The sequence below is a fragment of the Bifidobacterium sp. wkB338 genome (assembly GCF_003688325.1).
GTDB lineage: Bacteria > Actinomycetota > Actinomycetes > Actinomycetales > Bifidobacteriaceae > Bombiscardovia > Bombiscardovia polysaccharolytica.
Genome location: NZ_NPOR01000041.1, coordinates 1 through 57,671, shown reverse-complemented (window position 1 = coordinate 57,671; position 57,671 = coordinate 1). Strand labels below are relative to the sequence as shown.

Annotated in this window: 50 protein-coding genes (1 of these 50 running past the window's edge); 34 read left to right on the top strand and 16 right to left on the bottom strand. The window is 62.1% G+C overall.

Features of this window, described 5'->3' with window-relative positions; translation table 11 throughout:
• A protein-coding gene (locus CI603_RS07970) for a glycoside hydrolase family 2 TIM barrel-domain containing protein (RefSeq protein ID WP_121913697.1) crosses the window boundary here: on the top strand, positions 1-265 show its end. Its footprint begins 2,993 nt before the window's first position; the window shows 265 of its 3,258 coding nt (coding positions 2,994-3,258); the start codon falls outside the window, past its left edge; the stop codon is at positions 263-265.
• A gap of 19 nt (positions 266-284) precedes the next feature.
• Here CI603_RS07970 and CI603_RS07965 read toward each other — a convergent pair whose 3' ends face one another.
• Entirely contained in the window at positions 285-1,826 is a 1,542-nt protein-coding gene (locus tag CI603_RS07965; protein ID WP_121913755.1) for a xylulokinase, read from the bottom strand.
• A gap of 192 nt (positions 1,827-2,018) precedes the next feature.
• Here CI603_RS07965 and CI603_RS07960 point away from each other — a divergent pair, with 192 nt between their 5' ends.
• Positions 2,019-3,254, top strand: a complete 1,236-nt coding sequence (locus CI603_RS07960) for an ROK family protein (protein ID WP_121913696.1) — start codon at positions 2,019-2,021, stop codon at positions 3,252-3,254.
• 40 nt (positions 3,255-3,294) lie between these two features.
• Here the strand turns inward: CI603_RS07960 and CI603_RS07955 are convergent, their stop codons facing one another.
• Both CI603_RS07955 and CI603_RS07950 read right to left on the bottom strand, forming a co-directional pair.
• The gene (locus CI603_RS07955; protein WP_121913695.1) at positions 3,295-3,837 is read right to left on the bottom strand and encodes an NUDIX domain-containing protein; all 543 of its coding nucleotides are present in this window, start codon (positions 3,835-3,837) and stop codon (positions 3,295-3,297) included.
• A gap of 3 nt (positions 3,838-3,840) precedes the next feature.
• The gene (locus tag CI603_RS07950) at positions 3,841-5,391 is read right to left on the bottom strand and encodes an aminopeptidase P family protein (protein ID WP_259465521.1); all 1,551 of its coding nucleotides are present in this window, start codon (positions 5,389-5,391) and stop codon (positions 3,841-3,843) included.
• 205 nt (positions 5,392-5,596) lie between these two features.
• Between CI603_RS07950 and CI603_RS07945 the strand changes: the two genes are divergently transcribed.
• Together CI603_RS07945 and smc are read left to right on the top strand one after the other, a co-directional pair.
• Positions 5,597-7,018, top strand: a complete 1,422-nt coding sequence (locus CI603_RS07945) for a folylpolyglutamate synthase/dihydrofolate synthase family protein (RefSeq protein WP_121913693.1) — start codon at positions 5,597-5,599, stop codon at positions 7,016-7,018.
• Positions 7,018-10,656, top strand: a complete 3,639-nt coding sequence (gene smc, locus CI603_RS07940) for a chromosome segregation protein SMC (protein WP_121913692.1) — start codon at positions 7,018-7,020, stop codon at positions 10,654-10,656. The genes CI603_RS07945 and smc overlap by 1 nt, the downstream gene beginning before the upstream one ends.
• A 176-nt stretch (positions 10,657-10,832) precedes the next feature.
• Here smc and CI603_RS07935 read toward each other — a convergent pair whose 3' ends face one another.
• Positions 10,833-12,401, bottom strand: a complete 1,569-nt coding sequence (locus tag CI603_RS07935; protein WP_121913691.1) for a Mur ligase family protein — start codon at positions 12,399-12,401, stop codon at positions 10,833-10,835.
• A gap of 205 nt (positions 12,402-12,606) precedes the next feature.
• Positions 12,607-13,365 (bottom strand): exonuclease domain-containing protein, encoded by a 759-nt coding sequence (locus CI603_RS07930; RefSeq protein ID WP_121913690.1) that lies wholly within the window; start codon positions 13,363-13,365, stop codon positions 12,607-12,609.
• A gap of 154 nt (positions 13,366-13,519) precedes the next feature.
• Here CI603_RS07930 and CI603_RS07925 point away from each other — a divergent pair, with 154 nt between their 5' ends.
• On the top strand, positions 13,520-14,140 hold the full coding sequence (locus CI603_RS07925; RefSeq protein WP_121913754.1) for a sigma-70 family RNA polymerase sigma factor: 621 nt from the start codon (positions 13,520-13,522) through the stop codon (positions 14,138-14,140).
• Positions 14,141-14,179: 39 nt separating this feature from the next.
• Positions 14,180-14,467, top strand: coding sequence for a hypothetical protein (locus CI603_RS07920; protein ID WP_259465519.1), 288 nt, complete (start codon positions 14,180-14,182; stop codon positions 14,465-14,467).
• Between the two features lie 153 nt (positions 14,468-14,620).
• Here the strand turns inward: CI603_RS07920 and CI603_RS09290 are convergent, their stop codons facing one another.
• Together CI603_RS09290 and CI603_RS07915 are read right to left on the bottom strand one after the other, a co-directional pair.
• Positions 14,621-14,695 carry a 50S ribosomal protein bL37 gene (locus CI603_RS09290; protein WP_099327425.1) on the bottom strand — a complete coding sequence of 25 codons (75 nt, stop codon included), beginning with the start codon at positions 14,693-14,695 and terminating at the stop codon, positions 14,621-14,623.
• A gap of 85 nt (positions 14,696-14,780) precedes the next feature.
• Positions 14,781-15,749, bottom strand: coding sequence for an aldose 1-epimerase family protein (locus CI603_RS07915; protein WP_121913689.1), 969 nt, complete (start codon positions 15,747-15,749; stop codon positions 14,781-14,783).
• Positions 15,750-15,921: 172 nt separating this feature from the next.
• Between CI603_RS07915 and CI603_RS07910 the strand changes: the two genes are divergently transcribed.
• On the top strand, positions 15,922-16,989 hold the full coding sequence (locus CI603_RS07910) for a 4-hydroxy-3-methylbut-2-enyl diphosphate reductase (protein WP_121913688.1): 1,068 nt from the start codon (positions 15,922-15,924) through the stop codon (positions 16,987-16,989).
• A 19-nt stretch (positions 16,990-17,008) separates the two neighbouring features.
• On the opposite strand, the gene ybaK is transcribed toward CI603_RS07910, so the two are convergent.
• A complete protein-coding gene (ybaK, locus tag CI603_RS07905; RefSeq protein ID WP_121913687.1) occupies positions 17,009-17,515 on the bottom strand; it encodes a Cys-tRNA(Pro) deacylase in 507 nt (168 codons plus the stop codon).
• Positions 17,516-17,591: 76 nt separating this feature from the next.
• Between ybaK and CI603_RS07900 the strand changes: the two genes are divergently transcribed.
• On the top strand, positions 17,592-18,188 hold the full coding sequence (locus CI603_RS07900; protein ID WP_121913686.1) for a DedA family protein: 597 nt from the start codon (positions 17,592-17,594) through the stop codon (positions 18,186-18,188).
• A 73-nt stretch (positions 18,189-18,261) separates the two neighbouring features.
• Here CI603_RS07900 and gap read toward each other — a convergent pair whose 3' ends face one another.
• The 5 genes from gap to CI603_RS07875 form a co-directional block, all read right to left on the bottom strand.
• Positions 18,262-19,317 carry a type I glyceraldehyde-3-phosphate dehydrogenase gene (gap, locus tag CI603_RS07895; protein ID WP_029677985.1) on the bottom strand — a complete coding sequence of 352 codons (1,056 nt, stop codon included), beginning with the start codon at positions 19,315-19,317 and terminating at the stop codon, positions 18,262-18,264.
• Positions 19,318-19,506: 189 nt separating this feature from the next.
• On the bottom strand, positions 19,507-19,932 hold the full coding sequence (locus CI603_RS07890; RefSeq protein WP_121913685.1) for an arsenate reductase family protein: 426 nt from the start codon (positions 19,930-19,932) through the stop codon (positions 19,507-19,509).
• A 42-nt stretch (positions 19,933-19,974) separates the two neighbouring features.
• Complete coding sequence (locus CI603_RS07885; protein WP_183122290.1) at positions 19,975-20,733, bottom strand: thiamine diphosphokinase; 759 nt, start codon at positions 20,731-20,733, stop codon at positions 19,975-19,977.
• Positions 20,734-20,774: 41 nt separating this feature from the next.
• Positions 20,775-21,131, bottom strand: a complete 357-nt coding sequence (locus CI603_RS07880) for a branched-chain amino acid transporter permease (protein ID WP_121913683.1) — start codon at positions 21,129-21,131, stop codon at positions 20,775-20,777.
• Positions 21,128-21,865 (bottom strand): AzlC family ABC transporter permease, encoded by a 738-nt coding sequence (locus CI603_RS07875; RefSeq protein ID WP_121913682.1) that lies wholly within the window; start codon positions 21,863-21,865, stop codon positions 21,128-21,130. Before CI603_RS07875 ends, CI603_RS07880 begins: the two co-directional genes overlap by 4 nt.
• 173 nt (positions 21,866-22,038) lie before the next feature.
• Here CI603_RS07875 and msrB point away from each other — a divergent pair, with 173 nt between their 5' ends.
• The 13 genes from msrB (at position 22,039) to CI603_RS07810 (ending at position 34,471) form a co-directional block, all read left to right on the top strand.
• Positions 22,039-23,016 (top strand): peptide-methionine (R)-S-oxide reductase MsrB, encoded by a 978-nt coding sequence (msrB, locus tag CI603_RS07870; RefSeq protein WP_121913681.1) that lies wholly within the window; start codon positions 22,039-22,041, stop codon positions 23,014-23,016.
• A gap of 238 nt (positions 23,017-23,254) precedes the next feature.
• Positions 23,255-23,947, top strand: coding sequence for a translation initiation factor IF-3 (gene infC, locus CI603_RS07865; RefSeq protein ID WP_121913680.1), 693 nt, complete (start codon positions 23,255-23,257; stop codon positions 23,945-23,947).
• The gene (rpmI, locus tag CI603_RS07860) at positions 23,928-24,122 is read left to right on the top strand and encodes a 50S ribosomal protein L35 (RefSeq protein ID WP_015021617.1); all 195 of its coding nucleotides are present in this window, start codon (positions 23,928-23,930) and stop codon (positions 24,120-24,122) included. The genes infC and rpmI overlap by 20 nt, the downstream gene beginning before the upstream one ends.
• A gap of 48 nt (positions 24,123-24,170) precedes the next feature.
• Complete coding sequence (gene rplT / locus CI603_RS07855) at positions 24,171-24,554, top strand: 50S ribosomal protein L20 (RefSeq protein ID WP_121913679.1); 384 nt, start codon at positions 24,171-24,173, stop codon at positions 24,552-24,554.
• Between the two features lie 99 nt (positions 24,555-24,653).
• Positions 24,654-26,432: a spermidine synthase gene (locus CI603_RS07850; protein WP_395947979.1), complete on the top strand. Its 1,779-nt coding sequence runs from the start codon at positions 24,654-24,656 to the stop codon at positions 26,430-26,432.
• Between the two features lie 109 nt (positions 26,433-26,541).
• Entirely contained in the window at positions 26,542-27,471 is a 930-nt protein-coding gene (xerD, locus tag CI603_RS07845; protein WP_121913678.1) for a site-specific tyrosine recombinase XerD, read from the top strand.
• Positions 27,472-27,516: 45 nt separating this feature from the next.
• Positions 27,517-28,356, top strand: a complete 840-nt coding sequence (locus CI603_RS07840; RefSeq protein ID WP_046322744.1) for a ParA family protein — start codon at positions 27,517-27,519, stop codon at positions 28,354-28,356.
• A complete protein-coding gene (locus tag CI603_RS07835) occupies positions 28,353-29,156 on the top strand; it encodes a ScpA family protein (RefSeq protein WP_121913677.1) in 804 nt (267 codons plus the stop codon). Before CI603_RS07840 ends, CI603_RS07835 begins: the two co-directional genes overlap by 4 nt.
• Positions 29,153-29,815, top strand: coding sequence for an SMC-Scp complex subunit ScpB (gene scpB, locus CI603_RS07830; RefSeq protein ID WP_110425089.1), 663 nt, complete (start codon positions 29,153-29,155; stop codon positions 29,813-29,815). Before CI603_RS07835 ends, scpB begins: the two co-directional genes overlap by 4 nt.
• 114 nt (positions 29,816-29,929) lie before the next feature.
• Entirely contained in the window at positions 29,930-31,849 is a 1,920-nt protein-coding gene (gene typA, locus CI603_RS07825) for a translational GTPase TypA (RefSeq protein ID WP_046322747.1), read from the top strand.
• Positions 31,850-31,920: 71 nt separating this feature from the next.
• Entirely contained in the window at positions 31,921-32,385 is a 465-nt protein-coding gene (locus CI603_RS07820) for an alcohol dehydrogenase (protein WP_121913676.1), read from the top strand.
• A complete protein-coding gene (locus CI603_RS07815) occupies positions 32,382-33,368 on the top strand; it encodes a prephenate dehydratase domain-containing protein (protein ID WP_121913675.1) in 987 nt (328 codons plus the stop codon). The genes CI603_RS07820 and CI603_RS07815 overlap by 4 nt, the downstream gene beginning before the upstream one ends.
• Before the next feature lie 65 nt (positions 33,369-33,433).
• Positions 33,434-34,471 carry a prephenate dehydrogenase/arogenate dehydrogenase family protein gene (locus CI603_RS07810; protein ID WP_183122294.1) on the top strand — a complete coding sequence of 346 codons (1,038 nt, stop codon included), beginning with the start codon at positions 33,434-33,436 and terminating at the stop codon, positions 34,469-34,471.
• Here CI603_RS07810 and CI603_RS07805 read toward each other — a convergent pair.
• Positions 34,461-34,730, bottom strand: coding sequence for a DUF6725 family protein (locus tag CI603_RS07805; RefSeq protein WP_121913752.1), 270 nt, complete (start codon positions 34,728-34,730; stop codon positions 34,461-34,463). The genes CI603_RS07810 and CI603_RS07805 overlap by 11 nt on opposite strands.
• 84 nt (positions 34,731-34,814) lie before the next feature.
• On the opposite strand from CI603_RS07805, the gene CI603_RS07800 reads away from it, so the two are divergent.
• The 13 genes from CI603_RS07800 to acnA all read left to right on the top strand — a co-directional run bounded on the left by CI603_RS07800 (position 34,815) and on the right by acnA (position 54,253).
• Positions 34,815-35,780: a tyrosine recombinase XerC gene (locus CI603_RS07800; RefSeq protein ID WP_259465517.1), complete on the top strand. Its 966-nt coding sequence runs from the start codon at positions 34,815-34,817 to the stop codon at positions 35,778-35,780.
• A 150-nt stretch (positions 35,781-35,930) separates the two neighbouring features.
• Positions 35,931-37,607 carry an ABC transporter substrate-binding protein gene (locus CI603_RS07795; RefSeq protein ID WP_121913673.1) on the top strand — a complete coding sequence of 559 codons (1,677 nt, stop codon included), beginning with the start codon at positions 35,931-35,933 and terminating at the stop codon, positions 37,605-37,607.
• A gap of 227 nt (positions 37,608-37,834) precedes the next feature.
• On the top strand, positions 37,835-39,505 hold the full coding sequence (locus CI603_RS07790; RefSeq protein WP_121913672.1) for an ABC transporter substrate-binding protein: 1,671 nt from the start codon (positions 37,835-37,837) through the stop codon (positions 39,503-39,505).
• Positions 39,506-39,634: 129 nt separating this feature from the next.
• On the top strand, positions 39,635-41,296 hold the full coding sequence (locus CI603_RS07785; protein WP_121913671.1) for an ABC transporter substrate-binding protein: 1,662 nt from the start codon (positions 39,635-39,637) through the stop codon (positions 41,294-41,296).
• Positions 41,297-41,486: 190 nt separating this feature from the next.
• Positions 41,487-42,413 (top strand): ABC transporter permease, encoded by a 927-nt coding sequence (locus tag CI603_RS07780; protein ID WP_121913670.1) that lies wholly within the window; start codon positions 41,487-41,489, stop codon positions 42,411-42,413.
• A gap of 31 nt (positions 42,414-42,444) precedes the next feature.
• Positions 42,445-43,434: an ABC transporter permease gene (locus CI603_RS07775; RefSeq protein ID WP_121913669.1), complete on the top strand. Its 990-nt coding sequence runs from the start codon at positions 42,445-42,447 to the stop codon at positions 43,432-43,434.
• 11 nt (positions 43,435-43,445) lie between these two features.
• The gene (locus tag CI603_RS07770; RefSeq protein WP_121913668.1) at positions 43,446-45,440 is read left to right on the top strand and encodes an ABC transporter ATP-binding protein; all 1,995 of its coding nucleotides are present in this window, start codon (positions 43,446-43,448) and stop codon (positions 45,438-45,440) included.
• 37 nt (positions 45,441-45,477) lie between these two features.
• Positions 45,478-46,326: a DUF3710 domain-containing protein gene (locus tag CI603_RS07765; protein ID WP_046322756.1), complete on the top strand. Its 849-nt coding sequence runs from the start codon at positions 45,478-45,480 to the stop codon at positions 46,324-46,326.
• Positions 46,327-46,330: 4 nt separating this feature from the next.
• Entirely contained in the window at positions 46,331-47,017 is a 687-nt protein-coding gene (locus CI603_RS07760; protein WP_110425098.1) for a DUF3159 domain-containing protein, read from the top strand.
• Positions 47,010-48,296, top strand: a complete 1,287-nt coding sequence (locus CI603_RS07755) for a class I SAM-dependent RNA methyltransferase (protein ID WP_121913750.1) — start codon at positions 47,010-47,012, stop codon at positions 48,294-48,296. Before CI603_RS07760 ends, CI603_RS07755 begins: the two co-directional genes overlap by 8 nt.
• 1 nt (position 48,297) lies before the next feature.
• Positions 48,298-48,942, top strand: a complete 645-nt coding sequence (locus CI603_RS07750) for a substrate-binding domain-containing protein (protein WP_121913667.1) — start codon at positions 48,298-48,300, stop codon at positions 48,940-48,942.
• Entirely contained in the window at positions 48,926-51,412 is a 2,487-nt protein-coding gene (locus CI603_RS07745) for an HAD-IC family P-type ATPase (RefSeq protein WP_121913666.1), read from the top strand. The genes CI603_RS07750 and CI603_RS07745 overlap by 17 nt, the downstream gene beginning before the upstream one ends.
• A gap of 111 nt (positions 51,413-51,523) precedes the next feature.
• Positions 51,524-54,253, top strand: a complete 2,730-nt coding sequence (gene acnA / locus CI603_RS07740; protein ID WP_121913665.1) for an aconitate hydratase AcnA — start codon at positions 51,524-51,526, stop codon at positions 54,251-54,253.
• A 51-nt stretch (positions 54,254-54,304) separates the two neighbouring features.
• Here acnA and CI603_RS07735 read toward each other — a convergent pair whose 3' ends face one another.
• The gene (locus CI603_RS07735) at positions 54,305-55,108 is read right to left on the bottom strand and encodes a Bax inhibitor-1/YccA family protein (RefSeq protein ID WP_121913664.1); all 804 of its coding nucleotides are present in this window, start codon (positions 55,106-55,108) and stop codon (positions 54,305-54,307) included.
• Positions 55,109-55,368: 260 nt separating this feature from the next.
• A partial coding sequence (locus CI603_RS07730) for an RCC1 domain-containing protein (protein ID WP_395947976.1) occupies positions 55,369-57,671 on the bottom strand: 2,303 nt, incomplete at its 5' end.

The following is a 57,671-nucleotide window of genomic DNA, read 5'->3' as shown; positions in this document are numbered from 1 at the left end:
CGTCCTGGTGGAGGATGACCGTTCCCTGCTGCAGGCAGCGGGGGATGGGCCCATCAGTTTCAACTGTTCCCCCTACACCCAGGAGGAGCTGACCGCCAAGGGGCACGACCACGAGCTGGAGGAGTGCGGCTCGACCGTGCTCTGCCTGGACTATGCAACAAGCGGCGTAGGCTCCAACAGCTGCGGACCCGAGCTGGATCCCGCTTACCGCTTGGATGAAACCGATCTGGTCTTCGGACTGCACCTGCGGGTCCGTTCCAAGTAACCAAGGCTGGCGGGGCCTTTCAACCCCGCCAGCGCAGATACTGCTGGTAGACCTGTTCACAGGGGGCTCCCGTCAGCGTGGTGTCGATGTTCACCGACCAGACGGGGGGCTCCTCTTCTCCAGTCAGAGCCCAGGCTGCCTGGCGAGCCGCACCGATGGCCACATACTCGTCCGGCTGCGGCAACTGCACATCCATGCCTAGGATTCCTGGGGCATAGGCTCTGACTGCTGGAGACTTGGCGCCGCCGCCGACCAGGAGAATTCTGGAGACCGTGGTGCCCAGCCGTTTCAGCAGCTCCAGACAGTCGCGTTGGGAGCAGAGCAGTCCTTCCACGAATGCTCTGGCCAGGTTGGTGCGCGTGGTGTTGGCCAGGGTCATCCCCTCCAGTCTGGCGTGGGCATCAGGGCGGTTGGGGGTGCGCTCGCCGTCGAAGTAGGGGATCAGAGTGATTCCTTCGGCCCCCGGCGAGGACTTCTTCGCCAGCTCGGCCAGACCGTCATAATCCGTCCCGAGAGCGGCCAGACCTGCGTCCAGGATGCGTGACGCGTTGATGGTACAGGCCAGGGGCAGCCAGTGGCCGGTGGCATCCGCGAATCCGGTCACCGAGGCGCTCATGTCATAGGCGGGGACAGGGCTGACCGCTGCGGCGACACCCGAGGTTCCCAAGGAGATTGAGACGTCGCCCACCTGCATTGCCAGGCCCAGCGCCGTCATGGCGTTGTCGCCGCCGCCCGGTGCGATGATGCAGCCGCCTGGTACATCTCTGCCGGCGATGCGGGGGTCAGCCTTGGCTCCGACCTGGTGGGGGCCAAGAACCTTAGGCAGGATCACACGCGCAGCCATACCCTCGGGCAGGGCCATGGCCAGCAGGTCACGCCGGTAGCAGTCAGCGGCGGGGTCGTAGTAGCCGGTGCCGGAGGCATCGGAGCGATCGGTGAAGAGATCCTCCAGCCCTGGTTCGGTCTCCGGGTCGGCTGCGGGACCATGACCGGCGATGACCCAGCTCAGCCAGTCGTGGGGGAGGCATATGGCCGCGATAGCCCTGGCATTATCCGGCTCCACCCTGCTGACCCAGGCCACTTTGGTGATGGTCAGCGAGGCAACGGGGGAGGAGCCTACAGCCCGCACCCAGGCTTGTTTGCCGCGCATGGCCAGGTCCTGATCCGAATTCGGGTCCTTGTTTGGCCCGTCGTTTTCCGTTTCGGTGCTTTCAGCTTCTCCGGTCTTGGACTTGGCTAGCCGGATGATGAGATCGTCGGCATCAGGAGCCGAACGCGTATCGTTCCAGAGCAGGGCATCCCTGATTACCTGCCCCTGACGGTCCAGCAATACCATACCGTGCTGCTGGCCTCCCACGCTGATGGCTGAGACATCGTTCAGACCTCCTGCCTGGGCTGAAGCCTCCTGAAAGGCCTTCCACCAGGCCATAGGATTGACGCTGGTGCCTGCCGGGTGTTGAGCCTTACCGAAGCGGACCAGCCGACCGGTCCGGGCCTCGGTGACCCTCACCTTGCAGGACTGGGTCGATGTGTCCACTCCCGCCACCAGGATCTCATTCATGTCAGCCTCCTTGCTTTCCAGGCTCCGGTCATTGGAGTACCCCATCATAGTATCTCAATTATTAAATCGATAAACTAAATGTCCTTGGTGTGGGCCTCTCAATTGCTGACCTGCCGTCAGAGTGGAACGTAAGATATTGAAGAGGCCTAGAATTTAGCGGGTCTGTGTTCGTTCATGAAAGGTTGTTGAACCGTGACTGCCCTGCGCTCTATCAATCAGGATGATCTGAGGAACCACAACCTCTCGGTCATCATCGACACCATTCTGCGGTCGCCTACCTTGCTCAGCAGGGCGGATTTGGCCAAGGCCACAGGGCTGACCAAGGCCACCATGTCGCTTCTGGCGGGGCTCCTGCTCAGGAATCGGGTGGTGCGCGAGCAGGAGCCTGAGACCTCGCAGAGCAACCACGGGCGACCCAGCACTCCGTTGTCCATCGCACACGGGCGCTGGGCCGGCCTGGGCTTGCAGATCAATACCGACGGCTACGGCTGTCTGGCCATGGATCTGGATGGGACCCTAATCGATTCAGCCTGGGTCAAGGACGATATGCACGAGGCGGAGCCCGATCAGGTCTTCACCAACTTGGAAAAGCTGGCCAAGCCCATCGAACGTAAGTTGTCACGTCGCCATTACCGTACAGTGGGTTCGGGCCTGGCCCTGCCCGGTCTGGTTGGTGGCGACACCACCCTGCTTATGGCCCGCAATCTGGGATGGGAACGTCTGGATTTGCAGGACTTCCCCCTGGTTCGCCGTCTGGCCCCCCGAGTGGGCAACGAGGCGCGTCTGGCAGCCCTCGCACAGATTCCCGGCTACGCTGCCCAGCGTCCCGCTGACGGGCATGAGGGACCGCTTTCACCCACAGACTCTTTTATCTACATCTCAACTGACATAGGCATCGGCGGGGCTGTGGTGCGCCGCGGAGCCGTGGAGACAGGGGATCACGGGTTCGCTGGCGAATTGGGACATGCCTCGGTGGATCTGAACGGGCCCACCTGCCGTTGCGGTCGCCGTGGGTGCCTGGAAACCTATGCCGGGCGCAGGGCTCTGGTTGAGGCAGCCGGCATCGCCACCGGAGCCGAGGCGGTCACGCCTCAAGCCATGGAGGAACTCTACCAGCGCTGGCAGCAGGGAGACGCCAAAGCCGTTGATGCCATTGACCGTGGGCTCGATGCCATGATCTCGGTCATCGCCTCTGCCATCAACATTGTGGATGTGGATACAGTCATCCTGGGGGGATTCTGGTCGCACTTCGGGGGAAATCTGGCCCAACGTCTGCAGAATCGTCTCAATCAGCTGACCCTGGGCCGGGATGCCGTGGACATCCGTGTGCTCATCCCCACCCAGGCCGATTACCCGGCCCTCAAGGGAGCAGCGCTGGTAGGTCTGCGCCGCTTCATCGACAATCCGCTGGATTTCTTTGAGGACTGAGTTGCCAAGGACTGAGCCGTCCAAGGGTTCAACGGCCGGCCTACGACTGGTCGGAATTGGCGGGCAGCTGTCTGCCACCGACCTTGAAGAGGGCATGGGCATCTCCGCCATGCAGGCGTTTCAGATAGGTTCGGGCTCGAGCCATGCGTTCCACAGTGGTCTGGGCCAGCGGGGCTGGGAGTTGGTCGGAGTCGAACCAGCCGACTGACAGGCTTTCCTCGTCACCGACATAGGGGTCGGCATTGCCGTTGGGGTCAGGCCGGCAGATGAATAGATGATCCATGTACATGGTCCGGTCACCGTTGGCATAGGTGACCACCTGCCGGGAGGATGTGACCGCCGCCAGGTCAGAGACGATCACATCCACCCCGGTTTCCTCCTTGACCTCGCGGACCACGGTGTCGGCCGGGTCCTCTCCGGGTTCGTTGATCCCGTAGACCAGGGCCCACTGGCCGGTGTCAGAGCGCCGGCCCAGCAGGACGCGGCCCTGGCCGTCAGTGACGAAGGCTGTCACGCCGTTCAGCCAGAGCAGGTCATGACCTATGGACCTGCGCAGGCTGAGCACGAAGTCAGGAGTGGGCATGTATCAGTCCCGGTCCGGGTCGGCCAGAGCGGCCCGCTGCGCCATCCAGGCCTCCACCTCTTCCACGGTCTTGGGAATGCCTGCAGACAGCCACTGGGGCCCTTGCTCGGTCATGAGCACGTCGTCCTCCACGCGCACGCCGATGCCGCGGAACTCCGGAGGCACCAGCAGGTCGTTCTCCTTGAAGTAGAGTCCGGGCTCGATGGTGAAGATCATCCCAGGGGCGATGGGGGCACCCTGGTAGGACTCGTACCTGGCCTCCGCACAGTCGTGCACGTCCAGGCCCAGGTGGTGGGCGCATCCGCAAGCGTGCCAGCGGCGGTGCTGCTGGCCCTGCGGGGAGAGGGACTCCTCCACGCTGACCTTGAGGATGCCCCACTCGTGCAGCGTTTCGGCCAGCACCCGCATGATGGCATGGTGGATGTCCGAGTAGGTGGCGCCGGGCTTAGCGGCTTCGAAGCCGGCCTGCTGGGCCTTGAGCACGGTCTGGTAGATCCGCTTCTGCAGGGGGCTGAAGGTGCCGCTTACAGGGAAGGTGCGGGTGATGTCAGCCGTGTAGAGGCTGTTGACCTCCACGCCGGCATCGATCAGGAGCAGGTCGCCCTTCTGGACTGTCCCATCGTTGCGCATCCAGTGCAGGATGGGGGCGTGCTTGCCCGAGGCGATGATGGAACCGTAGCCCACGTCGTTGCCCTTCTCACGGGCGTTGGCGTTGAAGACACCCTCCAGCATCCGCTCGGAACGGGGCTTGCCTACCACCTGAGGCAGATGGGTCAGGATCCGGTCGAACCCGTCCTTGGTGGCCGCTATGGCCTTGCGCAGCTCGTTTACCTCATAGTCGTCCTTGATCATACGGGCCTCTGAGGTGAACTCCTCGAGCTTGTCGTCGGCTTCCTCATTGCGGTCCGGACCGCCGATGCCGTTGGCCTTGCGGGCGGCCTCCACCTGGTTCAGGACCTCCTGGTCTGCAGTACGGATCACACGCAGCTTGACCGCTCCCTGGTCCGGTCCCAGATCCTTGGCGATGGCATCAGGGAAGGAGGCAATGTCCTTGGTGGGGATGCCGGTCATGATGGCCAGCTCCCGCAGACCGGCCCGGGGACCCACCCAGTACTCTCCGTACTGAGCGGACCGGTAGTAGTCGCGGGTGGACTGATCGGCCCGGGGGTGGACGAAGAGCTCAGGGGTATGGGTCAGGCCCTTGGCGGCCTCAGGACTGTCAGGGTCCACAGGGTCCAGGACCAGGATGGCTCCGGGTTCATAGTCCTCGCCCAGGCCCGTGTAGTAGGCGAAGGTGGTGTCTGGGCGGAAGGCGTAGTCGTTGTCGTTGTTTCGGGTCTTGTAGGAACCAGCGGGGATGACCAGGCGCTCACCGGGGAAACGCCGGCCCAGCTCACGCAGGCGGCGCTCGGTGTATTTGCTGGATTCCAATGGCTCGATCTGGGGCTCCTGGGCCTGCCAGCCGGTGGTCATGAACTTCTGGAAGGCGGGGGAGTTGGGTCGCAGGGTGCGGTTGTTCACCCGATCGTCCATGTTCTGCTCATCCAGGTCCACGTTCTTGGGATCGGTGTCTCCTTGTAGATGCTCCTGTGCGGATGCGGTCACGTCCGGCCTCCTTGAAATTCGGTTCTTACTATGTTGGTTCCATGGTAGTGCGTTTGGCCGATGTGACAGTCGGCTGTTTCGGCCTTCAATCGGGGTCGGTCGCGCATAGAATAGGCGGGAAGCATCCACAGCCAGCAGGAGGCGCAGGCAGAATATGTCATTCGAACACCCCAATAGCAAGGGTCAGAATATTCGCGATGTCGAACGGGCCATCATGGCGCGTCCCGCTGAGCATGACAGCCCCAATCTGGACTTGGACAGGATGGGGATGATGCTGGACCTGCTTGGCCACCCTGAGCACAGCTTCCGGGTCATCCATGTCACCGGGACCAATGGCAAGGGATCCACCGCGCGGATGGCCGAGGCTCTGGTGAGGGCCTACGGTCTGCGCACCGGGCTCTATACATCGCCCCACCTGGAGCGGATCAATGAGCGGATCGCCATCGACGGCAAGGAGCTCTCAGACGAGGACTTCGTAGACCTTTACCAGCAGATCGAGGATTTCATCGCCATGGTGGACGACCGCTTCGCTCAGAAGGGCAGGGCTCCCATGAGCTTCTTCGAGGTTCTGACCGCCATGGCTGTCTGGGCCTTCGCTGATGCCCCTGTGGATGTGGCCATTGTCGAGGTGGGGATGGGCGGCCGCTGGGATGCCACCAACGTCCTCGATGGCGATGCCTCCATCATCGGGCCGGTGGACATGGACCACATGCAGTGGCTCGGAGATACGGTCGAGCAGATAGCGGGGGAGAAAGCCGGGATCATCAAGCCCAAGTCCACGGTCATCGTCGGCGCACAGCCTCATGAGGATGCCGTCATGCCCATCATCGAGCAGGCTGTGCGCGAGCAGGGTGCCCCCACCCTGCTGAGGGACGGCAACGAGCTGGAGGTGGTCTCCCGCATGCCCGCAGTGGGTGGTCAAGTGGCCACCTTGCGCACACCCCAGGGGCTCTACAAGGATGTGCCCATCGACAAGTTCGGGGAGCACCAGGCCCACAACGCCTTGGCGGCCCTGGCGGCAGCCGAGACGGTCATCCCCGTCAATGGGGCCTTGGATCAGGATCTGGTGGCCGAGGCCTTAAGCCAGGTACGCATTCCTGGACGGATCGAACAGGTGCGCACCTCGCCCACCATCATCATCGATGGCGGACACAACTTGAACGCAGCCCAGTCCCTGCGTGCGGCCATCGAGGAGAACTACGACTTCAAGCAGCTGGTGGGCGTGATCTCCATGATGGCCGACAAACAGGTGGAGGACTATCTGGGCATACTGGAGCCCGTGCTGGACAGCGTCGTGGTAACCGAGAACTCTTGGAAGGGCCGGGTCATGCCGGCTGAGGATTTGGAGCGGGTCGCCATACGGGTCTTCGGAACCGACAGGGTGGTCCGGCGCGACCGGATGCCCGATGCCATCCAGACGGCCGTCGACATGGTCGACAGCGAGGATCAGACCGGCGTGGGCTATGGCCGTGGGGTGCTGATCTGTGGCAGCTTCGTCACCGCCGGCGATGCCCGCACCCTGCTGGCCGAGCGTCCCAACCCCGATCTGGCCAAGCCTAAGGCGGAGCGCGCCTGATGTATCTCAAGGAGCTGACCCTCAAGGGCTTCAAGTCCTTCGCCTCGGCTACTACCCTGCGCTTCGAGCCGGGCATCACCGCTGTGGTGGGCCCCAACGGATCAGGCAAATCCAACATAGTCGACGCTTTGGCTTGGGTCATGGGCGAGCAGGGGGCCAAAAGCCTGCGCGGCGGATCCATGGAGGACGTCATCTTCGCAGGCACCTCCTCCAGGCCGCCGCTGGGCCGGGCGCAGGTCACCCTGACCATCGACAACACCGACCGGACCTTGGACATCGACTACACCGAGGTCACCATCAGCCGGACCATCTACCGCAACGGCGGGTCCGAATACGCCATCAACGGTTCCGACTGCCGCCTGCTTGACATCCAGGAGCTGCTCAGCGACACCGGGCTGGGCCAGCAGATGCACGTAATCGTCGGCCAGGGGCGGCTGGATGCCATCCTGCGGGCTGATCCCGCCGGCCATCGGGCTTTCATCGAGGAGGCGGCCGGCATCCTCAAGCACCGCAAGCGCAAGGAACGGGCCCTGCACAAGCTGTCCAACACCGAGGCCAACCTTTCCCGTCTGGATGATCTGATTGGCGAGATTCATCGGCAGTTGGGACCGCTGGGTCGCCAGGCCAAGGTCTCCCGCCGAGCAGACATGATCCAGGTCAGTCTGCGGGACGCCCAGGCCCGTATCCATGCCGATGATGCTCTGACTTCGCAGAAAAAGCTGGAGAATCTGCGCTCGCAGATGGTTGAGACCCGGCGGCGGCTGGCCAGGGGACAGGAGGACCTGACCAGGGTCAAGCTGAGCATCGAACAGCTGGAGGGGCTGGATAGGCAGTCCAGTCCGGCCCTGGATGCGGTCAACCAGCAGTGGAATGACCTGACCAAGCTCGGTGAGCGTGCCGGATCCCTGGCATCCCTGGCCAGGGAGCGCAGCCGTTCGCTGGAGGCGGGCATGGTGGCCGATCAGGGTCAGGATCCCGGGGTGCTCAGGCGGCGGGCCGACGAGCTCAAGGGCCAGGCCGACCAGGAGGAGGGCCAGGTCGGAGCCGACCGGATCGCCCTGGATGGCTGCGTTCAAGCCCGTGCGGATCTGGAGCGGCGGCTGGCCGCTCACCGGCAGACCATGACCGAGCTGCGGCAGGCTGCCAGGAAGCGACAGGCTCGGCTTGGTGATCTGGCGCAGCTGGTGGCCAAGGAGGAATCGGCTCTGGAACTTTCCAGGCAGCGTGAGCGCGACCTGACCCGCCAGCAGGGTCAGGTCAGGGAAGGCCTGGAGCGTGCTAGAGACCGGGTGCGGGACCTGGATAATCAGGAGGAAAACCCTGAGCAGGACGGCAAACAGGCCCTGGATCAGGCGGGTCAGGTCAGGGACCAGGCCCGCAGCAGACTCAACGATCTTCAGGAGCGGGAACGTCGAATTCAGTCCGATGCCATCTCTGCTCAGGCCAAGGCTGATGCCTTGGCGGACACGCTGGACCATCGCGGCGCCGGCGAGGCCCTGTCCCAGGCCGGGGATCCGGCCCTGCTGGGCCTGCTGAGCGACTTCGTCCGAGTACAGGACGGCTGGGAGGAGCCTCTGGCCCAGGCCCTGCATGACTATGCCTCGGCCCTGGTGGCCAAGGATGAGCAGACGGTCGACCAGATCCTGGAGCGGGCCCGTCAGGATCGCTTGGGACGCGCCGCGCTGATCTCGGCATCAGGCCCGATCAAGGGCGCAGGCGTAAGGCCTGGTGACGGCCCATGGCGGTCGGCCGCTGATCTGGTAACCCTGCGGGAACATCCTGCCGATCCTGACCGGGCCCAGGGGGTGCTGGATGCTATCCGCAGTCTGCTGGCTGCTACAGCTGCCGTCGATGACGTTGATCAGGCCCATCATGCCCTGGAGGACGGGTGGCAACAGGCGCTGACTCGCCTAGGCGACCTCTACGACCGGGTAGGCGCCGTAGGCGGATCCGCTCCAGCTACCAGCGACTTGGCGCTGACCGCGCGTAGGGATAAGGCCCTGGCGCAGGTGGAGGCCCTCCAGGAGGAATCCAAAAAACTGCAGCCTCAGATGGAAGCGGCACGTGCCGTCCTTGAGCAGGCAGAGCAGAAGCTTCAGGAGGCGCGCAACCAGTGCACTGAGGCCCGGGTCAAGGCCGAGCAGGCCGCCAGGGAGCTGGCGGCAGCCCGCAAGGAATCTGATCGAGCCCAGGCCGGAGTCAAGGATCTGGATGACCGGCTGGCCCAGGTGCGCGACCAGGTGCGCACCCACGAACTCAAACTGGAAGATCTCAAGGCCGGCCTGGCCCGTGCCCAGGAGGACGGGGAGTCTGACTCTGACGACCCGGAGGGCATGGAAGACCGGCAGCATGAATTGGAGATGGATCTGGACCAGGCCCGCACCGCCGAGATGGAAGCCAAGCTGACCTGGACCGAGAGCGATCGGCGGCATGCCTCCCTGCTGCGTCAGATCGATCTGCTGCGGGATCAGGCCGAGCAGGCCGAACGCCATCGTCAGCGAATAGGTGAGGAGAATCGTCGGCGCAAGGCTGGCATGGCTTCCCTGGGGCTGATCGCTCTCAGGGCAGACCTGCTGGCCCAGCTGATCAAGGAGAGGATGGAGCGTGCTGCCCGCCGCCGGGATCAGCTCAGGGCCAAGGCCTCGGCCCATGACAAGGAATTGACAGATCTGCGTGCCAGCAGGGACGCTCTGGAACCCAAGGTGGCCGGTCTGCGCCAGGATGAGCACGGTCTGGACCTGGAGCGGGAGCGTCTGGCAGGTGAAGATGGTCGTCTGCGTCAGCGCATCCAGGATGACCTGGGCATGGAGCCGGAGGAACTGATCCGCGAATACGGCCCAGATCATCCGGTTCCCGTCCTGGATGACGATGGCAACCCGGTGCCCCTGGACCAGGAGGGGATGGGCGAAGATGGGGATTCGCCAGCTTTCAAAACAGTGCCCTACCGGCGCGGTGAGCAGGAGAAACGGCTGGCCAAGGCCAAGCGGGACCTGGCGGCCCTGGGCAAGGTCAACCCGCTGGCCACCGAGGAATACGAGGCTCTAGAGTCCCGCAACCGCTACTTGCACGAGCAGCGTCAGGATGTAATAGGTTCACGGGATGACCTGATGGCCTTGGTCAAGGATCTGGATTCGACCATGGTCACAGTCTTCAAGGAGGCCTTTGACGACACCGCCCAGGCTTTCGAGCGTATCTTCGCTACCCTCTTCCCAGGCGGGCGCGGGCGACTGCGGCTGGAGGATCCGGACGACCTGCTGACCACCGGCGTTCTGGTCGAGGCCAGCCCGGCCGGCAAGAAGGTCCGCAGGTTATCCCTGCTTTCGGGTGGAGAGCGGTCGCTGACAGCCTTGGCTCTGCTTCTGGCCATCTTCACGGCCCGGCCCAGCCCCTTCTATGTCATGGACGAGGTCGAGGCCGCCCTGGACGACGTGAACCTGACCAGGCTGCTCAAGGCCTTCGAGCAGCTGCGGGAGCATGCCCAGCTGATCATCATCACCCACCAGCAGCGGACCATGGGCATCGCTGACGCTCTCTATGGGGTCACCATGCGGGGTGACGGGGTGACGGCCGTCATCTCTCAGCGGCTGAAGGATCCGGATCGTTCAGGTCGCGAAGAGTCCGAGCCCGATCAAGGTTGACCTGTGTCAGGACCGCCTGAGAGTCCACGATGGGCCGCTGCGGCATGGCGGGATCCTTCTCTGCCCTGTATGACCGGCTGGAATTCTTTGATTTATTTGAAACCACCTGCCAGGTGGCTGTGCGTCCCGTTCTGCCACGGGGCATCGGATTTTTATCTCGGGGCTTGTCGGGATAGTCATCCTTGGGCTGTTCCGGTGGCTCCCAGATTGTAGCTTTTCGTACCCAGCAGGCGAGCTACCACATGGTCGTCGCCCTCATAGGGCACGTGGCTGCCGTCCTTCTTGATCCAGCGTTCCTCGCCTTTGCCGATGACCAGGGTGACGCGTAAACGGTCCCTTGGCTGGCCTGGATCCCCTACGGCCTGCTTGATGGCCTGGGTCCTGTCCGGCTCGATGCTGACATCCAGGTTCGGATTGGTCACGAAGCCCAGCATCTGCTGGTCCACCTGGTCCGAGCTCTCTCCGTCCTCATCGTCGGCGGTCAGGATCAGGCGATCGACACGGTCCTGAGCAGCGCTGACGATGCCCTCCCTGCGATCGATGGCCTTTCCGCCAGCGGAACCGGAAACCAGAGTAATCAGGGGTTTACGCTCGCCGTAGCGCTCATCTACAAAATTCAGAAGAGCTGTGACCGAGGCCTTGTTGTGGGCGTAGTCGACGTAAACCACCCGGTTGTCGGCCTTGAAGCGTTCCATCCTGCCGGCGATTCTGACGTTCCCCATGGCCTGGATGGCTCCGGAATCAGGCTCCAGACCCAGACGGGTCAGCATGGCCAGGGCGGCGGCCGCGTTCAAGGCGTTGAAATCCCCGTCCATGGACAGACTGACCGGCCGCAGGGCTCCGTCGGAGGGCCCTATCAGGTAGTCGTCGCCCTCACCGGGAGCCTTGCGGACCAGGAAGTCGGCCTGTCGGGTTCCATCGCCGAAGGTGGTCACTGGAACTCCGGCGGCGCGGGCATCCTGACGAATCAGGTCGGCTCCGCGCGCATCGGCTCCCAGGACCAGCTGCCGGCTGTTGTAGGTTATGCGGCGCTTGCAGTAGAAATAGTCCTCAAAACTGGGATGCTCGATGGGGCTGATGTGGTCTGGGGAGATGTTCAGGAATGCCCCCAGATCGAAGGTCAGCCCATAGACCCGGTCCACCTTGTATGCCTGGGAGGAGACCTCCATGACCATGTAGCGCATGCCCGCATCCACCGCATGGCGCATCATGCGGAAGAGGTCCAGCGACTCGGGGGTGGTCAACTGGGATTCCTGGTAGTGTCGGCCGTCCAGGCAGTTGTCCACCGAGGAGAGCAGGGCGGCGCGGCCCCCGGAGAGCCTGGAGAGCATGGCCTGCAGGAAGTAGGCAGTGGTGGTCTTGCCCTTGGTGCCGGTGATTCCCACCAGGGTCAGCCGGTCCTGGGGACGGCCATAGAAGGCTGAGGCCAGCAGGCTCATGGATTTGCGCACGTCGTTGACGATGATACCCGTAGCTTTGGTGTGTGCGGACAGGTCCTGCTGAGCCACGTAGGCCGCCGGTCCTTCCGGGCCGCAGGAATCCAGATATTCAGGCAGGAAGCGTCCCTTGCAGAAGAGCAGGCTGCCAGGTCCCGCCTGACGGGTGTCGTAGGTGACATCGGTGAAAGGCCTGGATGGCTGGATATCCTTGGGCGAATCCAAGGTCCACCGGTCGCCTTGGATCACCTCGCGCAGCTGATCATGTTCGTGCAGTAGCTCCAAGGTCGAAGCCATCGTCAGCGCCATGCCGTCTTCCCCCTTGTCCGTTGGGTTGTGCCTGTCCCGATAGGAGATCTGACCGAGACCAGACCCAAGTCTATAACCCCGTTGAGGCCGAAGAAGGCGGGTCCGGCGACCCTTTGACTGAATGGTCAAATGCGGGTAGCCGCTCATCATGACCGCCCCTTGCTCTGCATTTCCAGGCAGAGGCCAGTGGACGTCAGGGCCGGGGTCAGAGCCAGGTGTCAGTGACCGGTCGGCGCCCTTGTGAGATCAGGTGCTGGTTGAACTGGTCCCGCCACTTGGCCTGTGCCTGCCGCTGCCAGTCCATAAGGGAGTCCATGGTGATTCGGGCCACCTGGGGGAAGAGGGTGGTCATGGGCTTGATCAGATCCACGGCCGCCACCGTATCCGCCGTGGCATTGTGGAAGTTGCCATGGGGGATGACGCCGTAGTACTCGCTGGTCATTCCCAGGGTGCGGCGGCCCGACCGGTGGGAGATCTCCCTGTCCAGGACCAGAGGGTCCACCACCAGCAGATTCCCCTCGCTCAGGGGCTTGACTGACCCTGAGCACCAGTGGGCGATGTCCCCGTCCAGCATCTGCACGTCGAAGGGGGCGTTGTAGGCCAGCAGGGGGATGCGCTTGTTCTGGGCGCGGGCGATGAATCCGGCCATCTGCTCGGTGGCCAGCTCAGGCTCCATGCCCTCAGTGGCCAGCTGATCATCGGTGAACCCGTTGACCCTGCTGGCCCCCTTGCTGATATGCCGATGCGGATTGACTATCCAGGTGGCTACTACATCCCCTGCGTAGCCCTTGGTCGGGTCACGCAGAACCAGACTGGCCGAAACAATGCCGTCCTTGCCTGGTTTGGTGCCCGTGGTCTCGGTGTCGAACCCCAGAAGCCAGGAGTCCCCTAGGCGTGTCGACCCCTCCTGTTGCGGGGCTGACTGAAGCGCCTGCTCCATGCTTGTGTACTCGGTGTTTTCCATAAGCGTGATTTCTCCTCAGTCTTTATGGTAACCGAGGAGCGACCGGCCCGCGACCGGGTCGGAACCGCGACGGGCGAGGGGGAATGGCACAATAGGGGATGTGGCAGATACCAGCAAACTCGAAAGCAGAAAACGTCAATTCGAGGCCCTGGCCATGCCTGCGGTCGATGTGCTTTACCGACAGGCCATGCGCCTAACCAATAACCCCGACGATGCCCAGGATCTGGTTCAGGACACTTTCGAGCGCGGATTCAAGGCCTTCGACCGCTTCCAACCCGGCAGCAATTTCGAGGCCTGGATGACCACCATCGAACGCAACGCCTACTTCAATCAGTATCACAAGGCCAAGCGGCGTCCGCAAAGGGCCAACGACTCGACTGGCGAGTACAACGACTGGGATATTTATTCGGCATCGGAGCACGGGTCCGAAGGGCTCAAATCCGCTGAGCAGGAATACATGGAGACCTTCGCCCCCGAGGAGATCATGGCCGCGCTGAATCGGCTCAGTCCGGAACGCCGGCGGGTCTTCATCGACGCAGCCATCGATGGCAAGAGCTACCAACAGGTCGCCGACGAGGAGGGCATCAAGATCGGCACAGTCATGAGCCGACTGAATCGTGCGCGCTCGCAGTTACGCCAGGAGCTGGAGCGGTATGCCAAGGAGCGTGGCTACCAGCAGGAGCGCGGGGCTGCAGGCAAGCCCTCAGCGGAACACCATGGACCTGTTGAGGTCAGGCCTAGTATAAAAAAAGAGATCAGCAGCAAGGGGCATTGAGGGCCCCCGAAGATCGGGTATCAGGAAGTGGGCAGGAGCATGGACGGACGCGTGGAGATGAGTCACTACGCATACGATGACGGCGGCTCTGTCAGGGTGACCCACACCAGCCTTCGCATCTACCAGGATGCCTCCTGCGTTGATCCTAGCGACTGCTTCGATCCGGATTCCTGCTGCGACGAGCGGGAGCGCATGGTCATCGAGGAGTTGCGTCGGTATCTGCGTCCCGAATGCGCTCCGGACTGCCTGCTGGACCGGCTCAGGCACATGTTCGATCAGATGGATGAACTGGAGCAGGGGACCGCGGAACGCACTACGGACAAGTAGATTCAGTTAGGTAGATCCCGTCGATTCCTTGGCGGTACGACGGTTCTATCCGACTGTTCAGGCTATTGCAGGGATCATGGTCATGCTTATGCAGCCATGGTTTTTTTATGTATATATGCAAAACCCCGGCACCGTTGGTGCCGGGGCAGACGATCAGGTGTTCGGCCTCTTGCCGTGATTGGCGGCCTTCTTGCGGCGATCCCTGCGCTTGCGTCCGCGCATGCCCATGATTGGACTCCTTTGCTACTGATGTACCTATAAGCCTTGCCGATTATCGCACACTGGGCTGACCTTTGTCGACCAACCAGGCTGTTCAGACCTCTTGTGCCCGGTAACCCACCTGGGTGGTGTAGACGGCTGCAGGCTGCAGAATGACCAGATTCCGACCAGTTCTGAAGGCGTTGGCATAGGCGGTCATGGGCTCCACGGCAACACCGGCCGGGCGCATGCCCGCGTCAAAGCCGGTTCCAGTGCAGACCTGCCATGAGGTGATGGTCTCATCGCCCCAGAGCTGAATTCGGATGCCGTCCGGCCTAGTGAACCAGGCCGAGCAAGTGCCGTCGTCGTCCCGCTCCACATCAGTCCAGGCATCGTCGAAGTCCGCATCCTCACCCAGCGCAGGGCCCTGGCGCAGATCTGTTCGCCCTTGGACGGGTTCGGTACCGGTGGGCAGCAGCCTGTCGGGATCGACCACCACGTGGGTGCGGCAGGGAATAGACAGGGTGCAGGGAGCGTTGTCTTTCTGAATCTGGTCACCGACGCCCTTTTTGCCGTTGGCTAGCCAGGGGTGGATGCCGAAGGCCCAGGGTGCAGCATCATCGCCCAGGTTCAGAGCCCGGGTGGTCATGGTCAGCCCCTGGTCGTCCAGGGTGTAGGTGACGGTGACAACCACGTCGAAGGGGTATCCGCCCATGTCCGGCACCCGCCAGGAGAGGCTGACGGAGTCCTCGGTCAGGGCTTGCAGCCGCCAGTAGGCCCGGTATCCGTAGCCGTGAATGGCGGTGTTCCGGTCATGCTCGTCGATGGGCAGGGTGTAGGTGTGGCCCTGGAATTCGTAGGTGCCATCCTCGATCCGGTTGGGGAAGGGTACCAGCACGTTCCCGTTGCTGCAGGGTACGGTTCCATTCGGGTCAAATGAGGCCAGCAGGTCTTTTCCCCGGTATTTCAGGACACGCAGGATGGCTCCCAGCTCGGTCACCACCGCCTCGTAGTCCCCATGACGGATGCTGTACTGCTGTCCTGTCCGGGGCACGGCCCCGCCCATCATCTCGTTCGTATGCATGCTCCCACTTCCATAGTGCCGTTGATGCTTGGTACGCCACCATCCTAGCGCCTGGGCGGTCTTGGCTTCTTGGTGAAAGAGTGGCGAATGGACTATCGGGGGCCGCTTTGGCTTTCTACCATGGATTTGCAGCGTCCGGAACCGTCCGGATTGACATCGATAAGGAGCGGCAGTGGCAGGATTTCGGACCACCGTGTGCGAACAGCCGATCCCGCAGGGGCATGGCCGGGTCATCCTTGCTGATCCGCGCGGGTTCTGCGCGGGGGTGGACCGTGCTATTCAGACTGTGCAGACCATCCTGGATGCGGACAACCCCCACCAGGGTCTGCCCCCGGTCTATGTGCGCCGGCAGATAGTCCACAACCGGCATGTGGTCGAGGACCTGTCCCGGAGAGGGGCTGTGTTCGTGGACGAGCTGGACCAGATTCCCGATCAGGCTGTCCGTGCCGGGGTTCCCGTGGTCTTTTCGGCCCATGGAATCGCCCCCTCGGTCGTCAAGGAGGCCCAGCGGCGGGGGATGCGCGTGGTCGATGCCTCATGCCCCCTGGTCAGCAAGGTCCACCGGGAGGTCCAGCGTTTCGTCCGGGACGGCTACTCGATCATTTACATAGGCCACCGGGGGCACGACGAGGCTATTGGAGTCATGGGGGAGGCACCTGACCGGGTTCATCTGGTGGAGCATGAGGCCGATATCGAGGCTTTGGACTTCGGTCCGGACACGCCGCTGGTCATGCTGACCCAGACCACACTGAGCCTGGATGAGACCGCCGATCTGGCTGCGGCCCTGCGTCGACGCTTCCCCTGGATAGAGGAGCCGCCGGGTTCCGACATCTGCTACGCCACCCAGAACAGGCAACAGGCGGTCAAGCTGGTGGCCGGTCAGGCGGACTGCATGATTGTAGTGGGGTCGGCCAACTCCTCCAATTCGGTTCGTTTGGTCGAGGTGGCCCGTCAGGCCTTGGATGCGCGCTTTCCTGGTCAGGGTGAGCAGAGGGCCCACCGGGTCGACGATGCGGGAGAGCTGGACCAGACCTGGCTGCAGGGCATGGACTCAGTAGGGCTTACCTCGGGTGCTTCGGTTCCAGAAAACCTGGTTCAGGGGGTGCTGGAAACCCTGGCATCCCGAGGATTCACCCGGGTAACCCGAGAACGAGCAGTCGACGAGCACATGCACTTCGTCCTGCCTGCTGCCCTGCGCTCAACACGCGCGTCCAAGAAGATTCCACAGCCGCAGGGCTGAGCCCCAGCGCTAAAATCTCTCAGTCGGTGGCTAGAGGTGCGGTCTTGGCCTTGAGAACCCGTATCAAATCCCTCGGGTCCAGACCCAGGCTGATCCCGCGCTTGCCGCCGGAGACCATAATGGTGTCGAACTCCAGGGCACCTTGGTCCAGCACAGTCAGGTGTTGGGTCCGTTGGCCGAAGGGCGAGATGCCGCCCAAGACATATCCGCTCTCCCGCTCGGCCTGGGCCTTGTCGGCCATACGAGCCTTTTTGGCACCCACGGCAGCTGCCAGGTGCTTGAGGTTCAGATGGCCGGTCACCGGTACAATGCCGATGACCCGCTCCTTACCCGTGTCGGCCATCAGGGTCTTGTAGACCATGCGCGGATCCAGGCCCAGTTTTTTGGCTGCCTCGATGCCGTACCCCTGGTCCATGTGGTCGGCACTGTGATGATACTCGTGGACGGTGAAGGGAACCCCCAGACGCTCCAGCTGGGCCATGGCCGGAGTCGCGGCATCCGAGTCCACCCGCTTCTTCTTGCTCATGGCTCCATGCTAAGGTACTGAACGTTTGCGTAGGCTTAGGGGTGTCTTTGGTGCGATCTCGTGGAAAGGGTAGTCCATGACCGCTGTCAATGTCTGGCTGCTCGATGCGGTGACGGGCGGATGGGGGCTGGCCGTGCTTTTCCTGGCAGCTTTTCTGGATGCGCTGATCATTCCCATACCTACAGAGCTTATGGTCCTGGCCACGGCTTCGGCCTTTCGAGCCTCGGGGCGACCCCTTCCCATCCTGGTCTTTCTGGTTTGCGCCCTGGCCTTTGCGGGCGGCGATGCCTGCACCTATGGGCTGGGGCGACTTGTCCCGTTGAATCGTCTGGCCGTCTTTCGGGGTGCAGCAGGCAAGACTGTGACATCATGGGCCCACCGGGCGCTACTGCAGGGAGGCGGCTTCTTCACACTAGCCTCGCGGTTCGTGCCGTCGGGCCGGACCGTGGTAAATCTGACTGCCGGGGCGGCGCGGTATCCGTTGGCCCGTTATCTGCCCCTGGCTGCACTGGCTGGTCTGCTCTGGTCCATCTATATGTGGACCTTGGGGTATCTGGCCGCCTCTTGGCTGGAAAACAACCCTCTGGCCGTCATGGCCATCGGGTTTCTGGTGGGCATGGTCGTAGGCCTGGTCTGCGACTTGGCCATGCGGGCGCTCACCCGGAGGCGCTGATTATAAGCAAGAGGTCCGCCCCCGAAGGGAACGGACCCCGAAATCGCTATGGCCGGAAGAACCGGCCGGATGCTCAGTCGCCCAGCTTGGCGAAGTAGAGCAGGGTGCGGATCATGTTGCTGGTGAATCCGTACTCGTTGTCATAGAAGGCAACAGTGCGGACCATCTGATCGTCACCGTAGGTGTTGACATCGGTCTGCGTGGGATCGAAGATGCCACCGTGGGTATCGCCGATCACATCGGAGGAGACGATGCCCTCGTCGTTGTAGCCGAAATAGTCCTTGCCCTCGAAGGCCTTCTTGGCGGTGTCGTTGATCTCGTCGACGGTGACCTTCTTGTTCAGGATGCAGAACAGTTCGGTGACGGAGCCGGAGGGAACGGCCACACGCTGTGCATGTCCCTGCAGCTTGCCGTCGACGGAGGGAACGACCTTGCCAATGGCCTTGGCGGCACCGGTGGAGTGCTCGATGGTGTTGAGGGCAGCGGCGCGGGTGTTGCGCGGCTTGTTGCCCTTGGGGCCGTCCAGCAGCATCTGGGAGCCGGTGTAGGCGTGGATGGTGGTCATGTAGCCGATGCGGATGCCGAAGTTGTCATCCAGCATCTTGACCATGGCGGCCAGGGATCCGGTGGTGCAGGAGCCGGCGGAGATGATCTTGTCGGAAGGCTTCAGGGTCTCCTCGTTGACGCCGTAGACCACGGTGGGCGTGGTGTCGTCCTTGGCGGGAGCGGAGATCAGAACCTTCTTGGCTCCGGCGTTCAGGTGGGCCTGGGACTTCTCAGAGGAGGTGTAGAAGCCGGTGCACTCCAGCACGTAGTCCACGCCGTCGTTCTTGACCCAGGGGATGTTGTTGGCATCCTTCTCGGCGTAGACCGGAATCTCCTTGCCGTCCACCACGATGGCGGTGTCGGTGGAGGTGACCGAGACATTGGTACCGTCGTCGTGACGGAAGGTGCCCTGGGTGCTGTCGTACTTGAGCAGATAGGCCAGAATGGCCGGGGTGGTCAGATCGTTGATGGCGGCAACCTCGATGTTGGAGGCGTCGCCGCCACGGGCCTGGAGCTCAAAGATGCGCCGGAAGGCCAGACGACCGATACGTCCGAATCCGTTGATGCCAATCTTTACTGTCATTCAATTCTCCCTTGGAGATTGGCCGTATACAGCACAAAAATTACCGGACCGTATATGGCCGATTACTGATAACATCTCATAGTTTATAGAACCCTATGTACTTAAAGCAAGCGATTACGCGGGTTGTGCCGAGGAAAAAACGAACAAAAAAAATGGTAGGTTTTGTTGTTCGTTTGCGCAACAAAACGATCAGGAATTGTGAGAATTTTCGTTCGTATCGGCCAGCCAATCCTCCCACTGCTGCTGACGGAACCCGACCAGGACATGCCGGCCATCCAGCAGAATGGGACGCTTGACCAGCATGCCGTCGGTGGACAGCAGCTGCAGAGCCTGCTCCGTGTCCATCTGCGGCAGGCGTTTGCTCAGCCCCTGACTGCGATAAGCCTGACCTGAGGTGTTGAAGAATCGCCGGACGGGCAGGCCGCTCATGTCCAACCAAGCGGTCAGTTCATCCTGAGTGGGGCGGTCCTCCTTGATGTCGCGCTCGGTGAAGTCCACATTGTGGTCACGCAGCCAGGTGCGGGCCTTGGCGCAGGTGGAGCAGCGGCTGTAGCAGATGAAGAGCGGGTGCTCGGCTGTCGGGGTCGTTGGCTGCTTGGTTGATGATGCTGTCATAGATTGTTCCTTTCCACGTGGGGTTTCAAGTCAAAAGAGGTCTCAGGCCAGACGACAGGAGGGTCGGGTCTCCAAGGGGCCCAGGTCGGCCTTGGGTTCCAGACTGGTGCTCCAGACCGGCTCGGGCGCTGATGTGGGGTAGGTGACGAACACTGTTCCCTGCTTCAGTGCTATGTGGGCCGGTCTGCTGGGCAGGAACTCGTTGCTGACACCGGTGACCTGCTGGTTGGTCATGGTCATGCCGTCCGTCTGGTATTTGAGGCCCTGCTCGACCACACCCAGAGCCTGGTCGTCGGCCGCCAGGACGGAGACCATGGACTTGGGCGGGCAGTCCCAGGCCGGGAAGTCCAGGCTTCCAGGTCCAAGAGCCGTGACCAGCATTCCCTGGCCCCAGAGTTCGGCCCGGCCACCGCTGGCAGCAATCAGATGGATCAGGTTCAGATTGGCCAGCGTGTGGTCCATACGCCCGCCCAGACCTCCATATATAAGGAATCGTCGGCAATCGCGGTGCCAGCCTACTTTGACTGCGGCCAGCAGGTCGGTGTCGTCCTTTTCAGCAGGCAGGACTCGGCGTGGGATGTCTGTGCGCAGCTTTCGGCTGCCAGCGGGCAGGGAGTCGAAGTCGCCTACGATCAGATCGGGTTCGTCACCGTGCTCCAGAGCTGGCTCCAGTCCTCCATCCGCTGCTATGACCAAAGCTTGTTCGCCGCGTGCCGTCTCTTCACCGAAGTACTGTCCGGCACCCCAGATTCGGCAGAGCGATGCCTGGCCCGTACGGTCCGACTGACCGTCATCCTGCATAAGATTCTTCTTTCTGCGCTCGCCTATTGGACGCACACTCATCATCCCAGACCAACCAGACGGATCAGGAAGATCAGCCACCCTTGCACCAGGGCCATGTAGGTCAGGGTTCCGCAGGCGATGCTGACCATCATGTTTCGCCAGCGCAGGTGGACCAGGGCTGTGACCAGCAGAGCCAAAGCTTCGTAGAGCCCGTGGTCGCCTCCGACCAGGTTGGTGTGCCTCAAGGAATAGACCACCAGCAGTCCCATGACGGCGGCTGGCAGCAGATGTCCCAGCCTGGTCACCAGGGCCGGTGGCCGACGTCCCTCCGGCCAGATTATGAAGGGCAGGAATCTGGTGGCCATGGTTCCCAATACCACAATGCCAATGGTGATCAGTTGCTGTGCAGTGGTCATGAGGCCTCCCTTTGGCTGCGGAAGTCCAAGAGGATGAAGACGGCCAGGATGACCGCCATGGACGGGATGATGAACCGGTTAGGTCCAAAGACCAGCAGACAGGCCAAGGAGGCCAGCAGACCGATCAGGGCCGGCACGCGGGCCTCGGCCTGCCGCCACTGCTCCAGGAAGAGCACCAGGAACATGGCGGTCAGCACGAAATCCAGCCCCTGGGTGTCGAAGTTCGCCAGATTGCCCAGCACAGCGCCCAGCGTGGCACCGCCCACCCAGTAGATCTGGTTGAGCAGGGTGACGAAGAAGAGGTACCAGCCCTTGTCGGTCCCGGCCGGGTGAGGATCTGCGGACTCCAGGGCGAAGGTCTCATCGCACATGCCGAAAATCAAGTAGGGTTTCTTCCGGCCCGTCCCTCGGAAGACCGGCAGCATGGCCAGGCCGTAGAAAAGGTGCCGTGCATTGACCATCAGGGTCAGCATCAGCGCGCCCCAGGGATTGAAGGTGGACATGAGCAGGTCCACGGTCACGAACTCCATGGACCCGGCGTAGATCAGGGCGCTCATGGCTAGCGGGTATATCACCGGGAATCCGCGGCTGGTCATCAGAAAGCCGTAGGAGATCCCCAGCACAAGGAATCCGGCCATGATGGGCAGGGTCCTTGGGAAGGCCACAGCCAGGGAGCCCAGGATGGTCCCGGAGGACTTAGCATCTTTGTCTGCGTCTTGCTGCACTCGTGGCATGACCCGCCTCCTGACTTCGATTTGGAGATGGTCAGCAATCGTAATCGCCTTTTGCGCTGCTGGGGCAGGCCGGTCGACAATGTGAGAAGGCTGTCAAGAGGTGAGAGAGGCGGAATAGGCGCTCTCTGGCTCTTGTTGAACCTAGCGATAGGCACCAGCATGCAGGAGGAATCATGGACAAGAACAAGATTTCGACCAACAACCCGGCCACGGTCGTCCTGGCGGGTGGTTGCTTCTGGGGCATCGAGCGGTTCTTCCAGGAGGTGAACGGGATTATCGACACCCAGGTGGGATACGCCCAGTCCACAGTGCCCAACCCCAGCTATGAGCAGGTCTGCAGCGGTGTCACCGACGCTGTGGAGAGCGTGCGGTTGACCTATGATCCCCAGACAGTCACTCTGCGGACCCTGACCCTGCTTCTGCTGGATCTGATCGACCCCTTCTCGGTGGATCGGCAGGGCAATGACCGGGGCAGGCAGTACCGCAGCGGCCTCTACTGGGATTCCGAGCATCGCGAGCAGGAAGAGCCCGTCTTCCGTCGCGCTCTGGAGGAGCTGGAGCGCAGGACCGGCCGTCAGCCCGCTGTGCAGGTGGAGGCCTTGATCAACTTCTATCCGGCGGAGGAGTCCCACCAGGACTACCTGCTCAAGAACCCCGGCGGATACTGCCACATTCCCCTGGAGGCCATCGCCAACGCCGCCTCCCGCCAGCGCTACATCGAGCGCATCTGGTCCCTGGACCCTGAAAGCTACGAGGTCACCCAGCACTCGGCCACCGAACGGCCCTTCGCCAACGCCTACGATGGGGAATTCCGCCCGGGCATCTATGTGGACGTGGTCAGCGGGCAGCCACTCTTCTCCTCGGCGGACAAGTACGACTCGGGTTGTGGCTGGCCGGCATTCACCAAGCCCATAGATCCCGACCTGCTGGTCAACCGCAAGGACTACAAGCTGCTGGGTCGTCCTCGGATCGAGGTGCGGACGGCACAGACCGGAATCCATTTGGGACACGTCTTCGACGACGGCCCGGCTGACCGTGGCGGGCAGCGCTATTGCATGAACTCCGCCGCCCTGCGGTTCGTTCCGCGGGACCGGATGGAGGAGGAGGGTTACGGAGACTACCTGCCCCTGGTGGACGGAGCAACCGCCTGACTAGGCCCGGTCCTAAGGGTTGTGTTATACTGCTACTCGGCTTGAGAAATCAAGAAAGCGGATGATCCCACCTGGGAGCCTTCCATGGCTTCGGGTTCGACCCGCGCCGGTGACGGTTGACCGTCAGTATTACGGTGCAGGCATTGACGGTTTCGTTGCTATACGGCTGCGACGGTCATGTTCGAAACCTATGGGTTCTTCGCCGGGCAGTGGATGTTGTGGTATTTGAGAAGGAGTCATCATTAGCGACGAACCAAGGATTAACGACGATATACGAGTGTCTCAGGTACGCCTGATCGGGCCCAACGGCGAGCAGGTGGGAATCATTGCGACCTCCGTCGCCCTCAACCTGGCCAAGGAGGCCAACCTTGACCTGGTCGAGGTTGCGCCCAAGGCCAAGCCTCCGGTCGCCAAGCTCATTGATTACGGCAAGTTCAAATACAACGAGAAGATCAAGGCTCGTGAAGCGCGCCGCAACCAGAGTATGTCGGAGATCAAGGAGATCCGCTTCAGATTGAAGATCGACGACCACGACTTCGAGGTCAAGGAAGGGCATGTGCGTCGCTTCCTGTCCGCCGGAGACAAGGTCAAGGTCACCATCATGCTGCGTGGGCGCGAGCAGTCACGGCCCATCGGCGGCGTGGAGCTCCTGCGCAAGCTGGCTGATGACGTCGCGGATCTGGGCTCCATCGAGTTTGCCCCCAAGCAGGAGGGGCGCAACATCATTATGACCCTGTCACCCAAGGGCAAGAAGATCCATACCCAGTCCGAGCAGCGTCGGCGGGGCGGACAGGCCCGTGCCGAGCGCAAGGCCCGTCAGGCGGCCCATCTGGCTGCCAAGGCCGATGAAAAAGAGACTGCGGGCTCCAACAATACTTCTCCCAAGCAGATGAAATCCAAGGAGGGCAGCAATGCCGAAGATGAAAAGTAACTCCGCCGCATCCAAGCGCGTCCGGACCACGGGTTCGGGCAAGCTCATGCACGCCGGGACCGGTATGCGCCACAATCTGGAGCACAAGTCGGCCAAGAAGCGTCGCCACCTGTCCACTGATGAGGTGCTCGCTCCGACCCAGTCCAAGAACATGAAGAGGATGCTGGCCCGCTGAGCGGGTGCTGTCGCGTCGAGTGAGATTTTAGAAAGCTGAGGAATATCTATGGCACGAGTCAAGCGGGCAGTCAACGCGCATAAGAAGCGTCGGGTCGTCCTGGAGCGGGCGTCAGGCTACCGTGGCCAGCGCTCACGTCTCTACCGCAAGGCCAAGGAGCAACTGCTCCATTCATATACATACAACTTCCGGGACCGCAAGGCCCGTAAGGGCGACTTCCGCAAGCTGTGGATCCAGCGCATCAACGCCGGATGCCGCGCCCAGGGAATCACCTACAACCGCTTCATCCAGGGTCTGCGCCTGGCCGGGATCGAGCTGGACCGCCGCGCCCTGGCCGATCTGGTCGTCAACGACGTCGACACCTTCAACGCCATCGTGGCTGAGGCCAAGAAGGCCCTGCCTGCCGACGTAAATGCTCCGGTCGCTGCCTGATCAGCGGACCTGAACACTGTATTGCAAGAACCTCGCCTTTCGCGGGGTTCTTTGCATATTTGACCATTCCTCGGTGGAACGGTAAGTTGATTGACGACAATGATGCCGGGAGCCGCCATGAATGATGATCACAGCCTAGACGCGTCGGCTGTCTCGGCAGAATCAGCAGGTCAAGCCAGTCCATCATCTCGCAGCGGTACATCCATACTGGCCAGAATTAATCAGCCGCGCCCCATCCTTCGGTCGCGGATCTTTCTTTATGTAACGGAGTTCTTTTCTGGCATGGCCGTCATGGCTGCCGAGCTGGGGGCCTCTCGTCTGCTGGCTCCTTACTTCTCGTCTTCTCAGATTGTATGGACCATCATAATCGGGACCATCATGATCGCCTTGGCCCTGGGTGCCGTCGTCGGCGGACGCTGGGCCGACAGGAATCCAGACCCGGACAGGCTCTACCTGTGCATTATGGCGGCGGCCGTCTGGATCGCCCTGATCCCCCTGGTCGGCAAGTATCTGATCATCCTGGTTTCGGGACTGCTGATCGTGGCTGTTTCCACCAACTTCCTGGTCCTGGCGGCCTTTATCTCCTGCCTGATCATCTTTGTTCCGCCCCTCTTCCTCCTGGGCACCATCACCCCGGGCCTGGTCAAGAGCGCCACCGATTCCCTGGACGACAACGCCTCGGTGGTCGGCCGGCTCAGCGCCTGCAATACCGTGGGATCCATCCTGGGCACCTTCCTGCCCACCTTTGTGACCATCCCGGCCGTGGGGACCTTCGTCACCTTCCTGATCTTCTCCGGAATACTGCTCCTAGTGGCCTTAATCTACTTTCTTTCCTCCCACGTGCATCGCCTGGCCTGCTTCATGGCCACGGTGGCCTTTGTCATCTCGGCCGCCCTGTCGCCGATGACGGGGTTCGCCTTCTGGGAGAAGGGCCTGGCATATGAGGGCGAGTCCATCTACAACTACCTGCAGGTCAAAACCCTAGCGGATAGAACCATCCTTTCCACCAACGTCCTCTTCGGCGTCCAGTCGGTGACCATGAAGCACCCCGGGATGACCGGCATGTACTACGACACGGCTTTGGCAGCGCCGCTCATGGCCAATCAGGCCCGCTCGGCCCTGATCCTGGGCATGGGGACCGGGACCTACGCCCGGCAGCTGAAGCGGTACTATCCGCGGATGGCCATCCAGGGGGTGGAGATCGACCAGTCCATCAGCAACCTGGCCATCAAGTATTTCGACCAGCCAGCTGATGTTCCGGTTTCCACCTATGACGGCCGAGCCTGGCTGGCGGCCAGTCGCCAGTGCTACGACCTGATCATGGTCGACGCCTATCAGGACATCACCATACCCTTTCAGATGAGTTCCACCGAGTTCTTTAGCCTGGTCAGGAACCACCTGAATCCTGGCGGGGTCATGGTGGTCAACATGAATATGATCGACGACGGTCAGGGGTCCATCAATGCAGCCCTGACCAATACCATTACCAGGGTCTTCGGCTCCGATGCCATCCTGACGGCCGATGTGCCCCAGACCACCAACCGCGAGCTTTTTGCACGTCGCCCCGCTTCCGAGGATTTTTCGGGAGCAGGAGGGGATAAGAGGGAGGCCATGAGGGACTATCCAGGTTCCGATCTGCTGGCGGAGTCCGCTGCCAGGGTCAGCCCTGATCCAGACCTGTCCGAGATGATGAAGCAGGTTAGCTCCCGCCTGAACACGATTGGGGAAGTAAATGGGAGGGTATTGACTGATGACAATGCGCCAGTGGAGCTGCTTGGCATGCACGCCATTGACGGAATCATCAGCAGGGAGGCCGGCCCCTATCGACGGATCCTTCAGCAAGAGGGGATTCAAGGACTGATCCGGGATGTTTCCTGAGATGCCGCCGCAATCCCAAGCACGTTGGAAGTACAGGAACAGGGGAGTGGAGCGTTAGAATATGCCCTAAAGACCAGCACTGATGAAGAGAACCGGAGGTTAAGCAGTAGTGGACGGTGATCATCAGGAGGGGCTGACTGCATTGCTGGATCAGTTCCTGGCTTACACCGGTCTGGAGCGGGGTCTTGCCCCCGCCACGGTCAAGGCTTATAAGTCCGATCTGATTATGTACATCAACTGGTTGTCCGGTCACGGCGTCACCAGCATGGGGCAGATCCAAACCGTCGATGTGGAGGGTTTTCTGGCCCACCTGGCCGACGAGAGTCCAGCCAGCCGCTCACGGAGGATGGCCGCTGTTCATGAGTGGCACCGGTTCGCTCTCAAGCAGGGAGTGACCGACCAGGATGTTTCTCGTACGGTCAAGGCTCCCAAGGGCACCTCGGCCCTGCCGGATGTGTTGGACGTGGACCAGGTGACCCGGCTGCTGGATGCGGCTGCGATGGGCGGGTCCAAGGATCCAGTGGTCCTGCGGGACAAGGCCCTGCTTGAGTTCATGTACGCAACCGGCTGCCGGGTCTCGGAGGCCGTTGGCACCGACCTGGAGGACATGGACCTGGACGAGCGGGTGGTCCGTCTGACCGGCAAGGGCGACAAGCAGCGTCTAGTGCCGATAGGTTCCTACGCTTGCCAGGCCATGGAGGCCTACCTGAATCTGGGACGGGCCAGCCTGTGTGATCGAGCCACCAAGAGCAGGGAGTTGAGGGCAGTCTTCCTTAACAAGCGGGGCAAGCGGCTGACCAGGCAGACCGTCTGGCAGGTGGTCAGGGACGCCGGTCGCCGGGCGGGCCTGAACAGACCTCTGCATCCCCACACCCTGCGGCACTCTTTCGCCACGCATCTGTTGGAGGGAGGCGCCGACGTGCGTTCGGTCCAGGAGCTGCTGGGCCATGCCTCGGTGACCACGACACAGATTTACACACACGTCAGTCCCCAGGCCCTTATGGAGACCTACCAGACGGCCCATCCCCGCGCCCGCTGACCCGCCAACCCGCGAATGCTGGTGGAAACTTGATAGGGTAGAGGCATGCCTACGGATTTGTTAGGGCGCGAGTATGAGACGTTCGCTGCCCCGGAGCCTTTGAAACAGCACGGCCCGGCCCGTGTCCTCGCCATGTGCAACCAGAAGGGCGGTGTGGGCAAGACCACCTCATCAATCAACATCGCTGGGGCCATGTGCCAGTATGGGCGAAGGGTGCTGATCGTGGACTTCGACCCCCAGGGTGCGGCCACTGTGGGTCTGGGCATCAATGCCAACAGCGTGGACAACACCATTTACACTGCCATGTTCGACCCGTCACTGGATGTTCACGAGGTAGTCAGGCACACCCGTTTTGACGGGCTGGACATCATCCCGGCCAATATTGATCTGTCGGCCGCCGAGATTCAGCTGGTTACCGAGGTCGGTAGGGAACAGGCTCTGGCAGCCACCATCCGGCCCCTGCGGCAGGAGTATGATGCCATCATCATCGACTGTCAGCCCTCGCTTGGACTGCTGACCGTCAATGCGTTGACTGCCGCGGACGGGGTCATCATTCCCGTGGCGGCCGAGTTCTTCGCCCTGCGCGGCGTGGCCCTGCTCATGCAATCCATTGAGAAGGTCCGTAGCCGCATCAACCCTGACCTGCAGGTTTACGGGGTTCTGGTCACCATGTACACCAAGACCCTGCATTCGGACGAGGTGCTTCAGCGTATCTACGAGGCCTTCAGGGGCAAGGTCCTGCACTCCATCATCAGCCGGTCCATCAAGCTGCCCGACGCCACGGTGGCCGGTGAGCCCATCACTATGTTCGCACCCGAGCACAAGACCGCCAAGGAGTATCGGGAGGTTGCCCGGGAGTTGATCGCCCGCGGCATCGTGGCGTGAGCGGATCAGCGGACGGCTTCGCCGTCGACCTGGATGTCTACCAGGGGCCCTTCGACCTGCTGCTGGGCATGCTGGCCAACCGAAAGCTCTCCCTGACGGAGGTTTCGCTGGCCTCCATCACTGGGGAGTTTCTGGACTACGTACGCACACTGGACTTCAGTCAGGGTCTGGATCAGGCCAGCGCCTTCCTGGACGTGGCCTCTGTTCTGGTAGAGGCCAAGAGCGCTGCCCTCCTGCCAGTGGAGGACGAATCCATGCGTGACCAGGCCTCCATGGATGCCCTTCGTGAGCGTGACCTGCTCTTCGCCAGACTTCTGCAGTACAGGGCCTTCAAGCAGGCTGGACAGGACTTTCGAGCCAGGCTGGCCGCCAACTCGGGCCGCTACCCGCATCCCGGCCATCTGGAGCCCCAGCTGGTCCATCTGCTGCCTGATCTGGTCTGGACCCTGGAGCCAGAGGATCTGGCCCTGCTCTGTGCCAATGCCCTGGTCAACGCTCCGGCCTCCCAGGTCCGTCTGGACCAGTTGCACGTGCCCCTGGTCGACCTGAACAAGGAGGCCGACCAGGTTCGCCAAGCCCTGCTGGCGCAGCCCGGGCAGCCGTTGGCTTTCGCCGATCTTGTCGCCTCCTCCAAGGGCCGGGCGCAGGTGGTGGCCCGATTCCTGGCTGTGTTGATTTTCTTCAGGCAGGAGCTGATCCAGTACCGTCAGGATGGCCCCTATCAGCCGCTCTACCTGCGCTGGGTTGGGCCGACCCAGGAGCCGGAAACTGCCTTGATTAGTGAGGGGGACTTCGCATGAGCCAATCCTCGGCGCCCGACACCCGTCCTGAATACGTGGACTTCGACGTGCAGGACTTCCCCGGTGGACTGACTGCCTGCCTGGAGGCCATTTTGGTGGCCACGGACCGGCCGCTGACCGCAGAGGATTTTTCCCGGGTGCTGGCCGTGGATCCGGGTCCGGTCAATGCCGCCCTGGAATCGCTGGCCGAATCCTATAGCGACCGAGGATTCGAACTGCGTCGGACCGCCCGAGGCTGGCAGTTGACCAGCAGGGCCGCCTACCAGCCCGTGGTGGCGGCTTTCGTCAAGGACGGTCAGACGGCCAGACTTTCCCAGGCGGCCCTGGAGGCCCTGGCCATTGTGGCCTATCGCCAGCCCATGACCCGTGCCCAGGTGGGCCAGATTCGCGGGGTCAACTCAGACGGGGTCATCAGGGCCCTGCTGGTGCGTGGCCTGGTTCGCGAGGAGGGCTTGGACGAGCAGACCCGCGCCGCGCTGCTGGTTACCACCGACCTCTTCCTTGAACGGATGGGTCTGCAATCCTTGGAGGATCTGCCCTCCCTGGCCCCCTTTTTGCCCGACGAGGACTCAGCTCTGGCCCAAGCACGCCAGGAGCTGTCTGGGCAGCCCGGATCCTCGGATCCTGCCCTGGGTTCTCCCCAGGGCGAGGGGGAGTGAACACCTGTCACGCAAAGCGGTTACACTTGTCTCTGTTTGTCCAATTCCTGGACCACGCCAGCCGGCAGCTAGGCCGGTGGGGGCATGGATAGCATTCACGAGAATGAGGTTTTGATGGCGGTACGCGGCGATATACGAAATGTGGCGATTGTGGCACACGTTGACCACGGCAAGACCACCCTGGTCAACGCCATGTTGCAGCAGTCGCACGTCTTCTCCGAGCGGGAGGAGGTGCCCGACCGAGTCATGGACTCCAACGACCTGGAGAAGGAGAAGGGCATCACCATCCTGGCCAAGAACACCGCCGTCAAGTACACAGGCCCCCTGGCAGCCAAGCTGGGCGAGCCCGACGGCATCACCATCAACGTGGTGGACACCCCTGGCCACGCTGACTTCGGCGGCGAGGTGGAGCGTGGCATCTCCATGGTCGACGGCGTAGTCCTGCTGGTGGACGCCTCCGAGGGGCCTCTGCCCCAGACCCGCTTCGTCCTGCGTAAGGCCCTGGAGGCCAAGCTGCCCGTCATCCTGGTCATCAACAAGACCGACCGTCCTGATGCCCGCATCTCCGAAGTGGTCTCAGAATCCACCGATCTGCTCCTGGGCCTGGCTCAGGACGTGAGCGAGGAGGGAGTGGACCTGGATCTGGATTCCCTCCTGGACCTGCCGGTCATCTACTGCGCTGCCAAGGCTGGTAAGGCCTCCGTCAACCAGCCCGCCGACGGCGCTGTGCCAGACAACGACGATCTGGAGCCTCTCTTCGAGGCCATCCTGAATAACATCCCCGCCCCGGAGTATGAGGAGGGCGCCCCCCTGCAGGCCCATGTGACCAACATTGACGCGTCCGATTACTTGGGCCGTCTGGGTCTGGTACGCATCTACAACGGCACCCTGACCAAGGGCCGCCAGTACGGCCTGTCGCGCGTGGACGGATCCATTGAGAACTTCAAGCTGACTGAGATCCTGCGTACCAAGGGCCTGCAGCGCTCCCCAGTGGACGAGGCCGGCCCCGGCGACATCGTGGCTGTGGCCGGTGTTGAGGACATCATGATCGGCGAGACCATCGTCGACCAGGACGATCCGCGCCCCCTGCCTCTGATTCACGTTGACGACCCGGCTGTCTCCATGACCTTCGGCACCAACGACTCGCCGCTGGCCGGCACTGAGGGCAAGGACCATAAGCTGACCGCCCGCATGCTCAAGGACCGTCTGGACCGCGAGCTGATCGGCAACGTCTCCATCAAGGTGCTGCCCACCGATCGGCCCGACGCCTGGGAGGTTCAGGGCCGTGGCGAGCTGGCCCTGGCCATTCTGGCTGAGCAGATGCGCCGCGAGGGCTACGAGCTGACCGTAGGTCGTCCCCAGGTGGTCACCAAGACCGTGGACGGCAAGATTCAGGAGCCCATGGAGTCCGACACCATCGATGTGCCCGAGGAATACATGGGCGCAGTCACCCAGCTCATGGCCGATCGCAAGGGTCGTATGGAGACCATGACCAACCACGGCTCCGGCTGGGTCAGGATGCAGTTCACTGTGCCCTCCCGTGGCCTCCTGGGCTTCCGCACCGCCCTGCTGACCGCCACCCGCGGCACCGGCATCTCCTCGTCGATCTCCGCTGGCTACGCCCCTTGGGCAGGTGATATCAAGACACGGCAGAACGGATCCATGGTTTCCGACCGCTCCGGCAAGGCCAGCCCCTATGCCATGCAGAAGCTCCAGGCCCGCGGTGAGTTCTTCGTCAAGCCCCAGTCGCCCGTCTACGAGGGGCAGATCGTGGGGATCAACAACAAGCCTGGCGACCTGGACATCAACATCACCTTGGAGAAGCACATGACCAACATGCGTTCCTCCACCGCCGACGTGCTGGAGACCCTGACTCCGCCCATCGACATGAGCCTGGAGGAGTCTTTGGACTTCGCCAACGATGACGAGTGCGTGGAGGTGACACCCGAGTCCATCCGCGTGCGCAAGATCATCCTGGACCGGGATGCCTGGTATAAGTGGAACGCCCGTCAGCGCAGGGCCAACAACAAGTAAACCTTTTCTCACAATCGGATCAGTGCGACCCGGCCGCCCCACGGTGACCGGGTCGGACTAGTCTTGAATCCATGAAGTCTCAGGTTTCCAAATCCAAGGACCAGACCGTCTCCCATTCGACGGGGGAGTCTGACAAGGCAAGTCCCTTCCGTTGTTTGCTGGGCCTGCCCATCGGGCTGGCGGTGGGCGTGCTGGGTACTCTGGTCCAGCGTTCCGGAGCCGCTCAGGGTCTGCCTTGGGGGATGGTCCTGGCCTATCTGCTGGTGGCCCTGGCCGCCTGGTGGGTTCGTTGCGATAGCGGCACCATGGGCCTGGCCCTGCATCTGGTGGCCTCCACGGTCACGGTCTGGCTGCTCTCCATGCGGGGGCCGGGCGGCGATGTGCTCATGCCCTATGCCAACTTCCCTACATTCTTTGCCAAGTATGCGGTCTTCCTCTGGATGGGCGGGCTGGTCCTGATCCAGACCTTGGCCATCTGCCTGCCGGCCTCCTGGTTTTCTGACGGCCCCCTGCGTCGTCAGGGGCGGTCCGCATGAGTCAGGCTCTGTCAGAATCACCGGCGACTCTGCCCGATCGTATTCCTTTGCACTTCCTGGGACCCGAGGGGACCTTCACCCATCAGGCCGCCCTTGAGGCCACCAACCTCATGGAGACAAGGTTGGGCTGCCAGGCTGATCTGAGTCCCTGTACGGATGCAGCTGCCATTGTGGCCGCCGTGGAGGAGGGCCGAGGCTGGGGAGTGCTGGCCTGGGAGAACAACGTGGAGGGCCATGTGGTGCCCAACATGGACGCCTTGATTGATGCTCAAGCGGTAGCGGGCTTCAGCATGGTCCGTCTGCCCATCGTTTTCGACGCCTTCGTCCGGTCCGACCATGGCCCCCTGAGCCAGGTCGGCGCCCACCCTCACGGACTGGCCCAGTGCAAGGGCTTCATCAAAGAGACCGGCCTGAATCCGGTGACAGCCAACTCCAACGCTGCGGCCTGCCGTGATCTGGGCCCTGATCAGGTGGCTCTGGGTCCGCGCATCTGTGGGAGCCTCTACGGGCTGGAGACCTATCGGCGTGAGGTGCAGGACTATCAGGGGGCCCGAACCGATTTTCTTCTGTTGGCTCCCCGGAATCAGGTCGCCGGGCTGGCACGCCGCCTGGCGCCGGGCGGGGATTTCGAGTCCATCATCACCTTTATTCCCCTGAATACGGGTCCGGGCGTGCTGGCGAACCTGTTGGACCGTCTGCGCGATGCAGGCTTGAACATGACCTCATTCATGTCCCGGCCCATCAAGGGGCACGACGGGACCTACAGTTTCGTAGCCAGCATCGACGCCGCACCATGGCAGAAGGGCCTGCACCAGGTGTTGGACGACCTGCTGGAAAGGGGGGACTGGCTCAAGACACTGGCGGTTCATCCGCGCACCCCGCATCCAGCCCCACCCATACGTGAATGGATGCTGCCCAGGGCGGGGGCCTTCCGGGGTGAGGACCCCGATTCCGAGACGATCAGCAAGGAGTTGTTATGGTAGATGAATCCGCGCCTTTCCCACATATGGACCTGTCTGGGCCCGAGCACATGCACCCGATAGCGGGCATGGCCGCCTCACCAGTGCTGACATCGGCCCACAAGATTGCCGTTGCAGGGCTGGGTCTGATCGGCGGATCACTGGCCCGACGCCTCGCCGCCCGGGGTCGATTCGTGATTGCGTGGAACCATAACGACCGTCCCTACGAGCAGGCCCGCAGCCAAGGGATCCATTGCGTGGACACCTTGGAGGAGCTGGCCAAGGGCAAAGCAGACGTGCTGGTACTGGCTACACCCTTGCGTGCCATGCCCGACGTGCTCAAGGCCTTGGCGCCGGTGCTGACCCGTGGCACCACCTTGACCGACGTGGGCAGCGTCAAGGGTCCGGTCCGTCGTCAGGTCGAGCAGGCAGGTCTGGCCGATCGTTATGTAGGCGCCCATCCCATGGCCGGCAGCGAGGGCTCCGGCTATGAAGACTCGGACCCTGCCCTGCTGGAAGATGCCCTCTGGGCCCTCTGCGTCGATGAGCGTACGGACTACAGCCGCTTCCTGACCGTAGCCGATATGGTCACCCAGGGGCTGGGGAACAGACTGATTGCTCTGGACGATGCCACTCATGACCGGGCTGCGGCACTGATCTCGCATATGCCTCATGTGGTGGCCACCGCCCTGGCCAACATGCTGACGAGATCGTCTGACCGTCGTGTGGCCTCGGCTCTGGCGGCCGGATCCTGGCGGGACATGACCCGTGTAGCCCTGACCGACCCGGAACGGACCCGGGCCATGGTGGAGGAGAACGCCGACCAAGTGGCCGATCTTCTGGATGTTCTGGTCGAGAATCTGCAGGGCATAACTTCTCTTTTGAGGGACCAGGAGCCAGAGGCCGATGGAAAGCGTCGGGACTTCTTCCTTCAGGCCGATCCCTTCCGGCGCTACAAGGCAGCCATGGTCGACCAGGAGCAGATGTCCGCAACCGATTTGGAATTGGATCCGCAGGAAGGCAACTGGCGGCAGGAGCTGCTGGATTCGGCCTTGCGCGGCGAGCAGGTCTCGGCCTTCCTGACCACCAGCAGGGCCCGGGTGCTGCACCCGCCGGTCATCGACTGAAATTCTGAGGGTCCGGAGGCGAACGGCGTTCCGGGACCGGCTTCAGTGCCACCATGTCTTCTGCTTGGAGGGTCACGCGCTCCCCGGGACGCGATCCGTTGGCCGCTGGATCCCTGTCCAGGATCAGCCGCCGTCCGTTCCAGTCAACCACATGCCCTATGTAGTCGCGGAACTTGGGCCTTCCGTCTTCCGGGTCTGGCCCCAGGGCAATCCTGACCACCAGCCGCGCTCCGGCCGGTATGGTTGCTGGCAAACGCATGGCCATCCACCTCCTGAATCAGTATCACCTGCGGCTGCGACGAGGGCGAAAGCGCCTAGACTGTATTGCACATACTGCATGGAGATGAAAGGCAGCCAAGCGAAGGGAGTGCCCGCAGTGGACCAGGATTTGCAGGACTTCACCGACTATCTTTCCCGGGTGGCGGGCAAGAGTCCCAACACCGTGCGCTCCTACCGGGCCGACTTGGCGGGCTTTCTGCACCTGATGCATCTGCATGGCATTGATGACCCCTCGCAGATCGATCTGGCCACTATCAGGTCCTGGCTGGCCCACGAGGCATCGACCCACGCCCGCTCGACTATGGCCCGAAAGACGGCCGCACTGAGGTCCTTTTTTGGCTGGCTGAGCCGGCACGGCCGGATCCAGGCCGACCCCACCCTGGCCCTGAGCAGTCCCAAGCAGTCCGAGCACCTTCCACGGATCCTGACACACGATCAGGCTCGCACCCTGATGGATACGGTCGACCATAATTCGGTTGAACCCCGAGAGGATGAGAAAGTTCAAGCGGCCTTGCAGGTGCGTGATGCGGCCATGCTGGAGCTGCTGTACGCCACGGGTATGCGTGTTGCCGAGCTCTGCGGACTGGACTTGGATGATGTGCACCGGCACAGCCGCACTGTAAAGGTCCTGGGCAAGGGTTCCAAGGGGCGGGTTCTGCCATATGGTCTTCCCGCCGATCGTGCGCTGGATCGCTGGCTGGGGGAGGGGCGGCCGGTCCTGGCGGGTGCAACGGCCAAATCGGCCCGCAAAGCAGGTCAAGCCCTCTTTCTGGGCCAGCTGGGCGGCAGGGTTGGCCAGCGGCAGGTCCGCAAGGTGGTTCATCAGGCGGCTGGTAAGGCCGGGGTTCCCGACATAGCCCCCCATGCCCTTCGTCACTCGGCAGCCACGCATATGCTGGATGGGGGAGCCGACCTGCGCGAGGTTCAGGAGATGCTGGGTCACTCCTCCCTGCGGACCACCCAGCGTTACACCCACGTCTCCATCGAGCAGTTGCGGGCCCGGTACAGGCAGGCTTTTCCACGGGCTTGAGATTCGGCAAATGAGACAAGTCTTGTCCTGTGAAACATCCTGGTATCAGAATGTGGCGTATCGCAGCCTACATGTCAGTCAAGGTGCGTCAGTCCAGTACCTTCGAAGTGTATGCGCGAGGTTGAGAACCAGTTAAAGGGAGCAGCAGCAATGAAAAAGGGTTCAAAGCTTACGCTCGTGTCCGCGACCATTTGTGCCTTGGCGCTTTTGGCAAGCGGTTGCGGCAGTGGCAGCAGTACCAACACCGAGGGTGCCGAGCAGTCGTCCAGCACCCAGTCCAGCAACAACGCCGTGGTCTCGGTCCATGGGTGTGAGCCGGCCCAGCCGCTCATTCCCAGCAACACAGTGGAGAGCTGCGGCGGGCAGGTCGTTGATGCCATCAACTCCAGACTGGTCCGCTTCGACGACCAGGGCAAGGCCCACAACGATCTGGCCTCGGAGATCAAGGGCAACGATGACATGTCCCAGTACAAGGTCACCCTGGTCGACGGACGCAAGTTCTCTGATGGCACCCCTATCACGGCCAAGTCCTTCACCAGGGCCTGGTCCTGGGCTGCCAATGTGAACAATGGCCAGCTGAATGCCAGCTTCTTTGCCAACATCAAGGGCTTCGACGATCTGCAGAAGCAGGGTGTGCCTGCGGATGCCCAGTTCTCCGGATTGAAGGTCATCGACGACAAGACCTTCACCGTGGACCTCATCTCGCCCTCGTCCACTTTTCCCATTCAGGTGGGCTATGGCGCCTTCGCACCGCTGCCTGAGTCCTTCTACAAGGATCCCAAGGCCTTCGGGGAGAAGCCGGTCAGCTCGGGTCCCTACAAGTTCGATTCCTGGCAGCACAACACCATGGTCAAGCTCAGCAAGAACAGCGATTACGGAGGGGAGGTCAAGGTTCAGAACGGCGGCATCGACTACAAGGTCTACACTGACATGGGTTCGGCTTATTCCGATGTGCAGGCGGGCAACCTGGATGTGATCGACAGGATTCCAACCTCTGCTGTCAAGACTTTCATGACCGACAGCATGGTGCAAAGCTACAACAAGCCCGGCTCCGGTCTGCAGATGTTCACCATCCCCACCGCCATGGAACACTTTGGACAGGATCAGGAGGGTCATCTGCGCCGTCAGGCCATCTCCATGGCAATTGACCGCAAGATGCTGATTGACAAGGTTCTGGGCGGTCTGGGTGTGCAGCCCACCGACTTCACCGCACCGACTATCCCAGGCTATGCCAAGCACCTCAAGGGTTCCGATAATTTGAAGTACAACGCCAAGAAGGCCAAGGAGTACTGGGCAAAAGCTGATGCCATCAGCAAGTGGCCTGCTGACAGGAGCTTCCGGATGCTCTACAACGCCGATGGCGGTTCCAAGGACTTCTATGACGGCATGGCAAACTCCATCAAGAACACGCTGGGCATCAAGGCCGAGGCCACCCCTGTACCCACCTTCAGTGAGTTCCGTGGCAACATCAAAAAGCGCCTTTACAATGATGCGGCCTTCAGATCCTCCTGGTCGCCTGACTATCCCTCGCCTGAGAGCTACCTGATGAGTAACTTTGCCAGCTCTGCGGCCGATGGCAACGGATCCAACGACGGTGACTACAAGAATCCGAAGTTCGACTCGTTGCTGAAGCAGGCTGCCATGGCCAAGGACACCAATGAAGCCAACAAGTTCTTCCAGCAGGCCGAGGAGATTCTTCTGCAGGACATGCCTGCGGTGCCGCTCTACAACCCCACCAACAATGGCGCGTCCGCCAAGAAGGTCCACGGGATGCGTCTGGGCTGGGACGGTTATCCGATCTTCGCGGAGCTTTCCAAGGACCAGTGATGATTGCGAACAGCCCTATGTGCGCCAGAGTTTCCGTCGAGCAGCTACGGGCCTGAGACCGGCTAATGAGATGAGACTTGCCTTACGAAACATCTTCGTACCAGAATATGGCGTATTGTGGCTTACACGTCTGTCAGGGATCTTTGAGGTTCGGTCATCCTAGTGTCCTTGGTTGGAGACGTTATGTTGACACTCAGCAAATTATATAAATATAGGGAGCAGCAGCAATGAAGAAAGGTTCACAGCTTACGCTCGTGTCCGCGACCATCTGTGCTTTGGCGCTTTTGGCAAGCGGCTGCGGTGGTGGTTCAGACACCAAGGGCGCACAGCAATCGTCCAGCAGCCAGTCAGGCAACAATACCGTCGTTTCGATCCATGGGTGCGAGCCTGCCAAGCCGCTCATTCCCAGCAACACAGTTGAGAGCTGCGGCGGGCAGGTCGTGGACGCCATTAACGCCAAGCTTGTCCGCTTCGACGACCAGGGCAAGGCCCACAATGATCTGGCTTCAGAGATCAAGGGCAACGATGACATGTCCCAGTACAAGGTCACACTGGTCGACGGGCGCAAGTTCTCGGATGGCACTCCCATCACAGCCAAGTCCTTCACCAAGGCCTGGTCCTGGGCAGCCAATGTGAGCAACGGCCAGCTGGGCTCCAGCTTCTTCGCCAACATCAAGGGTTATGACGATCTGCAGAAGCAGGGCGCGCCCGCGGACGGGCAGTTGTCCGGCCTGAAAGTTGTGGATGACAAGACCTTTACCGTGGATCTGAGCTCGCCCTCGTCCACCTTCCCCATCCAGGTGGGTTACACCGCCTTCGCGCCGCTGCCTGAGTCCTTCTATAAGGACACCAAGGCCTATGGGGAGAACCCGGTCAGCTCGGGTCCCTACAAGTTTGAGTCCTGGCAGCACAACGCCATGGTCAAGCTCCGCAAGAACACCGCCTACAAGGGCGATGTCAAGGTCCAGAACGGCGGCATCGACTACAAGGTCTACACCGATGTCGGTTCGGCATACTCCGATGTGCAGGCAGGCAACCTGGACGCGATCGATACCGTCCCCACCTCGGCCCAGAAAACCTTCATGACTGACAACTTGGTTCAGGGCTACAACAAGCCTGGTTCCGTTCTGCAGATGTTTACCATCCCCACCACTATGGAACACTTCGGCCAGGATGAGGAGGGCCACTTGCGTCGTCAGGCCATCTCCATGGCTCTGGATCGCAAGATGCTGATTGACAAGGTTCTGGGCGGTCTGGGGGTGCAGCCCACCGATTTCACCGCGCCGACCATCCCTGGCTACTCCAAGAATCTCAAGGGCTCCGATAATTTGAAGTACAACGCCAAGAAGGCCAAGGATGCCTGGGCCAAGGCCGATGCCATCAGCAAGTGGCCTGCTGACAAGAGTTTCCAAATGGTCTACAATGCCGACGGCGGTGCCAAGGACTTCTATGACGGCATGGCCAACTCCATCAAGAACACGCTTGGGATCAAGGCCGAGGCCACTCCCGTACCCACTTTCAGCGAGTTCCGTGGCAACGTCAACAAGCGCGCCTACAAGGATGCGGCCTTCCGGTCGGCCTGGTCACCCGACTATCCTTCTCCTGAGAGCTATCTGTTGAGCAACTTTGCCAGTTCTGCGGCCGATGGTAACGGGTCCAATGATGGCGATTACAAGAACCCCAAGTTCGATGATCTGCTAAAGCAGGCAGCCAAGGCTAAGGACACCAGTGAGGCCAACAAGCTTTTCCAGCAGGCTGAGGAGATCCTTCTGCAGGACATGCCTGCGGTGCCGCTCTACTACGCCAATAACAAGGGAGCGTCTGCCAAGAATGTGCAGGGATTGACTCTGGGCTGGAACAGCTATCCAAACTTCGCGGAGTTAACCAAGAAGAAGTGATGATCGTGCCGGAAACGGCATAATCCGTCGTCGCTGACCCGGCCGGATCCACACCAAAGCGGATTCGCGCCCGGGTCTTATGTACTGGCAGCGGATTCGGGAAACCAACTAAAGGAAAGAGCAGTATATATGAAGAAGCAATCGGCCCTGACCATTGCTGGCGCCGGACTGTGCGTCATGGCGCTCACGCTGGGCGCCTGCGGCGGTTCCGGCGGATCCGACTCCTCAGCCAAGGGGACCAACGGTGGTAGCTCGGATGCCATGATCTCGGTCTTCAACCCGGAGCCGGCCAATCCACTCATCCCCAGCATGACCAACGAGGTGGGCGGCGGCAACCCCATCGACGTCATGTTCTCCAAGCTGGTCCGCTTCGACGACAAGGGCAAGCCAGCCAACGAGATCGCCAAGCAGATCAAGGCCAACGAGGACAACACCCAGTACACGGTGACCATCAACGACGGCTGGAAGTTCTCGGACGGCACCCCGGTCACCGCACAGTCCTTCACCAAGGCCTGGTCCTGGGCATCCAGCATCGCCAATAAGCAGCTGGGTTCCAGCTTCTTCGCCAACATCAAGGGCTATGACGATCTGCAGAAGGAGGGCACCCCTAGCGATGCCCAGTTGTCTGGCCTCAAGGTCATCGACGACAAGACCTTCACCGTGGACCTGACCTCGCCCTCTTCCACCTTCCCCATCCAGGTGGGCTACACCGCCTTCGCGCCGCTACCTGAATCCTTCTACAAGGACACCAAGGCCTTCGGCGAGAAGCCGGTGACCGTTGGACCCTACAAGTTCAAGTCCTGGGAGCATAACAAGTCCATTAAGCTGGTCAAGGATTCTTCATACAAGGGCGGCGTCAAGGTCAAGAACGGCGGCGTTGAGTTCCGCGCTTACACCGATGCCACAGCAGCCTACCGCGACGTTCAGGCCGGCAACTTGGACGTGCTGGATACCCTGCCTGCCTCGGCTCGCAAGACCTTCCAGACCGACAACACGGTCCAGGCCATCAACGACCCGGGCTCGGTCATCCAGATGTTCACCATTCCTACCTACATGAAGCACTTCGGCCAGGATCAGGAGGGCAAGCTCCGTCGCCAGGCAATCTCCATGTCCATCGACCGGCCAACCATCATCAAAAAAGTGCTGTCCGGAACCGCCAAGGAGGTCCACGACTTCACCGCCCCTGTTATCCCCGGCTATTCAACCAGCATCAAGGGATCCGACGTGCTCAAGTACAACCCGTCCAAGGCCAAGGAGCTCTGGGCCGAGGCCAACAAGATCTCCCCATGGGGCGAGGGCGACACCTTCAAGATCGCCTACAACGCCGATGGTGCCCATAAGGAGATCTACGACGCCGTCACCAACTCCATCAAGAACGCCCTGGGAATCCAGTCTTCGGGCAACCCTCTGCCCACCTTTAGCGAGTTCCGTTCCAACGTGCAGAACCGCAAGTTCACCGACTCGGCCTTCCGCTCCGGTTGGCAGCCTGATTACCCCTCGCCTGAGAGCTATCTGTCCAGCAACTTCGCCAGCTCGGCCGCCAACGGCAACGGGTCCAACGACGGCGACTACAAGAACCCCGAGTTCGACGACCTGATGGACAAGGCAGCCTCCGCCAAGGGTATTGACGAGGCCAACAAGATCTATCAGCAGTCCGAGGAGCTGCTCTTCCGTGACCTGCCCGCAGTCCCGCTCTACTACCAGAATTCCAACGGCGTGGCCGCCAAGAACATCAAGGGATTCTCCTTCAATTGGAAGGGTGTCCCCGCTTACTACAACATCAGCAAGTGAGGTGACGGGAGCCTGAATCCCGCACCTTAAAACTGACACCGCCCGGGCCGGCGCGGAAGGATTTACTCCGCGCCGGCCCTGGTGTTCTTACACCCCTGTTGAGGTGTGCTGGTAGACTCAAACAAGAATTTTTGCGGCGGCCCCGATCCCCATGCCGATCCCGGTCGCGGATGACAAAGGAGAATAGCCGATGGGAAAATATCTTCTGCGACGTATTCTGCAGATGATCCCCGTCGTTCTCGGCACGACACTGCTGATATACGCGCTGGTCTTCGCGCTTCCTGGTGACCCTGTGGCCGCCATGTTCGGGGACAAGCCGGTCAATCAGGCCGTTGCCGCACAGATACGTTCGGAATATAATCTCGACAAGCCCTTCATCGTGCAGTATGTGCTCTTCCTGAAGAACGCGCTGACCCTGAACTTCGGCAACACCTTCGCCGGTCAGCCCGTGGTCAGTGTGATCGGCAGGGCTTTCCCGGTGACTATCAAGCTGGCCTTGATGGCCTTCGTCTTCGAGGGCATCTTCGGTGTGATCTTCGGCATCATCGGCGGCCTGACCAAGGGCAAGTGGTCGGACAACATCATCCTGGTCCTCTCCCTGCTGCTGATTTCGGTGCCTACCTTCGTCACCGGCTTCATCCTGCAGTACCTGTTTGGTGTCAAATGGCATCTGCTGCCAGCCACGGCCGGAGCCAATCCGGGCTTTATTGATCTGCTCATGCCGGCCATCGTGCTGGGGTCGGTATCCATGGCCTCCATCATCCGTCTGACCAGAACGGAGATCACTTCCAACATCTCTGAGGATTATGTGCGCACGGCCCGGGCCAAGGGCATGAGCAACCGATCCGTCATCGTCCGGCATGTATTGCGCAACTCCCTGATTCCCGTAGTCACCTACTTGGGCGCTGACATCGGTGGACTCATGGGCGGGGCCATGATCACCGAGCGCATCTTCAACATCCAGGGCGTGGGCAACACCCTCTACCAGGCCATCCTGAGGGGCGAAGGCACCCTGGTGGTTTCCATCGTGACCATTCTGGTCCTGATCTTCGTCATAACCAGCCTCCTGGTCGACCTGCTCTACGCAGTGCTCGATCCGCGAATCCGGTATGCGTGAGGGAGAGGGACCGACTATGAGTGAAACGGCAATGAACGAGTCAAGCGAACAGAACGAAAGCCAGGTCCACGTATACTTCCCGGACCCCCTGCCGGGGCAGGAGCGGTTCGTGGCCCCCATTGACGAGACACCACTGCGCGAGGTGGATTCGGTGGATGAGGACGTGCCGCCTACCAGCATGTGGGCCGATGCCTGGAAGACCCTGAGGCGCAACCCGCTCTTCATCATCTCTGCAATCCTGGCGATTGTGGTCATCCTAGTGGCCCTCTTCCCCAACCTCTTCGCCAAGCAGGACCCCATGGCCTGCAACCTGTCCAACTCTGTGGAGCCAGGTCGGCCGGGACACCCCTTCGGCTTCGACCTGCAGGGCTGCGATGTCTACAGCCGCGTCATCCATGGGGCTCGGACCTCGGTGGCCATCGGCGTCATGACCACCATCCTGGTCACCGTCTTCGGCGGACTCATCGGCGCAATCGCTGGATTCTTCGGGGGCTGGGTCGACGCAGTACTCAGCCGCATCACCGACATCTTCTTCGCCATCCCTATGATCTTGGGTGCCATCGTGCTCCTGCAGATGTTCCGTACCTCCACCTCACTGTGGAAGATCATACTGACTCTGACCCTCTTCGGCTGGGTCAACATGGCACGTATCACCCGAAGCGCCGTCCTGGAAGCCAAGAACCTGGAGTTCAATACCGCATCCACGGCCTTGGGCTCCACGCCTCTGCGCAACCTCTTCCGGCATATCCTGCCCAACTCACTGGCTCCGGTCATTGTCATGGCTACCATGTCGCTGGGTAGCTACATCGTCTCTGAGGCCACTCTGAGCTTTCTGGGCATCGGCCTACCCTCCACAGTGGTCTCCTGGGGAGGGGATATCTCGACGGCCCAGAGCCTCCTGACCACCAATCCCTCGGTCCTCTTCTATCCCTCCGCAGCCCTGGCCATCACTGTGTTGGCCTTCATCATGATGGGTGACGCGGTCAAGGATGCGTTGGATCCCAAGAGTAGAACGGCCTGAGTGGAGGAAGCATGACTGAAGCAGACAAGAACATGACCACCAATCAGCAGCAGCCTCTGCTCGACGTGAGGGACCTGCAGGTGGACTTCACCGCCGATGGGCGCACTGTTCACGCAGTTCGTGACGCTTCCTTCAACGTCTACCCCGGCCAGTGGGTGGCCATCGTGGGGGAGTCCGGCTCGGGCAAGTCCACCTCGGCCATGGCTGTGCTGGGCCTTCTACCCGGCACCGGCAAGGTGACCGGCGGCAGTATCCGACTCAAGGGTCGCGAGCTGGTGGGCTTGGACCGCAAGGACTACGAGGCACTACGCGGCTCCCAGGTGGGCCTGGTCCCGCAGGACCCCATGAGCAATCTGAACCCGGTCTGGCGCATCGGTTCCCAGGTCAAGGAGGCGCTGACCGCCAACCACATGGATGTCTCCCGGGAGAAGCGCTCCCGGCTGGCCAAGGCTCTGGCTAGCGACGAAGAGGTGAAAGTAAAGAAGTCTGACGACGAGCTCTTCATCTCCTCCAAGGACCTGCCTGGTCTGCTCGAGGCCGCTCGCCAGGCCCTGAGCGACGCCGGGGTTGCTGACGTGGACAAGACCATGGAGGCCATGAAGGCCGAGTGGGATGTGGGTTCTGAGACCCGATGGGGTGTGGCAAAGTCCCTGATTGACGCCGGTGTGAGTGACGACAAAGCCTGGACGCTGGCCAAGGAGCATGTGACCGGTTCGGATATGGATGACCGTATCGCCGGTCTGTTGTCGGAGGCCGGGCTGCCCGAGGCCGCAACCAGGGCACGGCAGTATCCGCATGAGTTCTCCGGCGGCATGCGCCAGCGCGCCCTGATCGCCATCGGCCTGGCTTCCCGCCCTGACCTACTGATTGCGGATGAGCCCACCAGCGCCCTGGACGTGACCGTCCAGAAGCGGATTCTGGACCACCTGCGCAGCCTGACCGAATCCCTGGGCACCGCGGTGCTTTTCATCACACACGACCTGGGTCTGGCGGCCGAGCGCGCCCAGCATATCGTGGTCATGTACCGGGGCCAGGTGGTGGAGTCCGGGCCCAGCCTGGAGGTCCTGCAACACCCCCAGCACCCCTACACCAAGCGGCTGGTCCAAGCTGCGCCCTCGCTGGCCTCCCAGCGCATCATATCCGCCAAGCAGCGTGGTCAGGATGCCGAAGGGCTGCTGGAGCACCACGTCAAGGGCGAGAGCACCTTGGAGCGTAGCGAGCACGTCATCACTGTGGAGCACTTGACACGCGAGTTCAGGCTGCCGCGTCGTAAGGAGATGTTCAAGGCAGTGGACGACGTCTCCTTCTCGGTCAAGCGGGGAACCACCCTGGCCATCGTGGGGGAGTCCGGCTCGGGCAAGTCCACCGTGGCCAACATGGTTCTGCACCTGCTCAAGCCCACCTCGGGTCGGGTGACCTACGAGGGCCAGGACATCGCCGGTTTCGGCAGCCGTCAGCTCATGGAGTTTCGGCGACACGTGCAGCCGGTCTTCCAGAACCCTTACGGCTCCCTGGACCCCATGTACTCCATCTACCGCTCCATCGAGGAGCCCCTGCGCATCCACAAGATCGGCAACGCCAAGTCCAGGCAGAAGCGGGTCAAGGAGCTGCTGAACATGGTGGAGATGCCTGAGTCGGTCATGGGGCGTTACCCCAACGAGCTTTCCGGCGGTCAGCGTCAGCGCATAGCCATCGCTCGGGCCATGGCCCTGAATCCGGATGTGATCATCTGCGACGAGGCCGTCTCCGCCCTGGACGTGCTGGTCCAGGACCAGGTGCTGCGGCTGCTCAACGATCTGCAGGCCGAGCAAGGGCTGAGCTACCTGTTCATCACCCACGATCTGGCCGTGGTCAGGCAGATCGCTGACGAGGTGGTGGTCATGCAGCACGGCCGGCTGGTGGAGCACGCCACCACCGACGAGGTCTTCGACCATCCGCAGCGCCAGTACACCAAGGATCTGCTGGACGCCATTCCAGGCGGCAAGCTGCGCTTGGGTCTCGACTAGGTATCCTTTGCACAGACTCACAAGGAAATGAGGCATCATGGGATTGTTCGGTTTCGGCAGGAAACGCGCCAAGAGGCAGGCCGAGGAGGACGTCAAGGATGAGGAGGACAAGTCCAAGGGGCTCGACAAGTCCAAGGACGCTGAGGAATCCACTGAGCAATCTGATCTGACGTCAGAGACGGATCGTGACGAGACGGCTGCGAAGCAGGACGAAGCCGAGCAGAGCGGCCAAGGCCCTTGGGACAGCATGGATCCCGAGGCGCCCGACACCGATGAGTATCTGGACATCGGCGCCCTGATGCTTCCCTTCCTGCAGGGCAGCGAGCTGAGGCTCAAGGCCAACTCGCAGACCGGCGACGTGCTGGGAGCCACCATCACCTATAAGTCTTCCAGTCTGGAGTTGGAGCCCTTCGCTGCCCCCAAGTCTCTAGGCCTGTGGGACGAGGTTCGGGCCGACCTGCTAAAGGCCAACCCCTCCTGCAAGGAGGTGGACGGCGTCTTTGGCAAGGAGCTGACCCTGCCTGTCAAGGTCAAGGGCAAGAACCTGCTGACTCGGGTGGTGGGCATCGACGGACCCCGTTGGATGCTGCGTGGCATCTTCTCCGGCCCGGCAGCCAAGGGCGGCAAGGAGAAGGATGTTCTTGACGGTTACCTGGCCGACCTGGTGGTGGTCCGTGGTGATGAGCCTCTGGCCCCTCGTGACCTGGTTCCCATGCATGCGCCCATCACCCCCAATCAGCGCCGCGGGGAAGCTGAAGACTCGGAGTCCAAGGACGATGAGAGCGCGCAGATTCCTGGCAAGCCGGAGGGGCCCTTCGACTCGGACCAGCAGACCGAGGTGAAGACCACACTGTCTCGCGGACCCATGTTCTCGGAGGTTCGCTAAGGCTGTGAAGCAGAAGCATTCCGGGCTGGCAGCGCTGGCCGACGACGATTTCTCCGTCATGGAGGCCATCGGCGGATGGCGGGGGATCGTCGAGTCCTTGCTGCCAGGACTGGTATTTCTGCTTTTCTTCCTGGTGACCGGCCGTCTGGGTCTGACCGTTGCGGTTTCAGCAGCCCTGGCCCTGTTGCAACTCTTGATTCGTCTGGTCCAGCGGCAGTCTTTTCTGGGAGCTCTGACCGGTTTGCTCTCGGTGGGCATCTGCTTGGTGGCTGCATGGTTGACCCGGGATGCCCGCAACTATTACCTGCCAGGATTCCTGACCAACGGATTCTGGATTATCGTTTTGGCCGCCTCACTGCTGGCACGGATGCCCGGCATAGGCCTGCTGGTGGAGTATTTGCGCCGACCCGTCGTCTCAGGCTGGAAGCAATGGCTGGTCTCCTGGCGGGGCGAACCTGATCTGATTCGGGCCTATACCCAGGCCACCTTGGTCTGGATCGCCGTCTTTGCGCTTCGTCTGCTGGTTCAGCTGCCGCTCTACATGGCCGGCTCCGTCGGGTTCCTCGGCGCAGCGCGTTTGATTCTGGGCCTGCCCCTGTTTGCTCTGGGCATCTGGATCAGCTGGCTGCTGATCGGAGGCCCTTATCATCGTCGCCAGGTCGACCAGGAGGTCCATGCCGATCATGACTGAAACCAGGGTTCGTCTGCGCATCGAACGCTATGCCGACCAGGGCCGTTGCGTGAGCCACTTGGAGGACGGCCGGGTGGTCTTCGTCCGCTTTGCCCTGCCTGGGGAGCTGGTGGAGGTTCTTTTGGACGAACCTCACGGCCGAGCCGGTAGATTCGCCACAGGCGAGATCACTCAAGTGCTGGAGGCCAGTCCTGACCGCCGTGAGCCAGTCTGGCCCCTGGCTGGACCGCTGGCCTGGGGAGGAGGACTGGGCGGCGCCGATTTGATTCACGTGAGCCTTCCCGGTCAGCTGGCTTGGAAGGCCGATCTGATCGGCCAGCAGATGGCCCGGCTGGGTGGGGTGGATGTCCAGGTGCCTGTGGCTCGGGTTCCAGGCGATGAAGAGTTGGGCGGTCTACACTGGAGGACCCGAATCGAGCTGGTGGCCGACGAACAGGGCCGTCCCTCCATGCGTCGGCGGGGTTCGCATGACCGTCTACCGATTCAGACCATGCCCCTTGCTACGCAGGAGTTGCTGAAGCTGGCCGAGGACCTGGGTATCTGGGAAGGCGGCCTGCCCGCAGGAGCCCGTATACGTCTGGCTGCGCCCCAGCCGCGCGATGGGGGACCGGTTGGCGACAACTACGCCCTGCTGGTCAATGGCCGTCTGCGCCAGGGGAGCCGCCTGCTAACAGAGCGGTTGGAGGCAGGGACGGGACCTGAGTACCGGGTCCAGGCTGACGGATTCTGGCAGGTTCACCGTCAGGCTCCGGTCGTACTGGCCAAGGCGGTATTGGACCAGGCTAAGAGGGCCCTGGCTGGGGTCGCTGAGCCGGTCATCTGGGATCTTTACTGCGGATCAGGTCTCTTCACCCTGCCCCTGGCTGCCCTGGCGGACGGACGAGCCCGGCTCCTGGCTGTGGAGGGTTCCGCCGGAGCCATTGCCAGTGCGAAAAACAATGTGAAACGGGCTGGACTGGACCGAGTGGTCCTGCGCCGAGGTGATGTGGCCAAGGTTTTGACTGGAGGTCCGCCCAAGGGACTGGGCCATCCCGACCTGATCCTACTTGATCCTCCTAGAGCCGGCGCCAAGGCTGCGGTCTGTCGACTGCTGGCCGCCAGCGGGGCTGGGACCATCATCTATGTGGCCTGCGATCCGACCAGCCTGGCTAGGGATACGTCCACCCTGATTTCCCTAGGCTATAGTCCCAAGCATCTTGAGGCCTTTGACATCTACCCGATGACCCACCACGTGGAGACGGTGGCGGTCTTCACCCGCACGGCGGGAAGGCGGCGCTGACTTGAACCGCGCCGGGCGGGTCTTGGCAGTGGTCAGGCGGCTCTGCGGTCTGTTGATGGCGGTCGCCCTGTTGGCAGGCTTGCCCATGCTGACCGGCTGTGCCCCAAAGGACAGGGCCGTGGGCGACTCCTGGAATGATGGCACCGTGCCTCATGACGGTGTCGATCGCTCCGACATACTAGTGGCTTTGATTGGCTGTCCGCAGACGGGTGGCAAGAACCCGGATGCGGGTCTTGACGGCCGCATCCTGGCATCGTTGGAGGCGGAGCGCATGAAGGGCTATTTCTCCTCAGCGCAGTCCACCAGCGATCAGCAGGATGGGGTGCAGGATGCAGTCAACCGCGGGGTGAGTCTGATTCTGATTCGCCAACCTGGAGCTGGCGACTGGAGCTCGGCTCTGAAGGCGGCCCGAAAGGCGGGTATCCCTGTGGTGGAGTTCGCTCAAAGCGCCAAGGCTTGGACCCCTGACCCAGGTAGGCTCTACTATGCGGCTACGGTCCATCCGGTGGATTCTGCTGGGCATCCGCACGCGCCCTTGCTGGCAGACGCCCTGCAGACCATTGTGGACGACGGACCGCATGCAAGGATCATGGCCGTGCGCTTGAGCGCCGACCGAGAGGGGGCCGAGGATGAGCACGGGCAGTGAGCAAGAGCCGAAATCGGGCACAGGCTTTCCGGACACCGATCGGCCGGGGCTGGGCTCCCAGGAGGTGGAGCAGCTGAAGGCTCAGGGCCTTGTCAACGTCTCCCAGGACCAAACCTCGCGCAGCCTGGGCCAGATCATCCGCGACAACGTCTTCACCCTCTTCAACGGGATCATCCTGACCGCCATGGTGGTGGTCCTGCTGACCGGGCAGTGGAAAGACGCGGTCTTCGGCCTGATCATCATCATCAACACAGGCATTGGCGTGGCCACCGAGCTCAAGGCCAAGCACACCCTGGACGGGCTGTCCATCCTGGTGGCGTCCGACTACACGGTGCGCAGGGATGGGCGCAACCTGACCGTGCCCCACGATGCCATCGTCAAGGGTGACCTGCTCTGGATCCGCTCCGGGGATCAGGTGCCCGCCGACGCGCAGATCATCGACACCTACGGTCTGGAGCTGGACGAGTCCATGCTGACCGGTGAGTCGCGCACAGTCAAGCACAAGCCGGGCGACCAGGTCTACTCGGGTTCCACAGCCGTCTCGGGCATGGCTCTGGCCCAGGTGACCGCCGTGGGCGCCGACTCCTACGCCGCCACGCTGACGGCCAAGGCCAAGGTCTACAAGAAGGTTCGCTCTGACCTGAACGAGGGCATCAACACCATCCTCAAGGTCATGACGGTAGTGGTCATTCCCCTCTGTCTGCTGCTCATCTTCACCCAGATGCGGACCGTGGGCGGCTTCCAGACGGCGCTGGCCACGGGAGCCTGGCGGCAGGCTGTGGTGTCTGCCGTGGCCGGTGTTGTGGGCATGATCCCCGAGGGTTTGGTCCTCTTGACCTCCCTGAACTTCGCCCTGGCCGCCATCCGCCTGGCCCGGCATCAGACCCTGGTCCAGCAGATGGAGTCCGTGGAGACCCTGGCCAGGGTGGATGCCCTGAATCTGGACAAGACCGGCACCATCACCGACGGGGGCATCGTCTATAACGACCTGCACCAGCTGGCCGAGGATCTGCCGGCACAGCAGCTCCGGCAGGCCCTGGTGGACGTCTGCGCAGAGGAGAGCCCCAACGCCACCGGCCGAGCCATCCTCAAGGGGATGGATGACCCGCACCCCGGCAGAGCCGTCAGCCGCCTGCCCTTTTCCTCGGCCCGCAAGTGGAGCGCCGTTGCCGACCAGTCCGGGCGGATCTGGTACTTCGGCGCCCCGGAGGTGCTCCTGGCATCCCAGGCGGGCAGATGGCCCCAGGTGGATCAGCAAGTGGCCGACCTAGCCGACCGCGGCTACCGGGTGCTGATGCTGGCCGCCCCCGATGGGTATCCGAGCACCGACCAGTCTGACTACTTCACCAGCAGTCCCGATCTGCCCGGGAACCTGAAGCCCCTGGCCCTGATCACCTGCTCTGAGCACATCCGCGACGACGCTGCCGAGACCCTGGCATGGTTCCGTCAACAGGGCGTGCGCTGCCGGGTCATTTCGGGCGACAACCCGGCCACGGTGGCGGCCATCGCCAGCAAGGTGGGTCTGACCGGCGACCGGGCACCCCGGGCCATGGATGCCCGTCAGCTGCCCGAAGACACGGCAGCTCTGGCCGAGGTCCTGGAGGACGTGGACGTGCTGGGCCGGGTTCTGCCCGACCAGAAGAAGGCCATCGTCCAGGCCCTGCACCTGAAGGGTCACACAGTGGCTATGACCGGCGACGGGGTCAACGACTCCCTGGCCCTCAAAGAGGCGGATCTGGGCATCGCCATGGGCAATGCTGCGGCCGCCACTAAGGCCGTGGCCCAGCTGGTCCTGGTGGATTCGCGCTTCTCCCATCTGCCTGACGTGGTGGCCCGGGGTCGGCAAGTCATGGCCAACATGGAGCGTGTGGCCGGCCTCTTCCTGGTCAAGACCGTCTACTCGGCCCTGATCTCCCTGGGCGTGGTCCTGACCGGCATCCCCTTCCCCTACCTGCCACGGCACATCACCTACATCGGCGCCCTGACCATCGGCACACCGGCCTTCTTCCTGGCGCTGGCCCACAACACCAGGCGCTACCGGCCCGGCTTCCTCAAGCGGGTGGTTACCTTCGCCCTGCCCTCGGGCATCGCCACGGCTTTCATTGTGCTGGCGGCGGCCTGGAGCCTGCCCGTTCTGTTGGACCTGAACCTGGCTCGGCCCGGGGATCTGGGACGCTGGCGGTCCGTCTGCGCCATCATTCTCTTCTGCATGGGCGTGCTAGTCCTGACCCAGGTGGCCCGACCTCTGCGCTCCTGGAGGGGCCTACTGGTCCTCTTCTTCGCCGCAGCCGGAGTGATCGGAGCCCTGATTCCCATAGTGGCGCAGTTCTTCGCCATCAGTCTGCCCACTGGTCCTGCCCTGGCCGCCACCGTGGCCTTCGCCCTGGTTGGTGCTCTGCTCATGGTTCTGGCCGTCCTCGGCTATCCAGCATGCGCACGTTACATCCGTCAGGTAACACATGGGCGCTAAGAATGAACCTCAAAAGCACAGATAAGCGTCGCTGACGGCTTGGGGTTCTCCCGCCGCCGGTCCACATGGGCGCAAGGACTAATGCCTGAGCGTCCAAGGAAGGGGTGGTGCATGTCAGAATCCGCACAAGATGCCGGTCGTTCCAAGCTCAAGGTGGGCTCCGAGGAGTTCGAATACTACCGAATCAGCGACCTGCCGGGGATTGATCACCTGCCCTACAGCCTGCGCATCCTGGCTGAGAATCTGCTGCGGCACCAGAACGGAACCACGGTGACCCGGGACCAACTGGACCAACTTCTGAACTGGAACCCCAAGGCCCAGCCTGATAGGGAGATCCAGTTCAGCCCCGCCCGGGTGCTCATGCAGGACTTCACCGGCGTGCCCTGTATGGTCGACCTGGCCACCATGCGCGACGTCGTCAAGGCCCTGGGCGACGACCCTTCCCTGGTCAACCCGCTCATCCCCGCGCAGATGGTCATCGACCACTCCGTCCAGGTGGACAGCTCGGGCGTGCCCGGCGCCCTGGAGCACAACATGGATCTTGAATACCAGCGCAACAGTGAGCGTTACCGCTTCCTGCGCTGGAGCCAGCAGGCCTTCCAAAACTTCCGCGTGGTGCCCCCGGGCACCGGCATCATCCACCAGGTCAACCTGGAGTATCTGGCCCAAGTGGTAATGCGCAGGGACAGGACCCAGGGAGAGGGGCCGGCTCTGGTCTACCCCGACTCCTGCGTGGGCACCGACTCCCACACCACCATGGTCAACGGCCTGGGCGTGCTGGGCTGGGGCGTGGGCGGCATCGAGGCCGAGGCGGCCATGCTGGGCCAGCCCATCTCCATGCTGGTGCCCCAGGTCTTGGGCTTCAAACTGACCGGATCGATTCCCGAGGGGGTCACCGCCACTGACGTGGTGCTGACCGTGACCCAGATGCTGCGCGAGGTGGGAGTGGTGGGCCGATTCGTGGAGTTCCACGGCAAGGGTCTGGCCCAGGTCCCCCTGGCCAACCGGGCCACCCTGGGCAACATGAGCCCTGAGTTCGGCTCCACCTGCGCCATCTTCCCCATCGACCGAATCACCCTGGACTACCTGCGTCTGACCGGTCGCAGCGACGACCATGTGCGCCTGGTGGAGGCCTATGCCAAGGCCAACGGCTTGTGGATGGACCCGGAGGATGCCGACTGCCCCGAGCCTGAGTATTCGCAGGTGCTGGAGCTGGACCTGTCTACGGTGCGGCCATCCATCGCCGGCCCCCGGCGGCCTCAGGACCGCATCCTGCTGGACCAGGCCCAAAAGACCTTCCATCGGGACCTCAAGGATTACAGCGACCAGGGCAGGGACAACGGCGAGGCTGTGCCGGTCAAGAAGGCCGACGGCAGCGAGTTCAGCCTGCGGGACGGGGATGTGGTCATTGCGGCTATCACCTCATGCACCAACACCTCCAACCCCTCGGTCATGGTGGCTGCTGGTCTTCTGGCCCGCCTGGCACGCGCCCGGGGCCTCAAGCCCAAGCCCTGGGTCAAGACCTCATTGGCTCCTGGCTCCCAGGTGGTGACGGACTATCTGACCCGGACCGGCTTGAGCGAGGACCTGGACGCCCTGGGCTTCGAGCTGGTCGGCTACGGCTGCACCACCTGCATCGGCAACTCCGGCCCTCTGGACCCGGCCATTCACCAGGCCATCGCCGATCATGACCTGACGGTGACGGCTGTGCTCTCGGGCAACAGGAACTTCGAAGGGCGCATCAGCCCGGATGTGAAGATGAACTACCTGGCCTCGCCGCCCCTGGTGGTGGCCTACGCCCTGGCAGGCACCATGGACTTCGACCCCTGGCGCGACCCCCTGGGCCAGGACAACCAGGGCAAACCAGTCATGCTGGCGGACATCTGGCCCTCCCAGGAGGCCATCGAGTCCGTGGTGGGCACCGCCCTGGACCGGGACATGTACCTGCGCGACTATGCGGATGTCTTCGGCGGGGATGAGCGCTGGCGGAAGCTGGAGGTGCCGGAGGGCGAGCTCTTCCACTGGGACCAGGATTCCACCTACATCCGTCGCCAGACCTTCTTCGACGGCATGAAGGCCCAGCCCGACCGCCTGGGAGACATCCATGGGGCCCGGGTGCTGGCCCTGCTGGGGGATTCGGTCACCACCGACCACATCTCGCCTGCAGGGGCCATCAAGGCTGACGCTCCGGCCGGCCGCTATCTGCAGGAACATGGCATAGCCCCCAGGGACTTCAACTCCTACGGCTCCCGGCGCGGCAACCACGAGGTCATGGTCAGGGGCACCTTCGGCAACATCCGTCTGCGCAATCAGCTGCTGGCCTCGGTGGGGCTGGATGTGCGCCCGGGAGGGTTCACCTACGACTTCCTGGATGGTCAGGAGACGACCATCTTCGAGGCGGCACAGGACTACGCCAGGCAGGGCACGCCCCTGGTGATACTGGCCGGCAGTGAGTACGGCACAGGCTCCTCAAGGGATTGGGCGGCCAAGGGCACAAGGATGCTGGGTGTGCGGGCTGTCATCGCCAGGTCCTTCGAGCGCATCCACCGCAGCAACCTGATCGGCATGGGCGTGCTGCCGCTGGAGTTCCCAGCGGGTCAGTCGGCCCAGAGCCTGGGTCTGGATGGCCAGGAGACCTATGACCTGATCGGCGTCGATGCCCTGAACAGCTCCCTGCCCGAGCAGGTTCAGGTGCGGGCTCAGCGGCCCGATGGTAGCAAGGTGGAGTTTGAGGCCAAGGTGCGTATCGACACACCTGGCGAGGCGGAGTATTACCGCAACGGCGGCATCCTGCAGTACGTGCTGCGTGGTCTGCTGTCCAGAGCTAACCAGGAAGCCTGAAGAAGATATAAAAAATCCCCGCCACCAATGCCAGGGGCGGGGATTTCCTTGTCAGTTGCGATCGCCGACCAGGTCCAGGATGTAGAGGAAGAGGTTGACGAAGTCCAGGTAGAGGTTGAGTGCGCAGAGGATGGAGACTCGCTTGATGGCTTCCGGCCCCTGGCTGCGGTAGGTGGCGAAGATGACCCTGGTCTGTTGGGCGTCGTACATGGTGAGCCCGGCGAAGAGGATGATGCCGATGGCCGAGACCACGCGCAGGGCCGTGTTGGAGGGGGCCACGAAAAGCATGACCACCTGGACCAGGATCAGCATGAGCAGGCCGGCCATGAAGATGGACCCCATGCCCAGCATGTTGCGCCGCGTGGTCAGCCCCAGCATGCTCAGGACGAAGAAGAAGCCTGCGCTGATCACCAGGGTCAGCATGATTGACGGCAGGGAGTAGGTCATGAAGATGGTGCTCAGGGTGAAGCCCATCAGGGCCGCATAGATGTAGAACATGACCCGGGCGGTGGAGGTGCGCATGCGCATAACACGGACGCTCAGGACCATGGCGAAGGCCACCTGGACCACGGCCATGCCGATCCAGCCCAAGGTGCCCGTGGCCTGCATGAAGGCCAGGAGCAGACCGGTCCGGGCTGTCAGGTAGGCGGTCAGGGCGGTGACCAGCAGGCCGACGGCCATCTCCGCATAGGCACGGGACATGGAGACCCGTTCCGCCTTTTCAAAGCTGTATGCTGCGTTGGTGTCGATGGGCGAACCCATGCCGTAGGGCTCACCGCCCTGCATGGTCGGCATCGGCTGCTGCGCGTACTGACCGTATGGGGCCTGCGGCCGCGGATTCCCGTTGAAAGCCATCTGCTCCTCCTTGTCTTCCCGCCTGTGGCGGATGGTCGTCTTATTTAAGTCTACATGGTTGGTTTGGCGGTATAAAGGGTGTTTGCTCTGGCTGGAATCAGGCGGGGGTGGCCGTCATGGCGGGGTGGACGGAGTGTTGTGGTGGGGGCGCGGGAGGGATGTGTTGGCTCTCTTGGGGTTTGAGCCTTAAATTGGCACGGTCCTCCCTGCTCCCCCTTGATAGGCCGGGAGCGGGGGATTGATACGCCGCCCGGCCGCTCTTACTCGTGCGAAGCATGAAGCAGTTGGTGTTGTTCCTTCCGGTGGCGGCGCGATGCCAAGACCCCGCCCATGCCGGTCAGGCCGGTGGCCAGGGCGAGCAGGATGCCCTGCCCGCCGGCACGGGGGAGCACGTCTGCTGGCAGGTACGTGTACCTCAAGGATGTGTCCGGCGTTTGGGGTGCGCCGCCCAGCGTGTAGTCCACGCTGACCGTGACCGTGCCCGGCAAATGTGCGGGCGTGGTCACGGTGACGCTGCTGCCGTCGCCGCGCGTCAGGTTCATGCCCGGGCTGGTGTCGAATCTGATGCCGGTGATTACCGGTGGCAGGGGGAACACCACCGGCACAGGAACGTTCGAGTCGTTTCTGGAGTTGTCGCCGAGCTGGCCATACCGGTTTTCTCCCCATGCGTTGGCGTTTCCGTCCGTGCTGATCGCCAGCGAATGCCGCCAACCGCCACTCACTAGTACGGCGTTTAGCAAGTGGTAGGCCGAGCTTGTGGACCGATTGGAGACGAACACTTTCACGGGGATTGTCCGATTGTTTCTGGTATTGTCGCCGAGCTGGCCATAGCTGTTTAATCCCCATGCGTACACGTGTCCCTCGCTGTCCACGGCCAGCGAATGCTCTTGTCCGCCGCTTACCTGTATGGTTTTCAGTCCTTTGCTTGCATCAGTGGGGCTGTCAGGATCGAGCACGCGCACAGGGATAGACGAATGGTCGTCGCTGGTGTTGTTGCCGAGCTGGCCATAGTAGTTGTATCCCCATGCGTAGGCGTATCCGTCGCTGCCCACGGCCAGCGAATGATCGCCTCCAGCGCTCACCTGCACGTAAGTGAAATCCTCAGGCAGGTCCGCATACGTCTTGTGATCAGGTTTCTTTACCATAACCGGTGTAGTCTGTTGTATGGTTGTCCTGTCGCCGAGCTGGCCATACTTGTCGTCTCCCCAGGCGTACGCGTTCCCGTTGCTATCCATGGCCAGTGAATGATCGTATCCAGCGCTGACTTGTGTGACTTTCAGTCCTTTGCTCGTATCAGTGGTGCTGTCGGGATCGCGTACGCGCACAGGGACAAGACTCCTGGCGTTACTATTAAATTGCCCCGTGGGGATGCTGTCGTTGCCGAGCTGGCCAAACCCGTTGTGTCCCCATGCGTATGCGTATCCGTCGCTTCCTACGGCCAACGAATAATTGTATCCGGCGCTGACTTGTGTGACTTTCAGTCCTTTGCTCGTATCAGTGGTGCTGTCGGGATCGCGTACGCGCACAGGGACAAGACTCCTGGCGTTACTATTAAATTGCCCCGTGGGGATGCTGTCGTTGCCGAGCTGGCCAAACCCGTTGTGTCCCCATGCGTATGCGTATCCGTCGCTTCCTACGGCCAACGAATAATTGTATCCGGCGCTGACTTGTGTGACTTTCAGTCCTTTGCTCGTATCAGTGGTGCTGTCGGGATCGCGTACGCGCACAGGGACAAGACTCCTGGCGTTACTATTAAATTGCCCCGTGGGGATGCTGTCGTTGCCGAGCTGGCCAAACCCGTTGTGTCCCCATGCGTATGCGTATCCGTCGCTTCCTACGGCCAACGAATAATTGTATCCGGCGCTGACTTGTGTGACTTTCAGTCCTTTGCTCGTATCAGTGGTGCTGTCGGGATCGCGTACGCGCACAGGGACAAGACTCCTGGCGTTACTATTAAATTGCCCCGTGGGGATGCTGTCGTTGCCGAGCTGGCCAAACCCGTTGTGTCCCCATGCGTATGCGTATCCGTCGCTTCCTACGGCCAACGAATAATTGTATCCGGCGCTGACTTGTGTGACTTTCAGTCCTTTGCTCGTATCAGTGGTGCTGTCGGGATCGCGTACGCGCACAGGGACAAGACTCCTGGCGTTACTATTAAATTGCCCCGTGGGGATGCTGTCGTTGCCGAGCTGGCCAAACCCGTTGTGTCCCCATGCGTATGCGTATCCGTCGCTTCCTACGGCCAACGAATAATTGTATCCGGCGCTGACTTGTGTGACTTTCAGTCCTTTGCTCGTATCAGTGGTGCTGTCGGGATCGCGTACGCGCACAGGGACAAGACTCCTGGCGTTACTATTAAATTGCCCCGTGGGGATGCTGTCGTTGCCGAGCTGGCCAAACCCGTTGTGTCCCCATGCGTATGCGTATCCGTCGCTTCCTACGGCCAACGAATAATTGTATCCGGCGCTGACTTGTGTGACTTTCAGTCCTTTGCTCGTATCAGTGGTGCTGTCGGGATCGCGTACGCGCACAGGGACAAGACTCCTGGCGTTACTATTAAATT

Excerpts from the sequence above, each read along its gene's own strand:
- CI603_RS07965 (WP_121913755.1), bottom strand. The coding sequence starts at position 1,826 with ATGAATGAGATCCTGGTGGCGGGAGTGGACACATCGACCCAGTCCTGC.
- CI603_RS07955 (WP_121913695.1), bottom strand. The coding sequence starts at position 3,837 with ATGCCCACTCCTGACTTCGTGCTCAGCCTGCGCAGGTCCATAGGTCAT.
- CI603_RS07945 (WP_121913693.1), top strand. The coding sequence starts at position 5,597 with ATGTCATTCGAACACCCCAATAGCAAGGGTCAGAATATTCGCGATGTC.
- smc (WP_121913692.1), top strand. The coding sequence starts at position 7,018 with ATGTATCTCAAGGAGCTGACCCTCAAGGGCTTCAAGTCCTTCGCCTCG.
- CI603_RS07935 (WP_121913691.1), bottom strand. The coding sequence starts at position 12,401 with ATGGCGCTGACGATGGCTTCGACCTTGGAGCTACTGCACGAACATGAT.
- CI603_RS07930 (WP_121913690.1), bottom strand. The coding sequence starts at position 13,365 with ATGGAAAACACCGAGTACACAAGCATGGAGCAGGCGCTTCAGTCAGCC.
- CI603_RS07925 (WP_121913754.1), top strand. The coding sequence starts at position 13,520 with ATGCCTGCGGTCGATGTGCTTTACCGACAGGCCATGCGCCTAACCAAT.
- CI603_RS07920 (WP_259465519.1), top strand. The coding sequence starts at position 14,180 with ATGGACGGACGCGTGGAGATGAGTCACTACGCATACGATGACGGCGGC.
- CI603_RS07915 (WP_121913689.1), bottom strand. The coding sequence starts at position 15,749 with ATGCATACGAACGAGATGATGGGCGGGGCCGTGCCCCGGACAGGACAG.
- ybaK (WP_121913687.1), bottom strand. The coding sequence starts at position 17,515 with ATGAGCAAGAAGAAGCGGGTGGACTCGGATGCCGCGACTCCGGCCATG.
- CI603_RS07900 (WP_121913686.1), top strand. The coding sequence starts at position 17,592 with ATGACCGCTGTCAATGTCTGGCTGCTCGATGCGGTGACGGGCGGATGG.
- gap (WP_029677985.1), bottom strand. The coding sequence starts at position 19,317 with ATGACAGTAAAGATTGGCATCAACGGATTCGGACGTATCGGTCGTCTG.
- CI603_RS07890 (WP_121913685.1), bottom strand. The coding sequence starts at position 19,932 with ATGACAGCATCATCAACCAAGCAGCCAACGACCCCGACAGCCGAGCAC.
- CI603_RS07885 (WP_183122290.1), bottom strand. The coding sequence starts at position 20,733 with ATGCAGGATGACGGTCAGTCGGACCGTACGGGCCAGGCATCGCTCTGC.
- CI603_RS07880 (WP_121913683.1), bottom strand. The coding sequence starts at position 21,131 with ATGACCACTGCACAGCAACTGATCACCATTGGCATTGTGGTATTGGGA.
- CI603_RS07875 (WP_121913682.1), bottom strand. The coding sequence starts at position 21,865 with ATGCCACGAGTGCAGCAAGACGCAGACAAAGATGCTAAGTCCTCCGGG.
- msrB (WP_121913681.1), top strand. The coding sequence starts at position 22,039 with ATGGACAAGAACAAGATTTCGACCAACAACCCGGCCACGGTCGTCCTG.
- rpmI (WP_015021617.1), top strand. The coding sequence starts at position 23,928 with ATGCCGAAGATGAAAAGTAACTCCGCCGCATCCAAGCGCGTCCGGACC.
- rplT (WP_121913679.1), top strand. The coding sequence starts at position 24,171 with ATGGCACGAGTCAAGCGGGCAGTCAACGCGCATAAGAAGCGTCGGGTC.
- CI603_RS07850 (WP_395947979.1), top strand. The coding sequence starts at position 24,654 with ATGATGCCGGGAGCCGCCATGAATGATGATCACAGCCTAGACGCGTCG.
- CI603_RS07840 (WP_046322744.1), top strand. The coding sequence starts at position 27,517 with ATGCCTACGGATTTGTTAGGGCGCGAGTATGAGACGTTCGCTGCCCCG.
- scpB (WP_110425089.1), top strand. The coding sequence starts at position 29,153 with ATGAGCCAATCCTCGGCGCCCGACACCCGTCCTGAATACGTGGACTTC.
- typA (WP_046322747.1), top strand. The coding sequence starts at position 29,930 with ATGGCGGTACGCGGCGATATACGAAATGTGGCGATTGTGGCACACGTT.
- CI603_RS07820 (WP_121913676.1), top strand. The coding sequence starts at position 31,921 with ATGAAGTCTCAGGTTTCCAAATCCAAGGACCAGACCGTCTCCCATTCG.
- CI603_RS07815 (WP_121913675.1), top strand. The coding sequence starts at position 32,382 with ATGAGTCAGGCTCTGTCAGAATCACCGGCGACTCTGCCCGATCGTATT.
- CI603_RS07810 (WP_183122294.1), top strand. The coding sequence starts at position 33,434 with ATGGCCGCCTCACCAGTGCTGACATCGGCCCACAAGATTGCCGTTGCA.
- CI603_RS07805 (WP_121913752.1), bottom strand. The coding sequence starts at position 34,730 with ATGCGTTTGCCAGCAACCATACCGGCCGGAGCGCGGCTGGTGGTCAGG.
- CI603_RS07800 (WP_259465517.1), top strand. The coding sequence starts at position 34,815 with ATGAAAGGCAGCCAAGCGAAGGGAGTGCCCGCAGTGGACCAGGATTTG.
- CI603_RS07795 (WP_121913673.1), top strand. The coding sequence starts at position 35,931 with ATGAAAAAGGGTTCAAAGCTTACGCTCGTGTCCGCGACCATTTGTGCC.
- CI603_RS07790 (WP_121913672.1), top strand. The coding sequence starts at position 37,835 with ATGAAGAAAGGTTCACAGCTTACGCTCGTGTCCGCGACCATCTGTGCT.
- CI603_RS07785 (WP_121913671.1), top strand. The coding sequence starts at position 39,635 with ATGAAGAAGCAATCGGCCCTGACCATTGCTGGCGCCGGACTGTGCGTC.
- CI603_RS07780 (WP_121913670.1), top strand. The coding sequence starts at position 41,487 with ATGGGAAAATATCTTCTGCGACGTATTCTGCAGATGATCCCCGTCGTT.
- CI603_RS07775 (WP_121913669.1), top strand. The coding sequence starts at position 42,445 with ATGAACGAGTCAAGCGAACAGAACGAAAGCCAGGTCCACGTATACTTC.
- CI603_RS07770 (WP_121913668.1), top strand. The coding sequence starts at position 43,446 with ATGACTGAAGCAGACAAGAACATGACCACCAATCAGCAGCAGCCTCTG.
- CI603_RS07765 (WP_046322756.1), top strand. The coding sequence starts at position 45,478 with ATGGGATTGTTCGGTTTCGGCAGGAAACGCGCCAAGAGGCAGGCCGAG.
- CI603_RS07755 (WP_121913750.1), top strand. The coding sequence starts at position 47,010 with ATGACTGAAACCAGGGTTCGTCTGCGCATCGAACGCTATGCCGACCAG.
- CI603_RS07745 (WP_121913666.1), top strand. The coding sequence starts at position 48,926 with ATGAGCACGGGCAGTGAGCAAGAGCCGAAATCGGGCACAGGCTTTCCG.
- acnA (WP_121913665.1), top strand. The coding sequence starts at position 51,524 with ATGTCAGAATCCGCACAAGATGCCGGTCGTTCCAAGCTCAAGGTGGGC.
- CI603_RS07735 (WP_121913664.1), bottom strand. The coding sequence starts at position 55,108 with ATGGCTTTCAACGGGAATCCGCGGCCGCAGGCCCCATACGGTCAGTAC.